The organism is Legionella sp. D16C41, from assembly GCF_048541585.1.
In the GTDB taxonomy this organism is placed as follows: domain Bacteria; phylum Pseudomonadota; class Gammaproteobacteria; order Legionellales; family Legionellaceae; genus Legionella_C.
The window spans coordinates 115343-173013 of sequence record NZ_CP183304.1 but is presented as its reverse complement, the minus strand read 5'-3'; the positions used below and the strand labels follow the sequence as shown (position 1 = coordinate 173013).

Here is a 57671-nt window from a genome sequence, read left to right as displayed (position 1 = left end):
AAGATATTCCTCTGCATTACCATAATTCATATCATATTCAATATCGAAAGGGTAGGCGCCAATACAGCGAAAATTCTTACTCATTTTTAAACTCTTATGAGCAACACCAGCTGGTATAATAATAACATCTCCTGGAATGACAGTATAAATTTGGCCTTGATCGCCGCCAAATTGAACTTGGCAATCGCCAGAAAGAATGATCAAAACTTCGTGTGTATTGCTATGATAATGATGAAAATCATAAATACTATCTACCCAAGCGTGTGTCCATTTATTCTGCTTTAACCAATCTTGTAAGGTTGGTGCTGATTCTTCATCAGGTAGCAAAACAGCTTGTTTATAAATTAACAGGGGATAGCGTGAATTTCCTGGCAGGTAATCTCGCGAGGGAATTCTTTCTTGTATAACTTCTATAGGTTTTTGTATAGTCATATTACTGCCTTATTATTTAAATAAAATTAAGTTGGCGATAAAGGTAAGTTATAACTTAAGCTAAATATTATATAAATAGTATTAACAATACTTATAGTAATAAGCATTATATATGACAGCATTAATTAATTTCAGCTAAACTTATAAACACATACCGCTATAGTTATGATAATGAGGGAGTAAATAAGATGAGTATTCAGCTAAATCATACTATTGTTCAAGCTAAAGACGCTAAACAGTCTGCTGAATTTTTAGCTGAATTATTAGGGCTTGCAGCCCCTGTCTCTTTTGGTCCTTTTATGGTTGTTAAAACAGATAATGAAATTAGTTTAGACTTTAGAACAACAACCAATCAAATTGAATCTCGACATTTTGCTTTTTTAGTTAGTGAGTCGGAATTTGATAAAATTTTTGCACGTATTAAACAAAGGCAATTAAGCTACTGGGCCGATCCAGGTCGAACTAAACCCCAGCAAATTAATCACAATGATGGAGGGCGCGGTTGTTATTTTTTAGATCCAAGTGGCCATTTTCTTGAAATTCTAACTCAGCCTTATGGCGGTGCGAGTTAACAATTAGTATTTAAATAATTAAATACGCTTTTTTTCAGGCAGGCGTAAGTAGCTTATATTGTTTCTCTAAAGAGGGGGTTTGTTTACCTTTTGCAAATAATCCAATTTGATTTACCGTATCCATTATAGGCGTATGCGAATGGGTGAATCTTTCTAAGCGGGTTACTTGTATCTCTTGACGGTCTAATAAAGCAGCATGATCTATATTAAGATATTTAAACTCTTCTTCAAGGATGCGTAATTTACCTTCAGTTTCTAATAAGCTATGCGCAAAATGGTCCAGGGTTAGGTCTTTATTTGTTAAGAAATCTTCTAAACGTTGCTTGAAATTAGCTTGTTGCTCTTTATCTGTAATTGTAATTCCAGATAAGGTTTGTACGGAGCCTTTTAAGATATCAGCAATTTGATTGGCTTTTTTTAATTTAATTTTAAGTGAATCATTGGTTTCGTTTAGTGCATTAATTTGGCTTGATAACTCTTTTTGTTTAAGTTCTGCATCATTGGCTATTTGTCTTAATTCTAAGGTAAATTCTTCTATTAAATTAGCCTGACAGCGAGTTTTTAATAAAAGTTGCTCTACAGTATCTTCTAGTTGTTGATGCACTATTTGTAAGGCAGCTTTACTATTTGCAAGAGTATTTGTTTGTTCTGTTAATCCATTAATTTGCTGATCTAGTCTGTCCACCTGGTTTGATAATAGTTCTCGCTCCTGCTGTAATTTTTCAATTTCAATCCTCAGCTGTTTATGCAGTTTACCAAGAGCATTTATGATTTCTACAAGAATCGTTGCAAAACTTAATAGGCCTTTTTTTAAATGTTCTTTATCTTGTTGACTGTATTTATGATGATTGTCTAAAAGAAGGCTGCTTATAGTATAGGTAATAAGGAGAAATAAACTTATTGTAAGGAGAATCGGAAGATGAGCAATTAGTGCTGTAGTTATTAATGGAACAATAAGAATCATTCCAAAGAGGATTTTTTGCCACCAGTATAATTTCCCCCATGCTAAAGACAATTTTGCAAATAAGCTTGAATTTTCTCTTAAACTATCTGTAAGTGTATCAAGTTGTTTTCTTAGCTCTTCTAGTTGTTTTTTATTAAAATTAAGTTGTCCAAGCGAGGCGCTGACCGTGGCAGAATTATTATCTAAAAATAAATTAATATTAGTGGGATTGGCTGCTTTTTTGTTAGATGTACTTTCCTTACTCTCCGCTAATTTTGTCATTCCTTTTCCTTTTATTTAGAATTGCTTAAATTGCCTATGCTAATTGATGGGCTAATTAATGACGGATTCTAGCGAATAATTTCCAAGCAGTCATTATTTTTTAATGGCAGTATGTCTTTTGTATTATCATTTGAGGTAGCTATTTTTGCAGAAATTGCGCGAAGCTTATTTAAGCTAATCTTTTTTCTTAGTAAATAGAAGGAATAGGGTAGAAAGTTAATACGTTAGTTATTTCGTTCTTAAAAACAAAAGCATAGCACCTAAAATAGCAACTACTGCTAATAAAATTAGAGAAAGTTTAACCATAATAGCAGCTAATAAACCACCTAAAATCCCTGATAATGATTCTGCTAACACTTGTAAGGATTGATTATTTCCCATAATTCTTCCCTGCTCTTGACCGGGACTTGAAACGGATAACAAAGTCGCACACGCAGGAAGACAAATTGCTAGAGCCATAGAGGTTAAAAATAAGGTAAGCCATAATGAATTTACTTGATTGGGTATAACAATTAATACCATAAAAATCCCCGTAAGAAATGCTGAAATAATAGTCATATTTCGTGGGGAGTAGCGTCTAGATAGAAATCCTGTAAGCCATAAATTAGCCAAGATAATAGGCACAGAAACCCAGGCAATAAATAAAGAAAGCTGACCTATTTGCATATGAAATTCATCCACTAAATACATTGGATAACAGCGAAAGAAACCAAAAATTGCCAAATAAAATAAGAAGTTAGCAAGAAATAATAATCGCAAATTTTTTGCCGTAAAAACTATAATAAAATTAGTTAGTAACTTAGAATAATTAATTTTTTCTTTATTTTCCGGAGAGACTAAAGTTTCTTTAAAAGAAAAGATTATAAAAAATAATAAGATGATTAACCCTACGCAAACTAACGAAAAGGGGGTGCTGTAGTTAAACCAAGAAACTAATTTTGGATTTGCAAGGCTACCGCCAACTAAGGGACCAATAATGTATGCTAGACTAGCACTAAGATAAATATAGCCAAAGAGTGGACCACGTTCAGTATCACTGGCAATATCGGCAATAGCACCTTGTGATACTACAATATTTCCCTCACTAAGACCTGCCAGAAATAAACTAATTATTAATAATGTTAAATTTTGAAAGTATAGGGCACCTGTAATTAAAAAATAAAATAAAGTAGTAAAGGCAATAGATATTATCAATATTTTTCGGCGCCCATAAAAATCAGAAAGCATACCAAGCACAGGAGAGCCTAAAAATTGTCCAAATGGATATAAAGCTAACAAAATACCTAGCAAAATAGTACGTGATTGCATTGGACTAGCAGCAGAAATAAATCCATGTGCGTGAAGAATCATAGGGGTAAATACCGTTATCATTAAACTGTAGCCTACAAAGCCAAAAAAAATTACAAAATATAACGGTAAGACAGTTGGCAGTAAGTTTGATTTTGTCGGTAAATTATCTAGAGGCTCCATAATCTCTCTATAAATTATCTATTATAGTTTCTATTACCATACTTTAATCATAGCAAACTACTGTAAAAATTGGATTGAGATTGAACTGATTCGCTGGCGACTTATTTTGCGCTGAATAAACCTTTAATGTACAGTAAGCTAAAAATATTCAGGTTTACAGTATAGCTAAGGAAGTGATTAGTGACTAAAGTTAGATTTTATAAGCAATTATATGTTCAAGTTATTATTAGTATTTTTTTAGGGATTTTAATAGGACATTATTTTCCAAAGCTAGCTATACAAATGCGTCCTTTAGGCGATGGTTTTGTTAAATTAGTAAAAATGATGATCACACCTATTATTTTTACTACCGTGGTAAGTGGTATTGCTAGTATGCACAATATTCGTGAAGTTGGGCGTATCGGAATCAAAGCGCTTATTTATTTTGAACTTCTCACTACATTATCATTATTAATTGGTTTAGTGGTAGCTAATTTATATCATCCGGGTACCGGAATGAATATAGATGTTTCTAGTCTTAATAATAAAGCAACAATAGATTATAAATCGCAAAATACTAATTTTAATGTAATTAATTTTTTGCTTAATATTATACCTGATACTTTATTAAGTGCTTTTACACAAGGCAACTTATTGTCTGTTTTATTAATAGCTATATTAGTAGGTTTTGGTCTGTTACATGTTGGTTATAAAGCAAAACCGGTAATTCATATTATTGATTTACTTTCTGAAATTTTATTTTCTATCATTGGTTTCATCATGAAACTTGCTCCAATTGGTGCTTTTGGTGCTATGGCCTATACAATCGGCGCTTATGGCGTTAATACACTTTTTGTTTTAAGTAAATTATTAATTGCCATATATATTACGAGTTTTTTATTTATTTTTATAATATTAAATCTAACAGCAAAATTATTTAAAATTAATCTTTGGCGTTTTTTTAGCTATATTAGGGAAGAATTGTTAATTGTGATGAGTACTTCCTCTTCAGAAGTTGTACTGCCTCGGATGATTAACAAATTAGAGCGTATTGGTTGTAGTAAAACAGTAGTTGGCTTAGTTTTACCTGCAGGTTATACCTTTAACTTAGCTGGTACCTCGATTTACTTGACCATTGCCACTTTGTTTATCGCACAAGCTCTCAATATTGATTTAACCTTTAGTCAACAATTCACTTTAATCTTAGTATTGTTATTAACATCTAAAGGAGCGGCAGCGGTGACGGGAGGGGGCTTTCTTGTTCTAGCTGCTACTTTATCATCTATGCATATTATTCCTGTAGAAGGATTGTTTTTATTATTAGGGGTGGATAGATTTATGGATATAGCACGCTCTATTACTAATTTAGTAGGTAATGGAGTAGCAACTATTGTAATTGCTAAATGGGAAGGAAAGTTTAATGAGCATGATTATAACCAGTTGCAAACCCAAGACAAGGTTGTTTTTACCACCTAGCAAAGAATAAACTATTGAGCCCTCTTAAGTTAGTTAAGAGGGCTCAATAGTTTCTAAAGTGTCATTTTCTTAGAATTCTCATTGATTATTTCATCGCTAATGACATTCGTTTCAGCCTCTTCTAGGTTTATCCACTGTTGAGAATTTTGGCTCTTTAGAACTGATTCAATCCAAATCATTCCTCTTAAACCATCCATTAAATTTGGATACCAAGCGTTATTAGATGACTGATAGATACTCTGCGCAAAATTTGTATAATGGGCTGCAGTAGCTTGATAATCTAATTCCATATCGTCTGAATCTTTAAGCATAATACTTTCAACAGGCTTAAAGAGTTGCGAGGAGGGTTTAGGTGTATAAATTTTAAGAAGATTACGTTGATCAAACTCCCATTTTATAGTACGGCGTTCGCCGTAAATAGTTATATTTAAATTATTTTCACCAATAGCCATTTGCATGACAGAAATTATTCCAGTTGCACCATTACTAAATTTTATTAACGTGCTAGTATCGTCATCTACCTTGCGTCCTTCTACGTGATTAGCTGATAATGCACATAATTGCTGTACTTTTAATCCTGTAATATATTCTGCTAAATGAAAAGCATGAGTTCCTATATCTGCTGCACTACCAGCTAATCCACTCTGAGTTGGATCAGTTCGCCATGCGGCCTGTGAACTTTCTTTTTCTATATTTTTATATAACCAGTCTTGATGAAAGCTAATTTCAACCTTGCGAATTTTTCCTAGTAAGCCTTGCTCTATTAAGCTGCGTGCTTCTTGTATTTTGGCATAACCACTATAAGTGTAATTGACACAGACTTGTTTTTGATATTTATGAGCAAGTAACTGTAGTTCTTTGGCTTCAGCTAAAGTAAGTGTAATTGGTTTTTCAAGTATGACATGGAAACCTAAGCTTAAAGCTTGGCTTGCTGCTGCGAAGTGTAGGTAATTAGGTGTTAAAATAGACACAATTTGCATGCGCTTATCTTCAGGTAATTTTGCCTCCTTAATTAGCATCTCTTCGCAAGTTGAATACAAACGAAGATCATTAAGATTTAATTCTTTTTTTAGTGCTGTGGCTTTTTCCATAGAGCGGCTAAAAGCTCCACATACTAAACGATAATTAGCTTGCTGCGCAGCAAGTCGATGTACATTGCCCATCATAGAACCCGGGCCTCCACCTATTATTCCATAACGTATTTCCTTCATAATAATGTCCTTCTTATTTTTTTCTTCTAGCGTTTTACTATCCTCTGATTGGTAAGAACATAAACCATCCGCTATAGTTAATATGTTTGCAATTTTAAATGACCAACTATGGTTAAATTTAACACTTCACATTTAAATTATCATTCTTCTTGTCTTTCTATTTATGCAAAAAATTGTATCGCAACTTCACAACCGCTAGCAGCTCAAGCGGGCTTAAGAATTCTACAGCAAGGTGGCAATGCAGTAGATGCAGCAATCGCAACAGCAATAACTTTAACAGTTGTTGAACCTACGATGAATAGTGTAGGAAGTGATTTATTTGCTATGGTGTGGGATGGTACACAATTACAGGGTATAAATGCGTCAGGCAAATCTCCTAAAGCTTGGACTGCTCCGTGTTTCGCAAAGTATAAATCAATGCCTCAAGCTGGATGGGATACGGTTACTATACCAGGTGCAGTTTCCGGCTGGGTGGCGCTATCTGATAAATTTGGCCGGTTACCATTTAAGCAATTATTTGAGCAAGCAATATATTATGCTGAAAATGGATTTTTAGTATCTCCAGTGGTTGCTAGACACTGGCAGCAATTTGCGGCACCTTTTAAAAATAATTATGAGTTTGCGCGCGTATTTCTACCTCACCAACGTGCACCTCAAGCTGGCGAGTTATTTAAAGCGCCCGATTTAGCAACTACTTTAAAAGAGATTGCACAAACTAAGGGTAAGTCTTTTTACCAAGGTGACATAGCTGAGAAAATTATTAATGCCGCAAGCCAAGCAAATGCATTTATAAGCAAAGAAGACTTACAACAGCATCAACCATCTTGGGTTCAACCTATAACTTTAAGCTATCGTGGCTATGATTTATATGAATTACCGGCTAACACGCAAGGGTTAACTGTCCTTATTGCATTGGGTATTTTGCAATATTTTGATTTAAGACATTACCCAGTCGATTCAGCTGATAGTCTACATTTGCAAATTGAGGCGATGAAGATGGCCTTTAGTGATGCAAAACACTATATTGCTGACCCTAATTTTATGCAAGTTCATCATCAAGATTTTTTAACTTCGTCTTACCTTAAAAAACGAGCCCAGGCCATTAATAGAAAACGGGCCCAAAAACCTAACTATGGTATCCCCAAAGAACAAGGCACAGTTTATTTATCTGTAAGTGATGAACAGGGAATGATGGTTTCTTTAATACAATCTCATTATCTAATATTTGGCTCAGGTATAGTTATTCCAAAAACAGGGATACTTATGCAAAATCGTGGTGCTTGTTTTACCTTAGAAGAAGGCCACCCTAATCAAGTTGCAGGAAATAAATACCCGTTTCATACCATTATTCCAGGCTTTCTTTTTAAAGATACAAGGCCTGTGATGAGTTTCGGAATGATGGGAGGACATATGCAAGCGCAGGGACATGTACAGATGATAGTTAGGCTATGTGATTATTTACAAGATCCGCAAACTATTTTAAATGCGCCGCGTTGGTATATTTCGCCTGAGAATGAAATTAGTATTGAACATGGCATTAACTCTGCAGTTATTAATGAGCTCCAAAGTAGAGGGCATTCAATTATACCAAGTCCTACTATCATCTATGGTGGAGGACAAGCTATTTATTGTTTAAAAAACGGTTATCTTGCAGCTTCGGATCCTAGAAAAGATGGGTGTGCAATTGGTTTTTGAAAATATTTTATAAACTAAGATTAAATCATAAGTTTAGTTAAATCTTTATTATCATTTTTGAAAGTTTACTAATTGAGGTTAACAGCTTGTTTACCATCCTCTACTTTATAATTTAAACGTTGACAACTTAGAAAATTATCTAGATATATGAGATAAAGGGGAGTTTAAATTTCCTTTCTCTACTTCATTACTGGTGTGTATTGAAATGTGTCCTTTTTAAGTTAGCCATTATACTTAATGTGACAAACAATAATAGTTTCGCTAGTATGATGATTGCACTTCTAGTAGAAGGCTGGGTAAAGCAAAAAAGGTTATTGGGTAATTTAACCAATGATAAATTACCCAATTGTAAGTAAACTTATATTATAAAATTAAGCTATTTAAATTATTATCTTCGCCAATTCCAATTGTAATGGGTCCTATATACGCGGCAAGCGCCCCCTACACAATGCTTAGAATAATTATTAATATACCTATGGCAAACTCCATTATGACAATTTGTCCAAGTTCGATGAGTATGCCAATTCCAATTGGCATAACTGGCTGTGGTGAGTCCTGCACTTAGAAAAATACTAGCTGATAATAAGGATAGTGTTTTTAGTGACATATTGATCTCCTAATTAGCTCCTATTTTACTCAAGTATAGTTCAAAATATATTCAAATTGTCAGAAAAATAAAATAAATTGATATTTTGGTATGATTTACAAAAATTTATAAAAAATTTTATTGATAAGCGATGGAAAGTTTATTATTACTTTTAAGGCAATTACGCAATTAAATATTTTTTGGGTTTAGCTTAAATTACCGAGCTTTTAGCTATTCATAATTCTACTGAGCTATGGACTAAGTATTAATCAAAAACTTACTTTAATAAATCTTTTTAAAACTACCTCAATAAAAGGACTGATTGCATCCTATAAACGGAGTGGCGCGGTATTAGAGCGTAATTCTAGTTGGCAATCAAATATAAATCGTCTATTGAACGAAAAGACATTTTTCACGATAATAAACCGTTTATTACAGCTGATAAAACTACTGCATAATAAATTTTTTAACTTTACTGAATGTTTTAAGGAATAAACTACTATGAAAAAAGTTAAATTAGCAATTTTAGGGGCTGCATTTGTGCCTTTTATTGCCTTTGCTCATCCTTGTGATGGGTTTGAAATTAAATTAAAAAATAATTTAATGGAAGATCTTTTAATAACTACAATTAAATTAAATGGTGGCAAGTTAACGCCTAACGGCATCCAAAAATTAGATAGTCGAACTGAGCAAGTACTAACAGTTAATAAAAGTTCAACTGCTGGTATAATGAAAGGAGAAATAGTATTTCATACTATTAGCTTACCGACCAGAACCATCGCAATTAAATTTAATTTAATGAATGATCACTTATTATGTAAGCATACTAATACTACTCCTAAAGGTGATTATACCGTTACTGAGAGTACCCAGTCAGATAAAGTAAATTACACTATTACTTACAAATAAGTTTATTTTGAAAGGCCGTTTTATCTTATAGGTTATCAATAACAATAGGACTTGTATAACTACTTAAGAATAAAAACGGCTTAAAGCTTTAATGTAGTTTACTTAAGAGCGTCAATTTATTAGCTTAAAAATAGTTCTGTTAGCTTTATCTTTTTAACTTTAATTTTCTATTTTTTTAAGTTTTTCTTACAAGGCATAGAAGATACTTAGAAATTAAGACTTGTTAGAAAATTAAAAGATAAACTCTTGTAAAGTATTATGGAAGAAAAAGCCAATAACTAGAAAGCTAGTAGTCCAAATTAGCGCACCCGTATAAGCTAAAAGAGCAAACTCCCAAAAGCGTAAAAAAACTATACCCGCAACAATTCCAATTAAATGCCGTACGCCAGGAATAAAATAACCAATTAATAATAACCATTTACCAAAACGGTCAAACTGTTGATGTACGCGGTTAAGTCTTTCCTCTGTAATACCAAATAAGCGTCCAAAACGTAAAATCAATGGCCGGCCGCCAAAGTAACCAATTAAATAACTAACAGTAATGCCAAACATGCTACCAAGTAATGCGCAAATTGGTGTTAACCATATAGATAGTTTACCATGTGCCATCATGTAGCCAGAAAAAAGCAATAAAGTTTCATCCGGTATGGGTAAGCCAATAATACCTAAGGCAAGTAGGCCAAATAAGGTAAAGCTACCATAATGTATTAACCAATAACTTAAGTGTGTTTGAAGCTCACTAACCAATTTATTCACCCAAATTTTTTTAATTGAAACTACCACAGTTTCTAAATTGACGCGAGCTATTAGCTTTTAAAATTAAATGCCTAACTATATTTAATACCTTGAAATTACTGCAACTTTAAAAATAACCAGTAATAATTTTATGTGACTTTCCCTGACTTATAGCAGTCCAATTTTATGGTTTTTATTTATATCTAACTTATTTAGCCGTTAAAGGTTGTAAAATAAATTGTCAAAAAGAATTATAAGTGTTAAAATTGATTAGTTATTTATCAATACTAGGTTAGTGATTTTAGGTAACACCACCTAAAATATAATAGGAATTATAATGTTAGACGCAATGAAAAAATTACTTATATGGAATCTTGCCCTCTATAGTGGCGTTCCTAATTCTAAAGCACATGCTATGAGCTCTGAAAGTTCTAATAGTGATAATAGTGATAATAGTGATAATAGTAATTCTTATAGTTCAATTTGCAATATACATGGGCATTTTGCAAATAAAGTAATGGAACCAACACCACAACTAGAACATGTTTTAAAAGATATGCTCCCTATCAGGATGCAGAAAAGAACAAACGTGTCTAATAAGAAAGCTCAATTACAACGTGAGCTGGATAAGGCAGAAAAGAATTTATTTAAAGGCCATAAAGATTTTAAAGAATTAAAAATTTATTTAACTTATATAGCTGAATTAGTAGAAGAGGCTAAAATACGTAGAATTCATGAAACTGGTTTTTGTGGTGAAGCAACTGCAGCCACTATGGTAAATAGCTTATTACGGCAACTGCAAACCGGTGAAAGACAAACTGTACAAGAAATTGTTATTCGGACAAGAGATGGTAAAAGTAATCATGCTTTCGTGTTATATAATAGCGAAATTTTACAAAGCCAGGAAATAGACAATAATAAGTTGAAAACTCTCTTTAGTTCTATTTCTTCGCCAGAAGCAGGCAATCCAGAGATTTGTGATGAATTTGATGGTTTCCATGGCGATGCCTCTAAATGGGCAGATAAATTTTTTGGCTCAAATACGCATACTTTTGGTAAAGACAACTATGCTTTTATGCAGGTGACAGATTTTTCTCTACCTTCTTTAGGTAAATATAATTCAGGGCAAAGAAAATATATAAAGAATTTACTGAAAAAAATGTTATCTGAAGTTCCGTTATGTAATTCAGAAAATAATATGGAAATGTGTCCAATGGGAGGCTCTTAGTTTTCTGAATAAAAAATAATTTTATTAAAATTTAAAGCATATAGATAAATGATTTTATCAAAATATAAATCCCTACGTGATTGGAAATATAAAATGATTTATCTAACTTAAAAGTTACTCTTCTATTTAGATATAAAATATTGATTTGTTAGCGAAGCGTTTTAGTTTTTCTTACAGTGTGATAATTTAAAAATTGAATAGTAAACTTAAATTAAGCTAGCAGAGAATCTTAAGCTTTATCCAGCAAAATTATTTTTGGAGAGTTTGTGCTTACAGAAAAGAATGATTTAATTTGCTATAAACAAATCGAGATTAATCAAGAAAAGCTAGCTTTCTTTTCCGAAAAACACAGCACTAAAGAAGGGACCTGGGGTGAATTGTCTTTAGAAAATGGTGAAATTGACTTCGTTTTCTTAAATAGTTTAGGGCAGGAACTTTCTCGTACTAGACTTAATCATGATAATTGTAAATTAATCATTCCACCTGCTTCGTGGCATAAAATTGTACCAATGAGTACTACATTTAGTGCTGAGCTTAAATTTTATTGTAAAATTCATCGCTATTTTAAAAAAAAATATAACATCAATTCTGTTCATCAGGATTTACTTTATGTTTATCAAACTTACTTAAAAAAATTAGGGCCTTTAACAACATTAGACGTGGGCTGCGGCTCTGGCAGAAACTTATTATATTTAGCGAAGTTAGGTTATCCTATTACGGGTATTGATATTAGTCAGCCTGCGCTTGAAAATATTTTATTGCTTGCTGAGAAAGAAAAAATGAGCCATATTAATGTGGTGGCAGGCAATCTAAATGAACTCTTAAGGTTAGAGCAAAATTATTATGATTTTGTATTTTCTACAGTTACGTTGCAATTCTTAAATGCTTCTCGTATTTTATCCCTATTAAATGAACTGCAGGAAGCCACAAAAAAGCAGGGCTATCACTTTTTTGTTTTCCCAGTGCAATCAGAGCGCTATTTACTACCCAAATCTTTTACCTACTTGCCTAAAAAAGAGGAGCTTTACCACTTTTATCAAGATAAAGGTTGGTCCATTTTAGAATATAGAGAAACTGTAGGCCATCTTCATAAGCAGGATAAATTAGGCAGGCCTATACCTGGCTTATTTTGTTTGTTATTAGCGCAAAAAATTAATTAAAGAATTAAAAACTATAATTTAATTAGCCCTTAGTCTTAATTTAAAGTCATTGATAGTTAATTATTCTATTAAGTTTCTTTGTTTCTGACCTTTCTTTAAAGGTTATTTTACTGCTATAAGTTTATTTAATTTCAATTTGAAAACTATGCAATAAATTTAATACTTCAGGCACTGAAAATTTTGCTTTGCGAATATCATTGTCGGTAGGATTTATAGTGTAATTTATTGCTTCAAGAAACGAAACTGAATTTAAGTTAGTATGCATAAAGTGGCTATTTGCAAAATCAGTTAGCATAAAGTTTCCATTAGAAAAGTTTCCTTCGCGAAAATCCACATCATGTGCAATACACTCTTCAATAACAAGTTCTTTTAAATCAAGAGCGTAAAAACTTGAATAACTAATATTTGAGCGATAAAATTGAATTGGGCTGGCTAATCTTATAAGAGGCCACTTAGCTTTCGTCCAATTAATTCCCATCAATTTACAATCTGCAAAAATTGTTTCACTAAAAGATGAATTATTTAATTGTGCAGCACTTAAATTAGATGATAGAAACTCACAGTCTACAAATTTACAAGCGGTTAATTTGACCTCGTTAAAATTAGACTTTTCAAATTTACAATTTTCAAAAATTTTATTTTTAAGCTCGGTATTTTCTAATCTTAACTCTGAAAATGTAAGACTATAAAATTCATTTTGACTAAAAATATTATTATTTGTGGTTTTTTCCATCGATTGCCTTTATACATTATTACTAAAATAGCTTTAAAGAATTCAATAACAACACCGATATTAGATGGCTACTTTTTTTAAACTCAAGAGATTAGCATTTATTTGTAACGCGCAACAAATAAGTAGTTTCAATTAGTTTATAATTCTATTTAAAGACGTTATAACTTATGTCTTACAAATATAAAACCTGCTTGCTTTAATTGGTACTTAACTTAAATCTATTGTAAGTTTGGTAAAGTATCTTATTAACACGAGTTATCAGCTTCAGTAGAGATAATTAGCTGACAAATTTAATCTATACCAGAACCACTTAATAAATAATCGCAAACTTGCTAATTTCTTCTATTTGAATATTTATAGACTAAGCTTACTAGCACTAAGGTTAATAATGCAAAAATAGCAATTAACCAAGCTGTAGCATCAAAACCAGCTACTGCTGCATAGCTGGTCGCTGTTACTAATTCACTATGCAAAGGTTCTGCTAGATGAGGAATACTCGCAAAGAAACTACTGCTAGAGGTCATCCACTGCTGATAAAACTGAGTTTGTAATTGATGATTGACTTGATAGTTCTCTAGTAAAGCTGAGAAATGATATTGTGTGCTTTGTTGATAAATTATTCCACCGATTGAAATAGCCAAAATAACACCTAAATAAATACTTTTTACAACCATTCCTGATGCCTCACCAGTTTTTTCTTTTGGTAAAGCCGCTATAGCAATTTTGGGAAATAGTGTTTGGGAAATACCAAAACTAATGCCAGCCAATATTAGAGGTAATATAAAATAGTAATAATGAGTATTAATGGTAGTATACGCAAAGGCAAAGAAACTTAATGTTGATAATAAAAATACTAAGCTCACCACAATCCCTTCGTATTTAACCCATTTTAATAATCGGCTAGCTAGTAAAGAACTTAGAAAATAAGCTAAGCATAATGGTAAGATAGCAAGTCCTGCTTGTTGGGTATTATAATTTGCTAGTAATGGGTTTTGTATTAATAAATTAAAAAACAGTAATAAAACATTCATGGCAAACGCATACATGCATAAGCCAACTAAGCTGGTGGTGAAAAACGGATTAGTAAAATTTTTTAAATCTAATAGAGGATAGGATATTTTTGTTTCGACATATAGAAAAATAGCTAAACATACTATACCAATAGTAAAGTTGCTTAATGTTTTAGTATCCGACCAACCCCAGCTATTGCCTTCTACTAGCGCTAATACAATAGTGCTAATGCTAATAATAAATAAAATCAAACCGATAAAGTCAATGCGGTTTACCATGGTATTTTTATTATTAGGTGCTCGTAATAAAATAATAATACCAGCTAGGATCATAACAACTATATTAACTATAAAGACAATTCGCCAATTAAGTAATTCTGCTATCGCTCCGCCAATAACTGGCCCTAATGCCATGCCTAAACCAGAAACCGCTGACCAAACGCCAAAAGCAAAAATTTGTCTATCCTCTGGAACGCCATCTCTAATCAGTGAAGAAGAGCCCGGAAAAACCAAGGCTACTCCTAAACCTTGTATCGTGCGGCCTAAAATAAACATCCAGCCAGTTATCCCAATAGCAATGACAAATGAACCAAGCGCAAATATTAAACATCCGATTAAAAAAATAGTACGCCTGCCAAAATTATCGCCTAACTTGCCGCCGATGACCACTAGGGCAAGAATTGCCAATAAATAACTATTGAACAACCACTGCGCAGTCGTAGTGGCTAAATTAAATTTTTTAATTAATAACGGCGTTAAGTTATAAAAAGTTGTGACATTGAATGCTAGGGTAAAGATACTAATCGCTATAGCAAAGATTAATAGGCCACTTTTTTGCGGATTATCCACAGGCTGAACATTCATATAATTATCTCCCGACTAAAGTCAAAAGAGCAAAGGAGTGCAGCTTTGGTCATTTAAACAAAATGATAATAAGAGTAAAAAAATACTTCATTATCCACCGCGATAATCAATATTCTTATTATTTATCAGTATTTGTTAAGAAAAGTTAATTTAAACTAGAATTATAATAACTCTTTTCTATAATAATTTTATTATAGTAGTGATAAGAGCGGCTATTAATTTGAAAAAAATAACTATGGGTCAAATTATTCATTTTGGAATAATCTATTTAATACTTGCTTTTTTTATTTTTGGTAGTATTAATGACCGCTCTCTATTGGCTAACCTTGGATTTGGCTTTATTTATAGCTTAAGCTGGCTTAGTTGTTTTCTTATACCTAGCTATATTTATAGCGATCCCGATTTTAATCAATTCAGCATTAAGAGCAATTTTTATCTCCAAAGTTTGAGTTTTTCACTGCTTTTTTGGTTGGCTCAGGTCGTATTGGTTCTATTTGGCTTAAGATTTTTTCAATATAATTTGATGTTTATCAACTTAATGGGTACCATAATATGCTTATTTTATGCCTTGACAATAGTAGTTAGCAAAACCCCGTTAACTATTAAAGACAATAAAGCTGATCCGTTTTTTATAATCATCAAAGCTATCATTTCAACTTTACTTATTAGCTATTTTCTCTATCTTGGCCTTATAATTATTGTTATTAATTTTACTCCAAAAACTGAGACTTTTTTATGTCAATTAAGCTTAATTTTTTTAGCAATTTTCATTCTCTTTATTACAAGTCAAATACCCGCCAAAAGGTTAACCAAAATTATTTTAAGTTGTGTTATAGGCTTTTTTATAACTGCAATTGAAATAGCTTATTTCAGCAGTCTTGCCCAAAATACTATTATTAATGTTCAACCTATTAAAGCTACAATGCCTTCTCCTTATACTGTTTATAGATAAAATTTTTAACTAATAAGTTATTATTAATATTGCATGGTTAGTATGCTTAGCTAATAAGGGAAAAAAGTTATGTTCAAAACCTCTAAATTAATTTAGAGTAAATTGAATAAATCCAAAACAATTACTTTAAACTACCTTCGTTAAAAGGCAGTTAATTTAAAAAGCTAATTTCTGTGAATTTGTACTTATCAATTAGGCTTAGCTATTACAATAAAGCCATTTTTTTGTAGACATCAACAAGTTAATGTAATGATAATATGCCCTATAAACTATATTTAGTTCAGGGACTATTATGCAGCACACTCTATTTAAATTAAGTTTTCTTCTTGTAACTATAACTTGGAGCTATTCTTTAGTTCAAGCAAGTATAGTTCCTATGGCAAGCCTTCCTCAATGTAAAGATATTCACGTGCCTGATGCTAAAAATATTCAAATTAGTAATCAAGGAAGTCTTTATACGTTCAAATTTACGCTACCTAATTGTGGGCACTCTTCCTCTCAAGTTCATTATCCAACTGCGTATATTGTTCAAGAACTTATTGATGATTTTTATAAGAGCGGGCTAGTAAATTTAACTATAACTCAAGATCCTCCTTCTTTGCCTTTAGCAAAGGACCGATTTTTACTTGAAGTACAACAATCACTTTTTAGCGATCGTTTTTCTTTTAAAGAAGAGGTCGAACTTACTTATGAACGAAATTATATTCATATGCTTAATCAATCGCATATTGTACCCGGTAGCATAACTAAAGCATTAGACCCGTTTAAACCATTACGTGATATTCAATGGAAAAATGATTGTACACAAGAATCAGCAGGTTGGTGCTATACCTGGGATGGATATTTTTCAGTGACTTGGGATTGGGATGGTAGCAGAAATGTTGATGAAATGAAGAAGTATGTAATAAATAAAATCTTGCCGCAGGTTTTTCAAGAAAGTTATATTCGATATGAACAATTTATTTATAAAATAGCTAATCCTTAAAAGGTTTTAAGCTTCAACTTTTTCTTGATTATCAGCATGGGCATGATAGGCATCTAGAATAAAATCTACAAATACTCGATGCTTTAAAGACAGATGTTTTGGTCGTGGATACACTAACCACACTGTCATTGGTGTGGCCCTAAATTCTGTTAAAACCTCTACAAGCTCTGTGGAGTCAATAAATTTTTGGAAAAAATAGCGCGGCAAAAATGCAATACCAACACCTTGTAAAACTGCTTCCAATACCAAAGCGGAGTTATTAAGACGTAAATTTCCATTTACAGAGATAAAATAGTTTTTATCTTGTTGACGAAAAAACCATACATCTCCTTCATACAAATTGATTTGATGAATAATACAATTATGTTTCTTCAACATATCGGGTTTTTTCGGTATTCCATGACGTTTTAAATAAGCTGGTGTAGCACAACATATCATTTGATGATCAATTAATTTTTTTGACTGTAGAGTACGCGTGTTTATTTCTTTATAGCGAAAATAAATGTCGTATGAATCATCAATCAAATCTGGAAAAATATTGCTCTTTATAAATTGAATAGTAATTTGGGGGTAAATCTCTAAAAATTTGGCAATAATTGGTAATAATTCTATATAACCTGAGTAGACAGAAACCGATAAATTAAGTAAGCCTGAAGGCGCTTGTTTTTTATTAGAAAGATCATTTTTTAATTCTGCAAGAATTCTAGAAATATTTTGACAATGTTTATAGCAATACTCACCGTATTTTGTTAAGGAAAAACGTCGTGTGTTTCTATTTAATAGGGTCACTCCAAGCTCTTCTTCAAGGCTCGCAACCTTTCTAGTAACTGAAGCAGGAGAAATTTTTAATAAGTTTGCTGCCTTATAAAAACTATTACTATCTACCACTTGCAGGAACACTTCTAAATTAGATAACACATTAATATATTATTTCATTTTTGAAATAGTATATTACAAAAATATAGTATTGATTGCTATAGGGAAATAATGGAAAAATGGTTTTTGAAAAATATAACCAAAGGACTGATTGTGAATACATTAAATGAAACTATTTTATCCCATACTGATTTGACATTTTCAGCAAAGAAAATTCGCAAGTTAAGTGAACAATTCTCTCGACATGGCATAGTTAAAATTCCTAATATAGTGAGCGAAAAACTTAAAAAAAATATTCATAATGAAATTTATGGTTTACTTGAAAAACATGCTGAACGTCGCGATCTTTTATTAAAAACTACAGACAATACTCCTCGGTATTTAAGTGTGGTACGAAGCGAGCTAATTGAAGAATACAGCTTGCTAATTAAAGAAGTTAGAGAGAATCAAGCTCTGCTGGAATTTTTAGCGAAGATTACTCAGGAAAAATTGCTAACCAATGTCAAAGAAGATGAAAAATTCGTTATCACCAAGCAGGAATTTAGTGGTGATACTCACGGGTGGCATTGGGGAGATTATAGTTTCGCTTTAATCTGGATTGTTGAAATACCACCGGTAGATTGTGGTGGCATGTTGCAGTGTGTTCCTCATACTAGTTGGGATAAAGAGTCTCCTGATTTGTATCAATATTTCTGTGATAACCCCATTTACACTCACTCATTTGTTCCAGGGGATGTCTATTTATTAAAAGCTGATACCACATTACATCGCACGCTACCCCTAAGATATGACGCAACCCGTATTATGCTTAATATGACTTGGGCAAGTATTCGTGATGAAGCTAATCCATTTCTAACTGTCGATGACCGTTGGTGGGATAATGTTAATGCACAGGCTGCACACCATGTTTAATGCTAAGCAAACAAGCCATGATGCAGCATTATTTCTAAAAGCCAAGCGTGACTTAATGCAATGTAAGTCTTATGAAAGTATCCAGGATCTCTTGTTAGGCTTAATCAAAAAAAATGATCAATGGCGGACAAAAAATTGTATTAACTTAGTGGCAGCTGAAAGCCCTATGAGTCAGGTCGCTCGGTCCATGCTTTCATGTGATTTAAGTATACGCACTGCAGGAGGACATATTGGTAAAAATAATCGCTATTTCATGGCCTGTGAATATATCGATCAGCTTGAATCTATTTGCCATGTTTTAATGACAAGCTTATTTGATTGTCGTTACTTTGAACACCGGCTATTAGGAGGGACGCAAGCATGTCAAGTTGTCTATTCTGCTCTTACTAAACCTAAAGACACTTTAATTACCGTTATGCCTAGGCATGGCGGTGATTCAAGCAATTGCAGTCAGAGTATGCCTGGATTATTAGCTTTAAACATTGTACCCATGCCTTTTCTAGCTGATCATCTAACAATTGACTTACAGCAATTAGAATATCTAGTTTGTTGTTACAGACCTCGATTAATAACGCTTGGTTTTTCAATTTGCCTATTTGAACAGCCATTAAAAGAAATTTCCATCATTGCTCAAAAATATCAGGCCCATGTTTTTTATGATGCAGCGCATGAACTTGGTTTAATTGCTGGGAAGTGCTTTGCTAATCCCTTTAAACGAGGTGTTACTTTAGTTAGTGGTTCCACCGGCAAAACCTATAGTGGCCCGCAAGGGGGAGTATTGCTTTGGGATGATGAGGGCTTAACTCAATTAATTGAGACAACTGTTTTTCCTAATTTTGTGGGTACTTACCAATTAAATCGAGTTGCGGCATTAACATTAACTGCATTGGAGCTACATCAGTATGGTGAAGCTTATATGAGGCAAGTAGTGCGTAATGCAAAAGCTTTAGCCACCTATTTAGATGACTTTGGACTTAGTGTTTTTGCTAAAGAGAAAAATTACACCCAGACCCATCAAGTTTTAATTAACGTTGAAAAATATGGTGGAGGTTTTAAAGCAGCCTGTCGATTAGAGGCATGCAATATTATTGGTAATCAGGTTTCAATTCCGGGCCATGAGAAGTCTTTCCAAGGATTAAGAATTGCGACCACTGAGATCACTAGAAAAGGAATGAAAGAGCAACAAATGCAACAGATTGCTGAGCTTATTTATCGAGCACTAGCAACGCAGGAGCAGGCAAAACGTATAGCAAGTGATGCCAGCTGTTTAAGCCAATCATTTCAAGAAATTTATTACTGCTAAATTCTAGCATAACTAATAATAGGGAAATTAAAGCAATGATTTATATTTTAATGGCCGCAATTTTATTAAATATTATGCCTGGCCCCGCTATGTTTTATGTGGCACAGCAAACGTTAAGTCGTAACACACGTGCAATTGTGCTTTCAATCCTTGGCATTGAATTTGGAACTATACTTCATATTCTAATATCTAGCGCCGGATTAACTGCAATCCTTGCTAAGTCTTCTTCATTTCATAGTATTACTAAGTATATTAGTGCTTGTTTTTTAATTTATCTTGGTGTTTCACAATTAATAAAGCCTAAAAGTATAGGTATTTCTTCAGCGCAACGATCAGTTTTTTTAAAAGGTACGATTATTAATGCACTGAATCCTAAAATTATACTTTTTTTTATGACCATACTACCTCAATTTATAAATTCTAATATTACCTATTCTTCTAAATATATAGCCTTAATAGGACTTTTATTTGCTTTCTGGGGAGGCTTAGCTAATATCGTATTTAGCTTAATTATAAATACATCACTTAACTCTATTAAGAACACTGCTAAAGTGTTTTTAATAGTAAAGTGGTTAACACAGGTAATTAGTTGTTTATTTATTTTGTTAGGTATTGCTTTTGTATGGAAGCAATAAAAGACCTTACTTTTGAATTAGGAAAAGTCAAATTAAGATATGATGGGAACATTATTTAGTTCACATACATTTATTGATTTTTTCTAATTCTATTTAATGTTTCGGAAGTAAGTCCTAAAAATGAAGCTATCATCCATTTAGGAATTAATGAAATATGCTTTGCATATTTTTTAATATTCATGAGTACATAAATCAAGCCTAATACTTAATTGAAAGCTTGTAGCCACCTAGGCGCATGTTTAATGCTAATTTTTAAACCCAAAATAAATAGATAAATACGATAATTATTAAAATTGGTACAATATACCTAATTAAAAACTGCCAGATAGCAAATAGTTTAGGATTAAAATCTAGTTCCGTTCTTGCAACATTTTGATTTAGTACCCAGCCAACAAAGATGGCAATTATAAATGCGGAAATTGGCGTTAAAATTTGTCCTGCAAGTTCTTGTACCACTTCACTCATCGACCACGCTTCTGGAAGAAGGTGAGTTGTAAAAATGATGAGTGCACCAATAATTATTGCCAAAAGAGCAATTATAATGGTCGAAATGATACGTTTGAGTGAAAAACGTTCAATTATGGTAACTGCTGCGCTTTCAGCAAAAGCAATAGCTGGCATCCAGGAGGCAAGAACGGTAGCTAATAAAAAACAGGTAGCAATCAAAATACCGCTAGGTAAATGTAACATTGATCGTAAAACTATTGCTAAATCTAAATGAGAAAGTAATGCCATATTACTTTGCGCCAATAATAAGGGAAAAATAATAAAATAAGAGAGGAATGAGGCGATGAGATCAAAACTAAAGATAATTAAAGTAGATTTACCCAACCGGGTAGTAGCAGGCAGATAGGATCCATAAACAATCATTGAGCCCATTGCGGTATTAAGTTTGAAAAAAGCATAGGTTAAAGCTGAAAGTAATAGCTCTGGTGTAATAGGATGATTAAATTGAGTTAAATAAAGAAGCGCATTTTTAAAACTACCAAAATAAGATGCACAAAGTGCAAGTATAAAAAATATTATAAAAAATAACGGTACCGTAATTCGAGAGATTTTTTCTAGCCCACGATTTATTCCTCGTGCAACTACCACCATAGTGAGTAGCAGAAAAATTAAGAAATAAAAAAATGAAAGAATTGTATTGACAGGGCTGATAGCTAAGAATTGACCAACTTGTAATTTTAATTGATTTAAGCCGAACAAAGAGGAAAGATAAACAGAAACATTTACACAATAATAACCTAAAGTTAATACAAGGATAACAAAACAAATCCAACCAAGCCATCGCCAACGATAATTAGCTCCAGATTCCATAGCTAAGAGACTTACAGCGCCGACTGGGTTTTGTTTACCGCGACGTCCGATAAAAAATTCCGCAAGGATAAGAGGGATACTTATAAACAGTTCACAAAAGAGGTAGACGACTATAAAACTAGCCCCAAATTTGGCAACAAAGAAAGGAAACTGAAAAATGTTTCCAAGGCCAATCACCGAACCAATAGTAACTAAGAGATAATCATAATTTGAATCCCATTGTGCTCTTTGTTTTAAAATTTTGCTATCCATAGTTTTCCAGCTAGTTAATTAAATTCTATTCGATCATTTGTCTTATTGCTAACCTAGTGCCTTAATAATTCGCTCTGCTCATTAATTTCTTTCACTGTAAATTTTACATCTTGCTTAGCAAAACTAGGTTTCGCTTTTTCACCAAAAAATCCAAATAATTTGCCTCGAGACTGCTGTTTTTTTAGCGTAATTAGTTGATCATTTACATAGATCTTAAGAGCTCGATTATTAGCGTCCAACTGTAACATGGTCTGGGCTATAGCCTTTCCAATTTTTTTATTAGAGGTATAGATGTAAATATTTTGTCCATTATTTAGCTCTTTTATCGTACGATTTGCTATGAAATTAATAACATCATCGGTTAATTTTTTAGGAAGCTCATAGCTTGTTATATGTTTAAATTTCGTAAATTTAAATTCAGTCTTTGTTTCATTATTATTAGCAATATAAACTGTTTTCTCAGTCTCTTTTTTCAAGTACGCTAAATCATCTAACGGGTTGGTACTAATTGACAAATAATCACTGTGCTGGGTTTTTTTTAGTAATTCTAATTTTTGGTCAATTTTATTGACTAGCTCATCGATTTTATCCCGTTTATTTGTTTTAGTAGCGATACTTTCTAAGAATTGTTTATCCTTTGTTAACATCTGTGAAACTGCTGTTATAGATTTTTCGTCAAGTTGCATAATTTTGCCAAGTGAAAGCTGAATGACAATTAGTTCAGTACGATCTACAACAGCTTGCAAGGCAGTCTCATCAATAGGCCCAGTTATAATTTTTTCAACCTGAGTGCTATTAACAGGTTTAGAGGAAAGAAGAGCTTTAATATGTTTTAACCCCTTTTTCATGGAATTGATGATAGTATTTATCTCGCTACGGGCTTTTGCATTTACGTTTGATTGACAATAATCCATTAAATCATTAGTTGCCTGTGTAAAAGCATTTTCTAAACGATTTAATTCTGTATTTTCAGGTAGGACCCTTGCTATTTCTGCTGCTTCGCCCGCTTGAACTTGTATAGGGCCATATTGAGTTTCATTGGATTTAAGGTATGCAGGTTTTAACGCTTTGGCAAGCCTATTTGCTTTTTCTAGATTATCATAATGATCTCTTTCGTGTGCAATGTCATTTTCTTCATTGTAGGATTTGCCGTAATGCCCCGTATTATCATTTTTATCTAAGGGGAGTTGCATAGGACTGTAAGGACTGTCAGCGGACTCAATATCTACAAGGCTTGACACTTCACTAACTTCATTAATTGCTCTAACGTCATAGAATTTGCCGTAATGTCCCGTATTATTGTTTTTTTCTAATGGGGGTTGCATAGGGCTATAATGATTGTCAGCAACATCCCTAGGGGGTTGCATAGGACCGTAATGACTGTCAGCAACATCCATAAATGATGAATGTAACGCTTCACTAGACTCTTGAAAATTAACTGTTTCTTCTTCTAAAATATTGCTTTCCATAACTTCAGGTAAGCTATTACTAGCGCCTATAGTGGATGCTGTTTCTTGCAGGCGATTTAATTTTTTATGCACGCGATTAAGCAGGGTTTCATAGTGGTCAAATGTCAAATTGGGACGATTTTTTTCATCGCGTATCCAATAATCAATAAAATTTTGTATATTTTGTGGGGTTGTGTAAGGTTGTTCCACTAAAATTTTGAAATCTTCTAAGGCTATGTTTAACCATTGATTACCGTTACTGCTTTCCTTTGCCGCGTTTTTAAGTGCTTTTTTTATCTTATTTTTTACGGCCACCGCTATTTGGTTATGCACAATTGTCTTAAACCCTTCTGCTACATCTTGTTTTTCCGCTTCGCTAGCAGATGACAAGAAGGTTAAGGCCTCCGCAGCAGTAAGCCGTTTTTCTGGATCTATTTCAAGTAATCCAAAAATAATAGATTGGAGTTCAGCGGGAACTTTGTGCAGCGAATGAGCTTTTATTTTCTCAAGTTCCATTCTGAAGCGCTCATTGATAAGAGTTGCGAATGGCTTATTACTTTTAATCTGTTTTAATTCTTCTATCCAGCCTTTTACCTCATTACCAAATTCATCGTGGGAAGTGTAAGGTAGACTTAAAAGGCCTTGTCCTTCTTTAAGCACGCCGCACAATTGCAAAAGCGTTAAACCCAAACGCCAATTATCATGTAAGGCATCAATTTCAATCGATGTAGTAGGTAGCGATTGATTAAGGGTAATAGCGGTATGAATTTCAGGTGTAAAATAACGTCTATCAGACATATGCGACACGTCATAATGGGTAATATTTTGCTTTAAAACAGTAGCAATTAAGTTTGAATTTGAAGTTCCTGCAGAACCAAAATCTGATAAATAGATTTCACCGGATGCACTAACTAATAGATTACTAGCTTTAATATCACGATGATAAAGCTGATGCTCTTGCATCTTAGCAGTAGCTTCTAGCAAAGAACGCGCGGCATGCTTTAATACGGCAGTACGTTTCTCATCAGATGGTAGGTAACTAATTAATTTTTTAAAGTTATTGCCATCACCTAAGGCTGCAACACTGTCCATGAAAAGATAAAGCCTTTCTTGGCCGCGGGCATCGGTTGAAATGACACTATCTGTTCCATATGCTACGTGAGGTATATTTGCAGCTTTAAGCATGCGACCGAAATCATATTCTTTCAACAGGGCGGTTTTTTCTGTTTCAGATTTTACGGCTAATTTTTTAACTGCAAGAAATTTACCGTCTTTTTGAGCTAATCGTACTTTACCAAAAGCCCCCTGACCAAATAGTAAGCGCTGCCTTTGTGCGTCTTTTTGAGAGAGTGGCAACCCGCCTTTTTCTAATCCTAATTGTTCAATAACTAAATTTTCTTGTTCCGCTGTTAAAGAATTCCACAATTCATACGAGCCCTGATCAGTAGTAATCGTGGTAAATTCTTGTTCAGCATTTTTGGTTCTGCGAGTTTGCATCTAGTTTCTCGGAATTTAAAAATGTTACAGCATTATTTGATATAAAAATACAATATATGTTCAATTATATATCATATTTTTACTTAAATGTTGGGTTAAATATCTTGTAGCCGAAGTCAAAGTAATTGGTTGGGATTAAAGAAGTCGTAGTGGTAAGTATTAAGACAATACAATTTTCAACGAAAATCTTATTTTAAAAAGTAAGTATATGGGCGATATAGTATAAGTCTTAAAATTTTAGATTTTACTATGAAAATTAGTTCAAAACTTGCCGAAAAGGGCTTTTAAATCTAATAAGTTTTATCTTTAAAAGCGGTGAAGATTATTAGAAATTTATAGTCTTTAACGGGGTAGAGAAATTTTTATGATAATGAACTATAGAGGTTGATTATTGACAGCGTCTCAGAAAGTATTAAAAATTTTTAAAGAATAGATAAGGAATCGTTAAGTTGACAAAAGAAAAGGATTGGGAACGAGCTGAGCGCCGGGCCAAACGCGAAGCTCGTAGACAGAAACAGCGTGAAGCTAATATTAGTCGCGCACAAAAAATGCATTCCGCGCGTATTGCGGCAGCTGATATAGCTTGTCATACTACAGAGCTGCCAGCTATAAATATTGGCTGCTCAGGTTGGTTTTACTGGCATTGGCGAGGCCAGTTTTATTCAACAGATATGCCCACTACTAACTGGTTTAACTACTACAGCGATAATTTTAAAACAGTGGAATTAAATGCCCCTTTTTATTCCTGGCCAACACTTGCTAATGTAGCTGCATGGCAACGTCAAGCAGCTCATAAAGAATTTATTTATACTGTAAAAGTTTGTGAACTAATTACCCATATAAAACGTTTTATTGATACAGAAACATTAATCTATGATTTTGGCTATATTGCTGATTTACTACAAGCCCGCATGGGGTGCTTTCTTTATCAATTACCTCCAAGCTTTCACTATACTCCCGAGCGATTACACAAGATTGTCATTCAACTAGATCCACGACGGCGCAATGTTGTTGAATTCCGGCATATTAGCTGGTGGAATGAAGAAGTTTATACCGCTTTTCGCCAAGCGGGTATCATTTTTTGTTCGTGCAGTAGTCCCAGTTTGCCTGATGAGTTAGTTGCTACAACAGATGAGGTTTATATTCGTTTCCACGGTAAAGAAAAGTGGTATTGGTATGATTACAGCGAGAATGAACTCACGACTTGGGCCGCAAGGATTGTTCAAAGTGGTGCCAAACGAATTTGGGCTTATTTTAATAATGATCGCGAAGGTTATGCCATTAATAATGCAAAAACTTTCATAAAAATTCTCAAAAAGTTACATAGGTACCCATAGGTAGGGCATACTTCGATATGAACACAATATTGCTATGTATAATTACTTTTGAAATTGTAAATACGCAAGCTTCACTTTTAACTGTCTAATTATTTGTTATACTACTTAAAATTTTAGCTAAGAGTTATATTTTGACAGAATTATTTTATACTAACCAATCGGTAAGTCTTAATTATTTCGAAGGCCCTAAAAACGGTGCGCCGGTTTTACTTCTTCACGGCAACATGGGACGTTGGCAGACCTTTTCCTTGCTTATAAAAGAGCTTTCTAAAACCAAACACATTTTTGCTATGGATTTGCGAGGACATGGTAAATCTTCACATGTTCCTGACTCGTATTTATTAGAAACGCACTTTCAAGATGTTGTTTCGTTTCTTAGCGGAAGAATTAATGAAACTGTGACTTTATTGGGATATTCCCTAGGCGGTATGATTGCTTTAATGGTCGCAGCCTATTACCCTGAATTAGTCCGAGAACTTATTGTACTAGACTCGCCGTTAACGTTAAAAACATTAACACCTATTATTGAATCTCAAAAAGAATTCGGTCAAAAAATTTTGCATTACCGTCAAACTAATCAAATCGAGCAATTATATGCAGCAATAAATGATGATGCATCCAGCATAGGCATGAGCTTGTGTGATCCTAGTATTATTGAAATAACAATAAATCAGCACGAAAAAATGATTGAAGGCTTCAACATTGAGCAGTTAACTCCCTTAATTAAATGTCCGTTTTTACTGCTGCGAGGAGAAGCGCAGTTAAGTAGCATGATTTCAGATGAGGATGTGAGGCGAGTTAAACAACTTTTACCTCATCTGCGTGAGCGAAAGATTTTAGGGCTTGGGCATTCAATGCTAGCGGAGGAATCAGTTATCTCAGCACTTTTGACTGAGATTGCAAAATAAAGAATTTATAAAAGGGGTTTATCAATCAGTAAGTGTATACTTAGCTATTTGGAAATTGATCAAATTTTTGGACTTCGGCTAAACTATCTTCCCATTTAGCTCTACTTTGATAAAAGATATGTGCAGTAGGAGCGATTGGTGGTTCAAATTCGATACTTCCAGCAGGTAAAACAAGCATTTTGTCATTATACATATAGGGTAGAGCTGAGCCACAGTTTTGGCAAAAGCACTTTGTATGCCTAGTTCCTGCTAAATTATAAATTTTTGTATTATCTTTACCACTTAACCAGTGAATTTTTGCCGTATAGGATATTAAATTTGCGCCATGTATGGTGCCTGTGTCTTTTCGACAATATGTACAATGGCAAAATAAAAATAAGTCAAATTCTCCTTCAATTTCATAGGTAACTTTACCGCATAAACAGGTGCCGGTTTGTTTTTTTGCTTTATTCTCAGAGTTCATATAGGGAGTTCCTAAGAAAATGGCTATTAATTCGTGTTATAAGTGAGGAGTACTTTGTTCCAAAACTCCAAATTGTGATGGCAAATTTAAAATCATGCAAGTTATGTTGATTTTGAATGATGTATAGGCCTAAATAATAGTTAATTTCTAACGCTTCTTTTCAAAATTAATTAAAATTTACTGTAGCTTTTTCAGCACATAATTTTTTATCTGGCTATAATTTTTTTATAAAAAAGCTTATCTTTAGAGATGATTTCCTAAAAGGTATGAGTCGTTATGACTAAGAAAATAAAAATTCCAAATCTTGAGGATATCCGGAAAGCCAAAATATGTTTGGGTGATAAAATTTTACTCACTCCTGTTTGGGAGTGGAAAGGGCAAGAAAAAGATCAACTTTTTGGAATAAAAACACAGTTATTTTTAAAGCTTGAAACCTTGCAGTATGGTGGTTGTTTTAAGCCTCGTGGTGCTTTATTAAACATGATGTCTTTAAGTGCTGAGGAATTAAAGAAAGGTGTTACTGCTATAAGTGCAGGGAATCATGCCATTGCGGTTGCTTATGCTGCTAAAATATTAGGTAGCCATGCAAAGGTAGTTATTCCAAAAACCGCTAATCCTTTTCGAATTCAACGTTGCCAAGCTTATGGTGCAGAAATCATTTTTTCCAACGATGTCCATGAAGGCTTTCTTTTAGTTCATGAAATTGTAAAAAATGAATCTCGGACATTAGTTCATCCTTTTGAAGGATATCAAACAGCACTAGGAACAGCTACATTAGGGTTAGAATTTGCTGAGCAGATTCAGGGATTAGATGCAGTCATTATTGCTATTGGGGGCGGCGGCTTATGTGCCGGCGTTTCAAATGCCTTTAAGCAAATTCAGCCTTCTTGTAAAATTTATGGGGTTGAGCCAGAAGGGGCAGATACTATGTATAGAAGCTTTATGGCTAATAAACCTATAGCTATCGATAAAGTCCAGACTATAGCAGATAGCTTAGGCGCACCTAAAGCAGAACCATATAGTTTTCAACTATGCAAGCAAAACGTTGATAAATTAATAAAAGTAAGCGATAAAGAACTGATTACAGCCATGAAAATAATTGCAGAAGAACTTAAGATGATGGTAGAACCAGCCTGTGCGGCTAGTATTGCCGCGTGCCTTCAACTTGCAAATGGTGAACTGCAAGGAAAAAGAATAGGAATTGTTTTTTGTGGCAGCAATATTGATTTAGCCACCTTTTGCAACTTTACAAATTAGGTTGCTAATTTGCATAATATTTTAATTTTTTTAATAGCCGTTTAAGAAGAGGCTATTTAGTAGTCAGTAAAATATATTAGTTGGTTTATGACGCTTTGTAAGAAGACAAATTACTCACTAAGTTTTGCGTCAGATAAAAGTGTCGATATTTATTTAAAATAGAGGAATATAAGAATATATGATAACACCTCTTTACAGTGCTTTGCTTACCTTAATGCTAATAGGACTTTCAATACATGTTATTAAAGGACGAAGAAAGATTTCTATCGGCCTAGGAGATTTTGATAATGTGGAAATGAAGAGAAGAGTCCGGGCTCAAGCAAACTTTATTGAGTATACCCCTTTGTTTCTTATATTATTGGGCTATGCAGAATATAATAAATTGCCTCATTGGAGTATCCACATAATAGCTATTTTTTTCGTAATTGGTCGAATTATGCATGCATATAGCTTGCTTTCTTCTGAGCAATATAAGGATGGTAAACTAGTCTCAAATCCATTTTGGCGGATTTGCGGTATGATATGCACTTTTACTACTATGAGTTTATTGTCAATAATATTATTAATTCAAAATTTATTATGAGCTTCAGTGTTATCACAATGAGAGCGTAAATTTCTTACGGGATTTTAATGTAAAGGGAAAATATATTATGGCTCGGTACTTAATTATTGCAGCAAGTAGTGCGATTGGTCAGGCGGTTAGCGAACTTCTCAAACAACAAGGAAATGAAGTTTTAACCACTGCGCGTAACCAAGATAAAATAAAACCAGATTTTATCCTGGATGCCACTGATTTTGATGCAGTTGATAAGGTATTTGAGCAAGTAGGTAACCTGGATGGAGTTGTAAATTGTGCAGGCTCTTTATTACTTAAAAGTGCTCATGTCACAAGTTTTGAAGAATTTCAAAACACCATAAATGCTTCATTAACTACATCGTTTGCTGTTATTCGTGCTGCAGGAAAACGAATGAGGCATGGTGGCTCGGTAGTACTGATTTCCTCAGCAGCTGCGTTGACTGGATTGGCTAATCATGAAGCTATTGCAGCAGCTAAAGCGGGAATTATCGGTTTAGCCCAATCGGCTGCTGCAACTTATGCCTCTTCTAATTTGCGCATTAACGTAGTGGCTCCTGGTATGGTTAAGACTCCTCTAACTGCTCCCTTATTCTCTAATGAATTAGTGGCTAAAGTATCAATTTCTATGCATGCATTGGGACGAGCTGGAGAACCTGTAGATGTTGCAAGAGCCATTTTATTTTTTCTTAATCCCAGTAATAATTGGATAACTGGTCAAGTTCTTGCCGTAGATGGCGGCCTAAGTGCTGTTCGACCTAAGCTTAAAATTTAATTAATCATTTTGAGTAGCATTTAAATAGACAGTTAAAGGCTTATTCAAATTAATAATGAATGCAAATTATAGTTATCATTTTATACTATTTATTTTTTTCTCTCAGGTAAAATGGTATCAATATCCTTGTTTGGAAGTTCATCGTATTGCGGTAAATTATCTGTAATTTCATACCAAGGTGATTTAGAAGCAACAAAAATGTTAGCTATTGGGCGACTGCCAGGATCTTGTTCAAGTCCTCCAATGGGTAAACCAATATACTCAGGTGTATCTTTATACAGACTTATTAAATTAGAGCCACATATTTTACAAAATGTTTTTATAACTTTTTCAGAAGAAGGGAATTTAGACAAGTATTCTTCACCCCTTATCCAGATGAAATTTTTACTTTCAACAGTACAACGTGTTCTAAAAGCCGCACCATGCCATTGTCTACATTTAGAGCAATGGCAATTAACTATAGGTCCTAATGGTCCTTTAATCTCATAAGCAATTTTTCCACACAAACATTTTCCAGTTAATTTATTCATTAAATTTAAATTTCCTCTAAAGTCTTTTGATATCTTGACCGCCCATACACTACCCAAGCCTTACAAAAGCATTTAAATCCTGAGTTTCTATTACAGTAAAATTATCGCCAATTAGCCCTTCAATCTCAATAGGCTGCAAATTAACCTGATTACTGCAGAAATTACCTACTTGAAAGGAAACAAGTAGGTTAATAAATTATTATTCTAAATCTATTTTCTTGTTACAGAGTGGTTGATAAGGGTAATAGATTAATCAACGTTCCGGCTTGTCCTTCATAAAACATAGCTCCAAAGTAATAGGGTTGGACCATAGTGCCTTGCGTCATAGCAGGAAGTATTGGCGAGCGTGCAATCTCTACTCCTGTGAGAGCATTTCGCCAAACAACGTAATCATATTGGTTATTACCCGGGATTTCTCCCTCAGGGATATCTGTACCAACTAATACACGATTAGTTGCAGGATTAATAAGTGTTGTGAATTCGGTTGTTCTTTGGTTGGCTACCCAGAGCACATTTAATCCACTTTGAGAAACACTGATGGCAGCAATTTTACCAGGTAAAGAATCACTGGCATAAATTATATTGGAAGCGGGATCGCCAGAAACAGACATAGGTGCCCAACTTATTGCTGCTGTTCCACCTGGAGCAGCATTAGAAAAAGCTAAGGCAATCAGAGGTGGAATAGGATATCCTGAAAATGGTTGGATAGAAAATTGATTCGCTGCATTGCCTTGATTAATACTAATCACACTTAAGGCTGTTGCCGAAGGTAGGGTATTAGTTTGAGCTACAACCCAATCATTTACTACTACGAATGAGGTGCAAAGGGTTTGGCCCGGCAAGGTAATAGTTCCTGGATTCCAAGATGAATCTAATCTGAAAACACCTCCCTGAACTATGTAACGAATAGCTGTTGTGCTTTCAAGTAAATAAACGTAATTTTTGTTTTGATATTGCGTTACTGTTGGCCTTGCTCCAACCGGTGCAGGCAAAGTAATATTATCAACTACTTGCATTGTTTTCGGATTAACCGAAACTAAAATAGAAGGTGGAACATCAGTTGGGTCTGGACAATCTAATAATGCATTAGGACCTTGAATAGTGCAGCCGGCCTGACGGTATACTGATTTCATCACGATGAATCCGTCAGCTGTAGCGTTAAAGCCATTAAATGAGGTATTTTGAGGTAGTCCACCACCAGTTGGAAGTACTAAAGTTGCAATGATAGCCCCTGTCGCTGGATTAAGCTTTGTTAAGCGGTAACCGTAACTTACATAAAGATATCCATCATCTAAAATACCTAATGATCCGGGATAATCCCATTCGCCATTTGCACTGGTATTAATTAACTGATTGTACCAAATGGGTTGAAGTGTCAGAGGGTTTATCTGAGCTACATAAGCGCCAATTGAACCTGGAACATCACCATAACCACCACCATAAATATAAGCAAGATTAGCATTAAGATAAGACATATTATAACCGGATGGATAAATTGCCGGAGAATAAGCGTATCTTACTGTATTATTACCAGCCATCGATCCGGAAAAAATTGCCTGGGAAAACACATGAGAACGGCCAGAGTTGTAATGCTCGAAAGCTTCTAAAGAAGGATACCAAGGAGCATTTGCATTATTACTATAAGTAATATTAATATTGGCTGCAACTTGATCACTTACTGTAAATAAACAATAACCATTATTTATTGGTACACAACCAGATAAGTGAAAACCTGGGGTATTAATTTTTATGCCTGCTGTAAGGTAAGGGCGATTAGGTATAGTTGTTTTTATATTTAAATTTAAATTATTAATAATATAATTTTGACAAGATACAGGTCCTTGTCCATTAAGACAAAGTGTAATTGGTAATGCTCCTGGTGCTCCTCCAGTTGCTGAAATATTAAAAAATAAACCGCTATATGCAACTTTAGCCTGAGTCACTAATAAAATGAATGAAGTAAAAAAATAGCGAAATCGTTTCATTAAAGATTCATCCTTTGAATACTAAAAGCTGCAAAATGATAACTTGAAAATTTGATAATGTCTGCGCTAAAAGGATTTTATTTCTAAGAGATTAAATTATGCACAGTAGAGGTTTTTATTGATTTCCAATTTATGCTCGCCCTACAGTGAAGTCATCTTTTCCATATAAATTTACTATTATCTCATAGTGGACAATAAAGCTTATTAGATTGGCTATAATTATTTATCAATTTATTAATGCTCTGGATTCAACACATTAATGCAACAACTTTAAGGGCAATTATAAACAGGCGCTTTATTGATGAAAGAACTAAAATCGTAACTAAAAAAACTTAAATTGGTTAAGCTTATAAACTAACATCCGTTTTTGCAGCAGCGCTTTAAAAACAATATAAATTTATCTAATAAATAGATGCCTGATAATAGCTGTTATGCCTTGCTGAACGTAGTTAAAGATCTATGTTGTTCTAAATCATCTTTAATTTCTTTAAATTTTTGAATTACTGCATCAGTATCAGCAGGTCTATTCTTAGGATCACTGGACAACATATTATTTATAATATTGATTACCTTTTCTGCCTCTTCCTCTTGTACATCTAATACATAGGTAAAAAAATCCTCTTTAGTTTTGGAGAGCATCGCTAGTAGCTGAATAGGGTGATAAGATTCGGACGCCTGAAGTGATAATGATAAATTAAAAGCTTCTTGAGTGTCTTTAGCCCCGAGATCATAGAATAGCTGATCTGGTTCTAGATTAGGATTAATACAGGCCATTAATACTACACCTAAGGCAAACATATCTCTTGTAATTGATAGTGCAGGCGGAGAATCATTAAACACTTCTAATGGCACGTAACCAGGTGTTCCAAATACACTATCTTCAGTTCCTAATTTTTGACTTTTATCAAGGTCTAGAAAATTTATAGTAGAATTTACAGTAGTGATGTAAGCCCTAATATTTCCTACTTTTATATCTCTATGGACATACCCTTTATCACTTATTTGCGATTTATATGCTTCTAATAGAGGGATAATGACACTTGTAATTATTTGATTTAAATTTGGCCTAACATAGTTAATAAAATCAACTAATTCGTTATCCAAATCTTGCCCAGGAAACTTATTTACAACAGAATAACTTTTTTTAAAGAATTTTGCACCACAAGTACGTTTAACTTTAATTGGTTTTTGCATCCCAAAGTGACTAAAATCCTTGTGAGTTTCATAATCTTTGACAGCCTCTGAATGCCTATATTTAGTATTTTCACTGTTATGTTTTTCCTGAGCCCACTTTGGATTTTTAATTTTAACTGCTTTATCTTTGCATTCAGTATAAAGTATAGTTCGTTTAGTAAGGTCTACCTCTATAGCACCTGAAATGGCCCTAACCTTACTAAATGTCCCTTCTCCTAGTAGATCATCTTCTTTTTTCGAAATTATAAAATATCGCCTAATTTCAGGTGAACTATTTTCCTCATCGATAATTAAATTATTTTTGAGATAAAAATTATCAGGGGTATCTGAGGCTAATTTATATACTGTTTTAGTCATTAAAAATTCAGGACTATTGTCTGAAATATAAGTACATAAAGCCCGTTGAGCTTCTTCGGATAAATTTTCTAAATTAATTTCAATAGCCATGATTAAAATATAATAATTTTAAATTAAACAGAGTGTTTTATTATATGTTAAAATTATTAAGAGATTATTAGGCGTTGATGGCGCTTGCAGAGCGCTTTTTAAGATAAAAAATGGACTATATATGTTATTAAATTTATGTATATCCAATAGAAATAGATTTTTTAAATCCAAAAGTTAGTTTTTTCTAAGCTATTTTTTTCTCCATATGATAATAGCAAGAAGCACTCCCCTTTAAAGGGAGGTCGCTTTTTATGTAATTAAGAGTGCTGTATATAGTCTAGTATTAGAAGCAATAGGACAAATCAATAAATCAGATAGGAAGCATGACATAAGCTACTACACCAACAATAGTAATGGTTGGATTAGAATCCAAAGAAATAGACTCATAACTGTCGTGTTGGGAAACTAATGTTAAATGAGTTTCCGTCTGCTTTAAAACTCGAAGGATTAATTCATCTTCTTCTAGCGCTAATACTATATCACCATTCTGCGCCTCTTTTTTATGTATTATCAGTAAATCATCTTTATAAATACCACGATAATCTAAAACGTCATCTGGGCATATTGCATAAAACATAAATTTTATTTTACTTATTACCTGAGATATATCCCTCTGTTTATTAAAAATTGTGTTAGCTTCTATATGGGGATGAATTGATATCATTGATTTTTCCTTAGAGAAAGGGAGTAGGGGAGAAGATATATAATTATGTGAATCTTAATTAATTAAGATAAATATTGAACAACATTGCTTAAACCAGAGAATAATAGGATTAATACACCAATTATTTTATAATAACCTTAAGTGCATATAATAACACAATTGATTGAATTTAACACGAGAAAATCATTGAATAAGATGATTATTAAGTAACAAGAAGATAATTCTACTCTCTGCTCAATTAGGTAAAAATGGATAAATTACTTATTTTCGACTGTTAACAAATCAATTTAAATTTTTTTAGAAGCTGCTATTTTTGTTGCAGCCCAAGTTCAAAGAGGTAAGCCAGAACCAGATTTATTTAATTAATGATAGGTCTAATCAGAATAACTATCAAATTAGCGGTCAATACAGCCCATAAAAAGTATGTAAAATTTTATAGTAGAAATTCCATTTGCTTTTATTAATAAAGGAGTTTCTGCTGTTTACGCTATAAAATATTTAGATAATTATTTATTGATAAAGATAAGGGTTTTTAGTCTATTCTTGGATTGCCGCTAAATCGCTCGATAAAGACGCGATACAGGAGCCGCAAGCACTGCTATAGAAAAAGTGTATAAGATAGTTTAACGCTTGAGAAAAAGAAACGAATTACAGCGCTTGCGCGGATTTTAAAAGTTGAATGCAAGCAAAATAGAAGGTAATAGTATGGTTAATCGAGACATTAGTAATAAAATATTTCAGGATATGAAATAGGCTAGCTATGTTTGATTAAAGAACTTTAAAATGCACTATTAATGATTAAATTATTATTTAATCAAAAGGATTGTTAATGGAAAAAACTCAAATTAATATTTTATGTAAAGATGGATTTGTATTAGCAGGCACTTTATATAAACCAGATCTAGTTAAAGGTGCAATAATGATTGCTCCTGCTACAGGTATTAAGCGAGTATTTTATAATTCATTTGCTTCTTATTTGGCTGAACATAATTATGGTGTCATTTGCTTTGATAATCGAGGAATTGGAGATTCAGTGAACCATTCAATTAAGGATGTCAATGCATCTTTAATAGATTGGGGAAGTTTAGATATGCCTGCAGTTTTAGAAAAGCTTCAAGAGCTATTTCCTTCTGTATCGTATCATTTAATAGGACACAGCGCAGGCGGGCAGTTAGCTGGTCTCATGAGTAATGCGAAAGATATTAGCTCTATGTTCAATTTTGCTTCCTCTTCCGGAAGTTTATCTAATATGCATTACCCTTTTAAGCTGCAAGCCTATTTATTTTTAAATATTTTTATTCCGTTAAATAACTTATTATTCGGATATACAAAAACTCATTGGCTAGGTATGGGTGAGCCATTACCTAAAAAGGTTGCTTATCAATGGCAGAAATGGTGCAACGGTAAAGGATATGTCGCAATGGATTTTGAGCAGGATATACAAAGACATTTGTATAATGAGTTAAAGATTCCATCGCAATGGCTATATGCAACGGATGATCCTATTGCCAACTATGAAAATGTTCAAGATATGTTAAAGGTTTATCCTATGATTATGTCAGAAGTTATAGCTTTAGATCCAAAGAAGCTAGGTTATAAAGATATAGGCCATATGAAATTTTTTAGCTCAAAATATAAAAAACTATGGAGCTATGCGCTAAATTGGCTAGATAAGAACTGTTTGATATCAAAAGCTACTCACATAAACTCTGAATGTAATATTTAATGTTAATTATAGTTTTCTATAACAGTACTTTAATAGGAAAACAAATTATTGATTATTTCTACTAATAAGTCTAATTAGCAATTTAATTAAACTTATAAATTAGAATAAAAAGCAGATCAGCTCGTTAACGCAACGAACTTAATTTTGTTTAATTAGACATACATGGTTATTTAAAGAAAGATTAAAAATTATAATAAAATTGTTTCAAAAAATTTTTATTTGTTTAAATGATTTGTATTTATTAAAGAAAAATACAACAAAGGTTTAATTTAAAAAATTGTGGATCCTGGAACTGCTGAAGATTTATAGTATATGTCCCGGCCTTACAAAACTTTTGAATTACTTATTCAGTTGGAGCTTATAATAAAGGCTATGGTTGATCAAAAATCTGAAGCATTTCTAGCTGGATGGGAAGTGCTCAAACAGTGGGGTGAAGATGTCGTTCGTATCAAACCGCTTTCTGGCGGGGTTGCTAACGATGTATGGAGCGTGCGTATTCATGGACACCTCGCAGTCGCTCGTCTTGGCACTAGGAGTGATGCAGATCTCATGTGGGAAACAGAGCTTCTTCAGCACCTAAATAATAATGGTATGACTGTACCAGTACCAATTCCAACAACCAATGGGAAATTCTTTGCAAATGGTATGGTCGTAATGACATATCTAGAGGGTAAAGCGCCAGAGACAGAATATGACTGGCAAAGTGTGGCTAACACAATTAACCAGCTACATCGGTTGACACAAGGATGGCCACAACGTCCAGGCTGGCGATCGTCGACTGATCTCTTGTATACCGAGACCGGGACAAGAATCAATCTCAACTTGATGCCTTCCGAAGGCGTTATGCGATGTCGAGCGGCGTGGGCGCGTCTCGTTGGACGGCAAACTTGTGTTGTTCATGGCGACCCCAATCCACGCAATATCCTTATAAATGCAAATCGAGTCGCCCTAATCGATTGGGACGAGGCACATGTCGATGTCCCTGATCTAGACCTAGCGCTACCCTATAATGCTGCTGGCCTTGATGACAACAGATACGACATTGCATCCCAAGCATCAGCTGCATGGGAAGCTGCAGTTTGTTGGGATGATGAATTCGCGGTCAAACGACTTGCCGAAGTTCGAGCGGTCTAAGTAGTATCAGTGTGAATTAATTTAATTTGTCTATTTATCATTAACTAAAAAATCAATTCATACTGTAAGTTCTAGATAAAGATTTTTGTTGAATAATCGATTCAATGCTTCGTAAATACACTGCTAATAAAATTACTTATTATTCAATGAACTAATTTAATTATTTAATAATTTAAACCCATCATTTTAGAATTCTTCATAACTCTGAAATTATTATTCTAAGTAAAAGACTATAACGCATTAGCTAGTGTCATTGTATGTATTGTCCAAATAGTGTAAAATATATACAAAATTTTTATAGAATTTGGAGTAAAAAATGAAAACAGCTTTATATGATGAACTAGTTCAACTATGTCGAGCAGCCAATGATCAAGCACAAACAGCAGAAGCTCGTAAATTAGCTAGCGACAAATTTGAACAACTAGCTCAAACTGATCCAGCAATGAAGAAAATTATTCTGGATGCCATTGCGAACGCCCCATCCACACAAGCCTCTATATTATATACTTATCGTGCTGCACTAACAGATTATTCTGAAACCAAATCCGTTGCTTCTGCAATACATACTTTTTTTAAAGTAGCTAATACCAGATTACATAACCCATCTGAAGCTGAGCAGTTACGTCCTCAAGGATAAGGGATTTAATAAAAATTAGGAGGATACTATCATGACTATAGCGCCAGCATGTAAGTTTTACTTAATTGGAATTACGATAATAGTGCAAAACATAGATTCTCCACTTAATGAATTTTTACACTAACTCAAAATTTATGAGTTTAAAGAGATTAACGCTTTCAGATGATAAAGGTAAGTTAATTAAATTTAGAAGCTGAAAGCATCCTCTATTAATTAAACTAGGATATTATTATCAACATAGTTAAAAACCAACTAAACATAAGTTCATCTTTACCCAGTCTTTTTTCATAGATTAAGTTAAATTTAAAACTACTTTAATAATAAGGAAAATCTTAGCTATATACGAATCCTATTAAAAATTACATCTTTTGTTATTATTACCTTCCTTATAATTAAGAGATTATTTATGAAGCATGATGTTATTTTTATAGGTGCTGGGCCTATCGGACTTTTAGCTGCCATTCAGTTGAAATTACAATTTCCTGAAAAAGAGATTCTTATGTTTGAAAAATATGAGAATCCTATTCGCAACCACGCGATGTATGTTGAACAGAGTTCCTTTGCAGGAATGGATACAAGTAAGGGTTTTGGTGAAATTTTAGCTCAAATTCCGACTAAAGTGTTGATTAGTGATTTAGAAAAGACACTTAGAGAATATGCTCAAACTATTGGGATTAAGATTCAATACCAAGAAATTAAAAATTTTAATGAATTAAAAGACCAGTATCCTGATACTAAGTATTTTATAGGAAGTGGTGGATTACGAGGAATTGTTCATCCGCAGGTTTTTAATAATGAACATCAAATTAATGAACCCTTGCGATACGCTGTTGAGGTTAAATATAAAGCTACAGGTAAAACGCGCTCTTTAAATAAAGTGACTGAGCTTCCAGGAGTACTTAGCTATACAAAGCATTTGGTTTCTGAATATGTAGGTCGTTTGAAAGATAATCTCACGCCTATCTCTCTTAGAATTTTTATTGATGAACCTACCTTTAATGCGATGAAGTCTGCTACCTTCAAGAATCCTTTCACGCTTAATGACCAAGATAAAATTCCAGCAGCGTTGTTTGAAACTATCAATACTTATCTAAAAGCACGACATCACCTAGCTTCCGAAACAGTTGAAAAAGACAGTTTAAAAATATCTACCATTACCTTATCTCTCTATGCTAGTAAACTATTTTGTAAAAACCTAGATGGGAAAATAGTTTTTCAACTTGGAGAGGAGGCTTTCGCTTGCCCCTTTTACCGAAGCTTTAACGATAATGCTTCTTGTATACCTTTATTTACCAAAGCAATGAAGGCGCTGTTTGAAAATACTAACGTTGAGGTAAATAAAATTAGTTCAAGCTCATTTTTTAACTTATCGACAATAGAAAAAGATCCGCTGGACTACTATCAATATGACATTCAACGTTTTGTTAACAGTGAAATCCGTACCATTTATTTCTTAAATAGCGGTATTGAAGTACTTGAGAGCTCTATTGCATCGTCACAAGCTGTACCACAATTTACCGGTTCAAAGTTAAAGTTAAAAACAGGAGGTAAAACATTCTTAGAGGAAATAAATCGAGCTAAATCAGAAGAAAAAAATGAAGATACTTCTAGCTTAAAATCAAACTGTATCATCCTTTAAATCTTCACTCGCTAAAGCCTAAAATAATTTAATATGTTAATAAGGCTGGTAAATTTTGACGTAGCTTACTTTACAAATTACGAAGTAAGCCACGTTAGATAGTAATAGATTTATTCTATTAAATCAGTTTTATCATTATTTGTTTTTTCATATATAGTAATTAAAAAGACTCCTAACGATAATTATTATAATCATCACTATTATCATAATTAGACATCTTTTTAATTTATCTAGTATTTAATTGAATTTATTAGCCAGCTTAAGATCTATATGATCAAATAATACATTGTTGGTATTGAAAAAATCATCTTGATTGTATAAGTTACTTTTTACCTTGGATAAAAACGAAAGGACTACTATTATGTCAACTTATTTTGATCCTATTATGCAAAAAGAGACTGAGCTAGATAACAATACTATTGCCTACTTAGTTAAAATTAGTGATGATAAATTTAGTATTAAAGCCATATCCAGCGGACTAGATCAATTGCCTAGTGATCCAACTACGCACGCAACTACCTACTGGCCTATTGCTATAAATTCGTTGCTTACTCCAGCTAGTCAAAATGTCTTTTTTCGAGACAACAAATTAATTACACAGGCAATAAGTAAAGAAGATGTAATAAAATTTTTTGAATTTGATCCTGATAACGTACCACCAGCTCAATTTAATGCATCTATTAAGGAAGATCTAATTAATAATTGGGCAAATGAAGTAATGCAAGATGAATTGTCTCATGCATCACAAAATATTAATTTATTTTTCAGACCTATTCTCATTCAGCGACATTCTGAAAATAATCCGACTCAGCAAGATAATGTAAGTCCTACATCCGATTCATCTCATATGCTTTTAATACCGCTTGCCGTTATTCTTTCTAATAGCAATATACAAGAACAGATAGCAGCAATAATACCAATAATGTTTAGCGCAATTTTTGAGATGAGCGAAGAAACTGAGTTAGAAAATGAAAGCGATATGATGTTTAATCAAGGAAGACCAGCTTAATAATTATAATGTATCTTGAGCGATGAAAGTTAAAGTTATTTATTAAGTTCTAAGTTTACTAGATTTTATATCCGTAGTTTTTGATTAAGCATTAAGATGAAATAAGTTATTGTAAGTGACTTGTCTAAAATGTTAGCTGGTATGAAACGTAAATCTATGTTTCGTTCAGCAACATTTTACTTCAATATCAATCGAAATTTTTTTCTATTTTTCTATAGCCATTTAGTAATTCATTTTATAATTTAATAAGTTTTTGATTATAAATTTATTTTAAATATAATGCCCATTAATTATAATTTGTAAGCGATGCGCTAATAATATGACACTTAGAAACTATTTTTCTTTTTTTAAAAAAAAGGAAAAAGATAACAACAATTATTTTAATCAACTCCCTCCTGAAATAATCATGTTGATTAACTGTAAACTTGATAATAAATCTTTAGCAAAGTTCAGCCTAACAAGCAAAGAGAATTATTATCTTACTCAAAACACTATTACTTATATAGATGTTGTAGTAAATCACCGTACACATCAAATACTTCGAGTCAAGCATTATTTTTCAACTATTAATCAATACTTAAAAAAACAAGCTAACTTAAATGATTTAATTAAATCTTATGAAAAACTCTCTATAGAGGAGACAATAAATTTAACTACTTGGGTAGCAGGTGGAATAACAGCAATTGCTATCTTTGGCTATCTTTATGGCTCCTTTGGAGGGTGGCTAGGTAGCTTAATAGGAAACTGTTTGGATAGTTCCTTAAATTATATGATTAACACAGTCTCTATTAACACAGAGCCAGTTACTTTAAATTATCAAATTGGTTCTTTAATTGGCCAAGGACTCGGCGTTGCATTGGGCGGTAGCAGTGGCGGTCTAGGCATGTTCTTTTATCATCAAATAACCACTCCTAAGGATAAATATAGTTATGTAAAACTTCTTCATGAAAATGAAGATAATCTTGCTAAGTCTTTGGAAGAGTCAAGCATTCGACCATAGCGAGAAACTTTTTTTAGATAGGTAAGGCTTAATAAAATTTATATAATTGCATTTGAACCAATGGAAAGATTAGTATATTAAACTGGCTCAAGTATGAATTAGATGGTCAAAGATGTTGAATTGGAAAGTTTTAACTTTTGAAGAATGTAGTAAAAACCAATTATATGATTTTCTCAGATTACGCAATTGTGTATTTATTGTAGAACAAAAAAGTTCATATATTGATTTGGATAATTGGGATCAAAAGGCAATACATTTTCTAGGCTATGAATATAATACATTAGTAGCTTATTCTCGCTTATTACCTCCAGGTTTGAAAAGTAATGAAGCAATATTAAGTCGTGTTTGTTCGGCACCCACTCATCGGCACTGTGGTGTAGGCTTACAAATGCTAAAATTAAGACTGGACTACTTAAAACAATTTTATCCTGATTGTATTGCACGTACAAGTTTACAGGCTCATCGGCAAGCTCTATATGAATCAGTTGGCTTCACTGCTATAAGCAAACGCTACTTAGATATTGAAAGAGATATTTGGCATATTGATATGGCAATTAATCTATCAACAACTACACCTAATTTTTCAAAGATAGAAAATCCTTTTGTTATTAAACTTTCAGAAAAGATAGTTTTATAAAACGAATGCTCACAATGAAACTCAATAAACCCCTTTAATAGATTCGTTTGTAAACAAATAGGGTTATTAAAGAATAGCTTCTAAGTTGCGATTTTCTAAGATCATTCTACGCAGCCTAAAATTTTCCCTTTGTGATTCCATAGAGGAGATCGTCATAAGAAAAAGAACCAGTATACCTTTGAGAATTAATAAAAAATGTAGGGGTTCCGTTCACGCCACTGCGCACTCCTCCAAAAAAATCTTTGCGAATTTTTTCAGCAAATACTTCATTTTCAATATTTTCGATAAACTCATCCAGCGCAAGCCCCTGACTTTTAACTAATTCAGAAAGAAACTCTTGTGATAGTGACTTTTGATTTTGATAAATTGAATCGTGCACATTCCAAAAGCGATCGTATTTCGCCGCAAATTCAGCCGTACTTGCTGCAAGTCCTGCAAGGGGATGGATTTCAGTGAGAGGAAAATGTCGAAATACAAAACATAGATTATCTCCCAAGGTCTTTTGAACAGCTTTTACCGAAGGATAGGCAAGACCGCAGGCTGGACATTCATAATCACCGTATTCAACTAAAGAAAACGGCGCATCAAGAGGGCCTAGAATATGATCTTGCTCACTCACCGGTATTTTTAAGGTTGACATTATTATGCTCCTTAGTAGAAAGAGATTCTAACGCTTCAAGGATGCCGTCTGCTCCAGGATTTTCAGCCAAAGGAGAACGATAACTCCAAGCAATCATTCCCTTTTTGTCAATGACAAATAAAGCTCGTTCACATACGCCTTCCTGTTCTCGATAAGCACCATATTGCTTGGCCATACCACCCTTAGGTTCAAAATCTGCTAATAAAGGAAAATGTAGGTGTCTATTTGCTGCAAAGGCTGTATGACACCAAACTCCATCTACGGAAATACCCAATAGTTTGGCATTATATTTATGAAATTCAGGAAGAATTTCATTATAAAGAGCCATTTGATCACTGCACACAGGACTCCAATCCGCCGGATAAAAAGCTAAAATAACTGGATTTCCCGTAAGCTCGTCTAAAGATAGGATTTGGTCTGCAGTAACATGTAGAGCAAAATTTGGTGCTGAGGATCCTGGAGATAATAACTGAGCCATTTTCCCTCCTTGGAATAAATTTACTCTATCTGTTAATTATAGCACCAAATAAAATGTTGCCGAAAAGAGTAATTGAGAACTATCGGTTTATCAAAATTGATGTTGCCCAAAACGAGGCAAGAAGGATGGGGCAACTATCGATTGAAATATAAAAATTATCTAGCAATTTTTATTGAAGATACTAAATATCGAGTCGCTAAAGCAACTAACTCCTCAGTTGTTTTTTCTATTAGAAATTAATATTTATGATAGTTCTTTTATAGGGCTTATGGTAAATTACGCCGGCTTTCAAATACCCATAATGGCAAAAAAAGAAACTTACGTTATACAATGATTGAACCGAGGAGTACTTAATGAGAGAAAAAGAAGAGGATAATTTAGAGAAAAATTCCTTGCAAAATATTGCAACTATAACGAAGATTGAGATAGATCCCTATAATGAATTAATACAATCACTTCCAGCAAAAGTGCGGCAAAATATTAGTAATGAATTAGATAGTAGACTTGTTACTAAACGTGCTGAAAAGCTGTGCCAAGAGTTATCAGAAAATACAATAGTAGGTGTAAATCTAGAGGAGTCAAGAACGTTATTTCTGGCAGCTTTAAGAAACTTAAGAGACAAAAAAATATCGGTAAATCAATTAGCGACATTACATATTCTTGATTCAGCAATTCGTACTTTATATGTATCGCCCATGGTCTATTTTATTCATAAGTATGTAAATGGAGAGGGTAATCTTACAAGAACATTTAACCTATTTGCCTTAACAAATTTAAAAGGTATGCCAACTTCTGTTAAAAGGTTTACCTATAATACTGTTGTAATGCCTACAGAGGACACGTCATTATCTGATATGCCCTGGCGAATGCAAAAGCCATTAATGCAACGCTTCTTTAATTTTAATAAAGCTGAGTGGGACCAATTCTGCAATGAAATGGCTCAAGCACCTGTAACGGAGCAATTTTTCTATATTTTAGTTGCTCCTGAAGAGGGATGTTGGTCTAGCATTATTGCCAATATACAAAAAGTACTAAAGTGTATGCGTGTATTAGATTGGCTGGTTAAATCCAAAGATGATGGACTCATAGAAGAAAAAATAATGCTTGTCCCAAGTTTCACCATGTTCCAAGCAGCAATTAACGCTAAAGCAAAAACATTAGGCCGAACGCCCGTGGAATTAATTCCTACCTATGGTTATATTGAAGCGGAACATTATGCTAATTTAAAATCTTTTGGAAAAATTGCTATGGCTATGTACTTTCCAGAAGAAAATATTTATCAAAGATATAACAATACTCAGGGAAGTTTCAGAACAAAAATTGATGGTCATCCTGTGGAGACGGCCTTTGCAGGTGCTATTCATGACGTATATCATGCACTGCGTGAAATGGCTATGTCAGAAAATGTTGCTCAAGCTAGAATGCGTCTAGCGTTTATAGCTAAGCATCACCCGAAAAACAAGCTAAATAATGAATCGCGCCCGGTTGATGAAATTTTAGTAGATGGAGAGTTAATTCATTCATATTCTGTAGATGTCGATACCGTTTTTGATCCGGAATATCGACCGGCTCATGCGGAATCATTTGGTGATTTATTTTATAAATTTACTTTGCATAAAGATTTAAAACGTGCCTTTATTGAAGATATGGTTGTAAATAAAGAAGAATGGCAAAGCCAATATCAATTGAGTAAATCAGACCTAAGAGAAAATGATCAGAAAATTTTTGATGAAATAGAATCACAGCAACTTAAAAAGTTTGAAAATGACAGGGGAGTTAGTTATAGCGCTACACAAGCAATGAAGAAATTCGGATTTTTAGGAATTAATTCTCAGAAAAGTTCAGATTTAGGTTCTGCACCCAATGCATTTAAATTTACTTAATAATACTAGCTCTCAAAAGTTAAAAGAATATTAGTTTTGAGAGCGTTATAAGTTAATTTTGGCTAGATTTTTTACCTAAATAAAGAGTGTATTTATACAATACACATATACTTCACATAGTTTCTATTTTAGATGCATTTTACTAAGGCTGATTAATTTTCTAACCAGACTTCTACTGGTCTAGAAGTGCGCGGATTCAACTGATTAATGCCCTTACAAGAGTATTGTTATTGAAAAAAATAGTCTTACTAATATTTTAGCGTTTGTTTATCTATTTCTAAAATACAGTCTAGCCGGAACATTAGCCTCACTAAAGAATTCATAATTTAAATTTCTTAAAATTTTACAAAAACTATTAGTGTATGATAAAATATTTCACTATTTGTTCAAGTTGTAATCTAAAAAAAGGATTGTGATATGAAAGAATTATTTTTAGATAGTCAATCAAATAACTCATCTGTAATTTCAGCAACGGATGGGAATAGATATTTTATGTATCAAACACTAGATAGTAAAATAAAAGAAACTTTTGGTGAATTACCTAAAAATTGTGAAATTAAAGAATTTACGGAAGATTATTGTATATTTGTGTCGGAACAAGATAAACAAGAAGACTTAGGATTAGAAACGATTAGGTTTAAAGTTGAAAAATGTTATTTAGAAGGTAAACCAGATGACACCAGAGATAAAAATGATGCTCCATCCGAAATGACAATGGCAATGCGCCATAATAACAATATTGTAATTTTAGAAGGTAGACATCGGGCTGTTTATGCATATCAAGGCGGTTGTGTTCCTCCCAGCATGGGTGGGGTTGTAGGCAAACCTAATATTTTGGAATATTCATTTGATCCAACTGAAATGCCAGATAATTTTTTTGACGGATTGGTTTCGATTGAGGATTTTAAAAATTATATTAATCCTTACAAATATACTAAATAAGGCCCTATATATAAATAAAATGCATAATCATGTTATGAGCTAATTTTATTAACATTCATTAATATCTGATTAGCACACTAAGCAGACTTATTAGTAGAATAGTTTAAAAAAATATATTTTAGTAAGTGCCCCAAAAACACATAATATAGTGTTATATCATATATTGATATATATCATAATTTGATATATAATTTTTTTTATGAATTGGACAATAAAAATAACAAATAAAGCTGCCAAACAAATTGAGAAGCTTCCTAAATCAGCTAAGGCTACTTTATTTCTTTTGCTTCGGGATATAGAAAAAAGTGGCCCAAGCACAAGTGGTAGCTGGAAAAATTATGGAAAGTTAAAGGGCATGATAGGTGATAAACGCCATTGCCATTTAATGAAAGGTAAGCCAACTTATGTTTGTTGCTGGGAAAGTTGTCGATAAACAAATAAAACTTATTGAGATGTATTATGTCGGAACGCATGAAAAAGCCCCCTACTGAAGCTATTGCTATGGTTACCTGGCATGGAGAATATTATGCATTACCAGTAGGAGTTATTGAGAAATATAAAGTTCAAGAAGGAAACAAAAATAATTTTTCTATCAATGATATTTTTGGCGAACTTATTGATGCGCACGGTGAGCCTGGACTTTTGCTAAAAGGGTTAAGGCATCGAGAAGGATTGAGTCAAATTGAATTTGCTAAATTACTAAATATTTCCCAGACTAATTTATCTGCTATGGAAAATGGTAGACGTGCCATTGGTAAAGAATTTGCGAAACGAATAGGTGAGCAATTTAATATCGATTACCGAAATTTTTTATAAGTTTAATAAGAAAGTGATGGTAAGAAATTGGTTTAATAATCTTTAGTATATGGCTCATAACCCAATAAGTCTAATTATTGTGCTAAGTAGATTTATTTGTAGAATAACTTCAAAACAAATATATTTTTAGTAACTCTAGTCAGTGTCCCAAAAACACATAGTAAGAAACAGAAATTCTAACGGAAGATTACATAGGCTTAATTGAAGGACGAATATGCTAAATAAGTTGAAATCATGTAAAGGTTAAATGTCAAGATTAAGGTTTTTCACATGTTAGAAGTAAGAAGCGTCAGTATGAATTTTGGAAAAAAATCCCTATTTCAAAATGTTGATTTGATCCTATTGCCAACTAAACGCTATGGTATAGTTGGTGCAAATGGAACAGGTAAGTCTACATTTTTAAAAATTTTAGCAGGTGAAGAATCCTCTACCAGCGGGAGTGTTGAAAAGGCGAAGAGTCTTAAAGTTGGTATATTAAAGCAAGATCACTTTCGATATGAAGCCGATTCGCTTTTGGATGTGGTAATTCAAGGAAATTCAAGTTTATGGGATGCGCTCACCGAAAAGAATAAAATATATGCTAATGAGCAATTTACAGAAGAAGATGGTTATCGCGTGGGTGAGCTTGAAGAAATTATCATGCAAGAAGGGGGGTATGAAGCAGAGTCCACTGCTAAGAACATTTTACTTGGTTTAGGCATTAATGAAAAATTCCATAATGGCCCCTTAGGTGCCTTATCTGGTGGCTATAAGCTTCGCGTTTTGCTGGCACAAGTTTTATATCAAAATCCAGATATTATGCTGCTCGACGAACCCACGAACCACTTGGATATCTTATCGATAGCTTGGCTTGAATCATTCTTAAAAACAACTTTTACAGGGCTGCTTATTTTCATTTCACATGACCGCAATTTTCTCAACAATGTATCAACCAATATACTCGATATTGATTACGATACTATTCAAAATTACCATGGTGATTATGATCAATTTGTTGTCGCTAAAGAAGCACAGCTTATCCTTAAACAAAGTGAATTAAAAAATCAACAGAAAAAAATTGAAGAAATGCAGGCCTTTGTAGATCGATTTGGCGCTAAAGCAAGTAAAGCCACTCAAGCAGCTTCTCGTCAAAAAATGATTGATCGCATCGAATTGGTTGAGATAAAGGATTCTAATATTTCTAAACCATATTTTAATTTTCAACAGAAAAAACCCTCGGGTAAATTGGTTATTAAAGTTGATAATATTCATAAACAATTTAATGAAAAAATTGTATTAAAAGAGGTTGGATTTAATATTAATCGCGGTGACAAATGTGCGATTATTGGCCCTAATGGAATCGGTAAGTCAACATTACTAAAAATTTTATTAAGTGAACTTCAACCAGATCAAGGTTATTTTGAATGGAGCGAAACCATTAAAGCTGGGTATTTTTCCCAGGATTATCACCTGCAGTTGGACCCAACTCAAACCGTGTTAGAGTGGATGGAAGAGAAAGTTGTAGCTACATCTCAGGAGATAAGAAAAGTATTAGGCCAGGTTTTATTTCGTGGCTCAGACGTAGATAAGAAGATTGGATTGTTAAGTGGTGGTGAATCGGCAAGATTAGTGATGGCCAAACTAATTTTAGAAAAAAATAACGTGTTAATCCTTGATGAGCCGACTAATCATCTTGATCTTGAATCAATTGATGCCTTAGTAGAATCTATTCAAGATTTTACCGGCACTGTATTATTCGTAAGCCATAATCGACATTTTATTGACAGCATCTCAAATCGGGTAATAGTCTTAACCGAACGATATGGCGCTCAAAATTACCTAGGAAATTATAAAGATTACCTTGATCAGTTTGGCACGGATTATCTCGCAACAGCGTAAAGCGATGCCATTGTAGCAATTGACCAGACTACTCGCTTGAATAAGCAGCAAAAATTTATAACTAGGGTGCGCTGGCTGAATTTGCCAGCAATCTTATTAAAGAATGAATATTTACGAGACTAAAAGCTGCAAGGACTATAGGGCGGCAGGCTACAAAAGTATAATAGAGCACAAAAGCACTGGTTAATTTAGCCGAGGTTGAATAGTATTTAATTAGTATAGATAAGCGGGAGCTAGACTAAAGCCCCAATATGAAACAAAAAAGGTATAGTTGATGGACAGAAATTCTAACGATCCACTGCATGGCATTACCCTAGAAGCCATCTTAAAAAGTTTGTTAAATTGTTATGGCTGGGAAGGCTTGGCCGAGAGAGTCAAGATTAATTGTTTTTATTCGAACCCTAGCATCAATTCAAGCCTTAAATTCCTACGCAAAACACCCTGGGCAAGAATTAAAATTGAAACCCTTTATCGTGATTACTTAAAAAATAAAGATTGCGACAACTCATTGTTACGGGAGTAATAAATAATATGAAAGATGTTTTCATTAATAAAGAACACGTTGAACTCTTTAAAATTCTTAAATTTGAAGGTATCGCCTCTAGTGGAGCAGAAGCTAAGGATATGATAGCTGCGGGCACTGTATTGGTAAATGGCAAAATAGAAAAACAAAAAAGAAAGAAAATGGTTGCAGGAGATACGATTGAATTGAATGGTGAAGTCTTTCTACTTAAGCAAGAAGGCTCACAATGTTCCAAAAACCCATGTTAGCAAAGTCAATTTAAGTTTGTTTTACGTTTAATTGATATCAATATTAGAAGGAAAATTTAATTAGGAGTTGCCTCCTTTGTAGCAGAGTCTATGAGCACCATGTCAGACGCACTTTCTTAAACAAGAAGCATTTTTAAGTTGACTTGACAGAAGTCTTCTATATCGTTATTGCTAAGGAAAATTATTTATCAAGCTTAACTAAAATAATAGGAATAAGATGAAAATTAAGAAGGGATTGAAAATTAGTGTCTTGGCATCTCTTATGGGATTGTGGTCTCTTTCCGCAATTGCTGAAGACTCTCTGCATACAAATGTCATGACGGCAGAAAGGCAAGAAGCTAAAACGCCGGATGAGGTTTTGCAGCGCTTATTGGAAGGGAATGATCGTTTTATTCATGGAAAATTAAAAAATCGTGATTTGTTAGCTCAAGCAAATGCAACCGCTACTGCGCAACATCCAATAGCTATAGTATTAAATTGTATGGATGCTCGGACACCCCCCGAGATTGTTTTTGATCAAGGTATTGGCGATATATTTGCTATCCGCATTGGCGGTAATATTCAGAATAATGATATTTTAGGGAGTATGGAGTTTGGCACTCAGTTAATGGGAGCTAAGCTAATAGCCGTTATTGGCCACACCAGCTGCGGAGCGATGCGTGGTGCTTGTCAAGATGCTAAATTAGGACATCTCACCAGTCTGTTAAATAAAATTCAACCTGCAGTAACCCAAGCTACTCGTGATAAAAAGACAAAAGATTGCTCTAATCCTGATTTTATTAACAAAATAGCTGAGTATAATGTTCGCTTAGTTATGAAACAAATCCAAACTCAAAGCCCCTTACTGTCTAAATTAGCTAAAGAAAATAAAATCAAAATAGTTGGTGGAATGCAGGATATTGCAACTGGAAAAATAACTTTCTTTGATTAGGTTAAAGAGGCCATATTGATTATCTAGCAAGCGTAGATAGAAGCCTGGGTGCAGGCTTGCAGGGCCGCAACCCGGGTTTCACTTTGTTTTACCCTGGCTACATTTCTAATACTACTTTATATATTGCAAATTAAACTTAGCTTTGGCATAAGACGGCTGTAAGGGTGAATAATATAAGAGTGTCCCAAAAACATATCTTATGAAATCAAGTATCGCAAGCCAACAAAATTGAAAATATTTGCCAAGCTTTAGAAATCTATTAATACTTAATAGATATGAACATAGAACTGATTATTTTTGATAATGATGGTGTCTTAATTGATAGCGAGATCATATGGCATCAGTTTTTTATAAAGCAAATGACACTTCTTGGATATACAATGAGTATTACTCAATCCTTGAAGTTATTCTCTACAAATTATGATAAACCAATAGAAGAAGTTCTTAAAAATGAGTTCGGGCTAACTAATATGGAAATGAATCTTTCTATTATTGGTAATCAAACTGAAGCTAATTATTCTACATTGTTAAAACCCGTTCACGATATTCAATTGGTTCTTGATTTTATAGATAGCAAGAAAATAAAAAAATGTATTGCGTCTAATGGGGACTTTGAATATATAAAAAATACGTTGAATATAACCGGTCTCAAGAAGTATTTTAATGATGAGTGTATTATTGGAGTTGAAGATAAAACGCAACGAAAACCAGAACCCTTTGTTTTTATCGAAGCTGCGAAAAAATTTTCTGTAAGTGCAGAGCAGTGCCTAGTAATTGAAGACCATGCTTTAGGGATATTGGCAGCAAAAAATGCACAAATGAAGGTTATTGGATTTCTGGGCGCCTCTCATGCGCAGAATGATGAACATCGTAATTGGCTCGTTAATTTCCAACCAAACAAAATAGTGAATAATTCACTAGAACTATTAAGGGAATTAATAAGTACTTCATTCTGAACATAGCTGAATAATCTCCAAAACCAGTTAATTAATATTACTCATTTATCTTCTAAAACAATGCTGATATTAAGCGGGTTATACTATTAATTATTTTCATAGGTGCTAAATGAACGTCTTAAAATTGAAATTTAGGAGAGCTAATGCTAATGACTTAAGAGATATTGTTGCTCTACTTATTAATGACAAGTTTGGGAAAAACAGGGAAATTTTATTCCAAGAATTAGATTCTAGATATCTTGAGGCATTTACTAAAATTAGTAAAGACTCAAATCAATACCTTATGGTAGCAGAACTAGGACAACTGATAGTTGGTACCTGTCATACAATTACTAATGCCATCACTTACATTTACTGGAGCTACGCGTTTGCAAATCGAAGCAGTACGTATTCATAATAAATATAGAGGTCAAGGAATTGGCAAAAAAATGATATCTGAAGCTATTAAACATGGGATAAATCATGGTGCATCTATTATTCAGTTAACAACCAATAAACAACGCAAAAATGCGATAAATTTTTACCAAGATCTAGGTTTTAAAGCTACCCACGAAGGTATGGAACTTTACTTAGGTTAAAAACAGTCAAAGAGGTGTGAAATGGTTTAATTGACTACGTCAATATCCTAAAAACTCATAATTATAAATTTTAAAGTATTTAAAAAATATTAAGCACGTCTAATCAAGCAAAAAAAGATTAAGTATTTATGAAAAATAATCTTAATGGACAATTTCAATTCTTAATATTTCTAGTATTATGATATAAATTAACTACTTGTTTTAGGTACTAATGATGCAGGGAAAAAGGATAGAAGAGTTATCAGAAATGGGTTCAGGAGAGTTATGTGATACCTTATTTTTTCAAGGTAATGGTTCTTCTCAAACTCAAGTACTTAAGTATGTAGGCAATCAAAAAGTTAATGCGACAACTGGCGAAACAATGTGGTGTACGGGACGAAATAATCTCTTGCCGCTGAATGTGATTTATAAAGTGCATTTGGGTATTGAAATTGCCGATGTTAATTTAAATCCCTTTGATTCTTATTTGTCGTATCTTAATCCTATTAAAGTAATAGGTTCCGCTATAACATGGGGAGCTAATTGGTATAATGGGTTTCACTTTACAACTAGTATCCCAAAAACAGAGTCAGTAGTATTTCACGCTCCAATTCTTTCCCAAGTGAGTATTGGCCAGGAAACAGATATACAATCACATAGAAAAAAATATGATGCCTGGCTTGCTAGTAAAGATAAAACAAATGGACTCATTTTATGGGGTGTTTCTCGCGGTACTGCTGCAACATTCTGTGCTTTTGCAAAAGAAAAATATCCTGAAGTGAAACTAGTTGTCTTAGAGGGCGCGATTGATTCAGTACAAAATGTTATACCTGGAAGGGTAGCAAATACAATTCCAGTAGATTTTATTTCAAAAAAAATTTCGAATGCTATCACTTTAGGTTTTTCTTTTTTTAAAAAATATAACCTGATGCAGTACGATCCAGAAGGACCATCACCTTTAAAAAGTATTGAAGAATTTCCTGAAGGAGTTCCAGTTGTCTTTATTACTTCAAAAAAAGACACAGTAGTTACCTGTATAAATACAAGAAATATTGCTCAAGCATTGGCGGATAAAGGTAAAAATGATGTTTATCTTTTAGAACTTGAACATTCTAGCCATCCTAATTATATGTTTGATGATGTTAATGATCGTAATAATTATGAAGCTTTTATCCATGCTATTTATAAAAAATATAATTTAAAATATAACCCTGATTTGGCTCAAAAAGGAGAAGACCTTGTTCAGGATTGCATATTGCACGAGTTAAATCCTACTAACATAATGAATTATTGTTAATTGACGATTTAATTTAAATCTAGCGAGGGTAAGAGGTAAAATATTAAGTCTGGTTATCGCAGTAATCAGACTTATCATGCGGAATGGAGAGCTTCCCTTCCCTATCTCTACCTCGAACACAATACACCATTTTAATAAAATCTTTTTTTATTTTATTTGTCATAGCAAATTAATATCACAAATTATATATTAGTAATTAATATTGTCAGCCTCTTGAAATGCAGTTTCTTTGACGTAAAAATAGAATTCTTTTATAAGACAACTTTAAGCACAAAGTTGTTCACTATTTCGAAAATTAGTAGTCATATGAAGTTATTAATGCTGAAACATCTATAAATTGGCTTCTTAAAACTTAATGGACAACAATATCTATTTAATAGAATAAATAAATTAAAATATGTGTTTTTGGGACAAAGCGTTAAATTAGCTGTAATCCACTAATTTAGTTATCTTAAAGTCTTTAAATGTAAAATGGAAACTCCAGCTAGAATTAACTCTTGACCAGCTTTTAATTCAGAAGATGGATATTAATTAAATAATAATATTAATTAAATAATATAATTTACTTTCACGTTCGCAGAAGCCTTTACAAACAGATTTGAGTTTTCTCGTTCATTTCTAGGCATTATTTTGAGACTACTTATCTTGAATTAATTTTATTGAGTCAATCCCGTGTGTTTTTTGCTAATTTTCTCATTCAATTGTTCAGCTAGTTTTTCTATATCTAACTATAGCTCATACCTTTCTGGCTTAAGGGAGAAAAATCCCGGGTAGGTATTATTATGAGGGATAATTTCCATCCCTCTGACAGTTACTAATGTCTGACGACATAATTCTAATGTATTTGAATCAGAGCATTGGTCAAGAATATTATTCAAAAATGAACGAAAGTAAGGCAATCCATTTGGGTGTCCTTGTGCAATAGCCTGCGTAATAAAATTCATAGCAATTTTTAATGAATGTAATTCCATTGGATTTGGATTAACAGAAGTCATATTTAGAAAATTTATGACCAAACTTAATGAAAATTCTGTCATAAAGTCTGTATCTAAATTTTGGATAGTTGTAAGGCGTAGCCATGCAGCATTTAACTTTTCTGTTAGCCTTAGATCATAATTATCAATCGATAGTAAGATATTAATCCCAAGCGAAAGACAACCTTTTAAATATATTTCGTTATTATTGTTATCACAAAACATCACCATACTTTCTGTAAGAGTTAGTTTATCTTCTACATTCTCAAGTTGGCCCGCATAATTAGCAAAAGCTTTTATAGCGGGTACATTATTTGACTCGATTGCTTTTACTAGCGCTTTAGAAACCTGTTCTATAGAGAAATTCTGGCTCAGTAAATAATTAATCGAGCATTCTGTGTTAATAAACAGGTCCCCTGTTACGCTTGCTGCTAGTTCAAGAACAGTCTCTCCTTCACTATTAGTTTTTTTAGGATCTACTCCGTATTTGAGTAAAATTGGAATAAACTCTGGATGATCCCACATGATACTAAACTCTAGAAGCGATAGATTGCCATGGAATGCTCCTACATTGTCTTGATTAATCAAATTAACAAATTCTTCAATTTCACCAAATTTGATTGCGTTGAATAATCTTTCAATATCATCAGCAGGTTTTAGATAAGTTGAATGGAATTCAAAATAAAATTCATTTAAATTATCATTGAAGGCTTTGTTAAAAGACTTATAAAGATAAGAAACAGCTTCTTCAAGCGTATCATACACTTTCCCGCCCATATTCATTTCATATCCACTCAATAAATTTTCATTGGGATCAAATACAATGAATTGATTCATGGAATTTTTATGCATACCTATGGAATGAATTGGTATAGAAATGATCAAAGTATTTTCTTTTTTAAAGATTTCTTCTAATTGAATTAAACAGTCCTTTCGATTCAAGCCAGGTGCAGAAAAATCTGCTATTGGTTGCACAGGCTTTTCATATGAAAAAATCACTTTGGTATCGATAGGAGGTGAATGGAGTGTCTTTAAAATTTTTATAACTTCCATACTAAAAAGATTGGGTTCTGTAATTAGTTCAAATTGAGAAAAATAATTGTTAATACAGTTATTTTTCATAGAGTCAGACCAAATTTTACATAAAAAATGGCATATACCTCGAGGGTTTAAAGGAGGAATTTGAGTATTAAATTCGGCATTACAACGCGCAATCGTAACTGTGTTTGCTTTGAAAATTAATTTTTCCTGACCTTCCCATCGATTTTGCATAACTACTGGCCACTAAAAATATATAAATTAAATATAGACCATCTGCTTATATTAACGACACTATGGGATTATTTAAGTTATTAATCGTCAAATAACGTTTTTTAGAGCGCTAGATAGGGCGCGGAATAAATACGCGGTTAAAAGTTAGCTTGTAAAAAGGATGACACTACCTTCCAATATATCCATACTGATAAGTCTAATAAAAAAAATCCATCAGTCTAAAATTTTACGTGCAGTAAATAATATGAGTTTTTAGGACATCTCGGTGTTAACGTTTTAAATCTCTATAAAAATTCTCATGAACTCCTAGGGCTAGCAATATTCTTTCCTCTGGAATCCACTCATAGGCTAAAAGATACTCTTGGTTGCTAATCTTAAATTTGTAGACATGTACCCCAGATAAATCGCCTTTTTTAGCTGTTCCCAGCTGTGGGTCTCTGACAATTTCTTTTATTGCTCTTTTAACTTCTACCTTTTGATTGTTATGCAATTTTTTGAATGCCTTTTTAAATGCAGGCATTTGACTAACTCGTATATTCTCCATTTACTCGTCATCAAAATTGAAGGGCTCGGCAAGAGAGCGATCGGTGTTTTTTGTTATTAGCAAATCTTTAACAAATTCAATAGGCAAATCGGGATTATCTAAAGCACATCTACCTACTTTAGCCCAAAATTCAATTTGTCCAGGTATGGAACGGCACTCGGCCTTAGCTACTTTTTTAGCATCTTCATAAATTTCATCATCAATTCTAATTGGAATACCCATATTTTTTACCCATGTATTATATTGCTACATTTGTAGTATAACATAATTTTTGTAATTTCAATTAAGAGATTCTAAAATAATGAGGTTTTGGGACAAACATTTTCTTTATATTGAAGTGGATTTAATTTGAAC

Annotated in this window: 55 protein-coding genes (1 of these 55 cut by a window edge); 34 read left to right on the top strand and 21 right to left on the bottom strand. The window is 33.2% G+C overall.

What is annotated here, in order from left to right; genetic code table 11:
• Positions 1–432 carry the 5' portion of a cupin domain-containing protein gene (locus ACNVED_RS15490; protein WP_419421271.1) on the bottom strand. 90 nt of this gene lie to the left of the window's left edge, so only the first 432 of its 522 coding nucleotides appear in the window; its start codon is at positions 430–432; its stop codon lies off the left edge, out of view.
• A 188-nt stretch (positions 433–620) separates the two neighbouring features.
• Between ACNVED_RS15490 and ACNVED_RS15485 the strand changes: the two genes are divergently transcribed.
• The gene (locus ACNVED_RS15485) at positions 621–1004 is read left to right on the top strand and encodes a VOC family protein (protein WP_419421270.1); all 384 of its coding nucleotides are present in this window, start codon (positions 621–623) and stop codon (positions 1002–1004) included.
• 34 nt (positions 1005–1038) lie between these two features.
• Here the strand turns inward: ACNVED_RS15485 and ACNVED_RS15480 are convergent, their stop codons facing one another.
• Positions 1039–2229, bottom strand: a complete 1191-nt coding sequence (locus ACNVED_RS15480; protein ID WP_419421269.1) for a hypothetical protein — start codon at positions 2227–2229, stop codon at positions 1039–1041.
• Positions 2230–2457: 228 nt separating this feature from the next.
• A complete protein-coding gene (locus tag ACNVED_RS15475; protein ID WP_419421268.1) occupies positions 2458–3699 on the bottom strand; it encodes an MFS transporter in 1242 nt (413 codons plus the stop codon).
• Positions 3700–3879: 180 nt separating this feature from the next.
• Here ACNVED_RS15475 and dctA point away from each other — a divergent pair, with 180 nt between their 5' ends.
• Positions 3880–5154, top strand: coding sequence for a C4-dicarboxylate transporter DctA (dctA, locus tag ACNVED_RS15470; RefSeq protein WP_419421267.1), 1275 nt, complete (start codon positions 3880–3882; stop codon positions 5152–5154).
• Between the two features lie 53 nt (positions 5155–5207).
• Here dctA and ACNVED_RS15465 read toward each other — a convergent pair whose 3' ends face one another.
• The gene (locus tag ACNVED_RS15465; RefSeq protein ID WP_419421266.1) at positions 5208–6365 is read right to left on the bottom strand and encodes a Gfo/Idh/MocA family protein; all 1158 of its coding nucleotides are present in this window, start codon (positions 6363–6365) and stop codon (positions 5208–5210) included.
• A 108-nt stretch (positions 6366–6473) separates the two neighbouring features.
• Here ACNVED_RS15465 and ggt point away from each other — a divergent pair, with 108 nt between their 5' ends.
• Positions 6474–8060 carry a gamma-glutamyltransferase gene (ggt, locus tag ACNVED_RS15460; protein WP_419421265.1) on the top strand — a complete coding sequence of 529 codons (1587 nt, stop codon included), beginning with the start codon at positions 6474–6476 and terminating at the stop codon, positions 8058–8060.
• A 388-nt stretch (positions 8061–8448) separates the two neighbouring features.
• Here ggt and ACNVED_RS15455 read toward each other — a convergent pair whose 3' ends face one another.
• Positions 8449–8667 carry a hypothetical protein gene (locus ACNVED_RS15455; protein WP_419421264.1) on the bottom strand — a complete coding sequence of 73 codons (219 nt, stop codon included), beginning with the start codon at positions 8665–8667 and terminating at the stop codon, positions 8449–8451.
• A 480-nt stretch (positions 8668–9147) separates the two neighbouring features.
• On the opposite strand from ACNVED_RS15455, the gene ACNVED_RS15450 reads away from it, so the two are divergent.
• Positions 9148–9555 carry a hypothetical protein gene (locus ACNVED_RS15450; RefSeq protein WP_419421263.1) on the top strand — a complete coding sequence of 136 codons (408 nt, stop codon included), beginning with the start codon at positions 9148–9150 and terminating at the stop codon, positions 9553–9555.
• A 231-nt stretch (positions 9556–9786) separates the two neighbouring features.
• Here the strand turns inward: ACNVED_RS15450 and ACNVED_RS15445 are convergent, their stop codons facing one another.
• Positions 9787–10302, bottom strand: coding sequence for a DedA family protein (locus ACNVED_RS15445; RefSeq protein ID WP_419421262.1), 516 nt, complete (start codon positions 10300–10302; stop codon positions 9787–9789).
• A gap of 325 nt (positions 10303–10627) precedes the next feature.
• On the opposite strand from ACNVED_RS15445, the gene ACNVED_RS15440 reads away from it, so the two are divergent.
• Both ACNVED_RS15440 and tehB read left to right on the top strand, forming a co-directional pair.
• Complete coding sequence (locus tag ACNVED_RS15440) at positions 10628–11518, top strand: hypothetical protein (protein WP_419421261.1); 891 nt, start codon at positions 10628–10630, stop codon at positions 11516–11518.
• 266 nt (positions 11519–11784) lie between these two features.
• Entirely contained in the window at positions 11785–12678 is an 894-nt protein-coding gene (gene tehB, locus ACNVED_RS15435) for an SAM-dependent methyltransferase TehB (protein WP_419421260.1), read from the top strand.
• Between the two features lie 121 nt (positions 12679–12799).
• Here tehB and ACNVED_RS15430 read toward each other — a convergent pair whose 3' ends face one another.
• Complete coding sequence (locus ACNVED_RS15430) at positions 12800–13411, bottom strand: pentapeptide repeat-containing protein (RefSeq protein ID WP_419421259.1); 612 nt, start codon at positions 13409–13411, stop codon at positions 12800–12802.
• Between the two features lie 332 nt (positions 13412–13743).
• Entirely contained in the window at positions 13744–15285 is a 1542-nt protein-coding gene (locus ACNVED_RS15425; RefSeq protein WP_419421258.1) for an MFS transporter, read from the bottom strand.
• 220 nt (positions 15286–15505) lie between these two features.
• On the opposite strand from ACNVED_RS15425, the gene ACNVED_RS15420 reads away from it, so the two are divergent.
• Together ACNVED_RS15420 and ACNVED_RS15415 are read left to right on the top strand one after the other, a co-directional pair.
• Positions 15506–16237, top strand: coding sequence for a hypothetical protein (locus ACNVED_RS15420; RefSeq protein WP_419421257.1), 732 nt, complete (start codon positions 15506–15508; stop codon positions 16235–16237).
• 292 nt (positions 16238–16529) lie between these two features.
• Positions 16530–17222 (top strand): hypothetical protein, encoded by a 693-nt coding sequence (locus ACNVED_RS15415; RefSeq protein ID WP_419421256.1) that lies wholly within the window; start codon positions 16530–16532, stop codon positions 17220–17222.
• 6 nt (positions 17223–17228) lie between these two features.
• Here ACNVED_RS15415 and ACNVED_RS15410 read toward each other — a convergent pair whose 3' ends face one another.
• A complete protein-coding gene (locus ACNVED_RS15410; protein WP_419421255.1) occupies positions 17229–18140 on the bottom strand; it encodes a LysR family transcriptional regulator in 912 nt (303 codons plus the stop codon).
• A 111-nt stretch (positions 18141–18251) separates the two neighbouring features.
• Here ACNVED_RS15410 and ACNVED_RS15405 point away from each other — a divergent pair, with 111 nt between their 5' ends.
• From ACNVED_RS15405 to ACNVED_RS15395, 3 genes are read left to right on the top strand one after another with little or no spacing between them, the layout of a single operon-like run.
• The gene (locus tag ACNVED_RS15405) at positions 18252–19010 is read left to right on the top strand and encodes a HalD/BesD family halogenase (protein ID WP_419421254.1); all 759 of its coding nucleotides are present in this window, start codon (positions 18252–18254) and stop codon (positions 19008–19010) included.
• Positions 18985–20313 carry an aminotransferase class I/II-fold pyridoxal phosphate-dependent enzyme gene (locus ACNVED_RS15400; RefSeq protein WP_419421253.1) on the top strand — a complete coding sequence of 443 codons (1329 nt, stop codon included), beginning with the start codon at positions 18985–18987 and terminating at the stop codon, positions 20311–20313. The genes ACNVED_RS15405 and ACNVED_RS15400 overlap by 26 nt, the downstream gene beginning before the upstream one ends.
• Positions 20314–20348: 35 nt before the next feature.
• Entirely contained in the window at positions 20349–20948 is a 600-nt protein-coding gene (locus ACNVED_RS15395; protein WP_419421252.1) for a LysE family translocator, read from the top strand.
• Between the two features lie 252 nt (positions 20949–21200).
• On the opposite strand, the gene ACNVED_RS15390 is transcribed toward ACNVED_RS15395, so the two are convergent.
• Entirely contained in the window at positions 21201–22517 is a 1317-nt protein-coding gene (locus ACNVED_RS15390; RefSeq protein ID WP_419421251.1) for a hypothetical protein, read from the bottom strand.
• Between the two features lie 53 nt (positions 22518–22570).
• Positions 22571–25462, bottom strand: a complete 2892-nt coding sequence (locus tag ACNVED_RS15385) for a protein kinase domain-containing protein (protein ID WP_419421250.1) — start codon at positions 25460–25462, stop codon at positions 22571–22573.
• A 449-nt stretch (positions 25463–25911) separates the two neighbouring features.
• Between ACNVED_RS15385 and ACNVED_RS15380 the strand changes: the two genes are divergently transcribed.
• Together ACNVED_RS15380 and ACNVED_RS15375 are read left to right on the top strand one after the other, a co-directional pair.
• Positions 25912–26799, top strand: a complete 888-nt coding sequence (locus tag ACNVED_RS15380; protein ID WP_419421249.1) for a DUF72 domain-containing protein — start codon at positions 25912–25914, stop codon at positions 26797–26799.
• A 131-nt stretch (positions 26800–26930) separates the two neighbouring features.
• Positions 26931–27707 (top strand): alpha/beta fold hydrolase, encoded by a 777-nt coding sequence (locus ACNVED_RS15375; protein WP_419421248.1) that lies wholly within the window; start codon positions 26931–26933, stop codon positions 27705–27707.
• Positions 27708–27747: 40 nt separating this feature from the next.
• Here the strand turns inward: ACNVED_RS15375 and ACNVED_RS15370 are convergent, their stop codons facing one another.
• Positions 27748–28170 carry a GFA family protein gene (locus tag ACNVED_RS15370; RefSeq protein ID WP_419421247.1) on the bottom strand — a complete coding sequence of 141 codons (423 nt, stop codon included), beginning with the start codon at positions 28168–28170 and terminating at the stop codon, positions 27748–27750.
• Positions 28171–28446: 276 nt separating this feature from the next.
• On the opposite strand from ACNVED_RS15370, the gene ACNVED_RS15365 reads away from it, so the two are divergent.
• The 3 genes from ACNVED_RS15365 to ACNVED_RS15355 all read left to right on the top strand — a co-directional run bounded on the left by ACNVED_RS15365 (position 28447) and on the right by ACNVED_RS15355 (position 30776).
• The gene (locus ACNVED_RS15365; RefSeq protein ID WP_419421246.1) at positions 28447–29427 is read left to right on the top strand and encodes a threonine ammonia-lyase; all 981 of its coding nucleotides are present in this window, start codon (positions 28447–28449) and stop codon (positions 29425–29427) included.
• Between the two features lie 178 nt (positions 29428–29605).
• Positions 29606–30010: an MAPEG family protein gene (locus tag ACNVED_RS15360; RefSeq protein ID WP_419421245.1), complete on the top strand. Its 405-nt coding sequence runs from the start codon at positions 29606–29608 to the stop codon at positions 30008–30010.
• 67 nt (positions 30011–30077) lie between these two features.
• Entirely contained in the window at positions 30078–30776 is a 699-nt protein-coding gene (locus ACNVED_RS15355; protein WP_419421244.1) for an SDR family NAD(P)-dependent oxidoreductase, read from the top strand.
• An 89-nt stretch (positions 30777–30865) separates the two neighbouring features.
• Here ACNVED_RS15355 and ACNVED_RS15350 read toward each other — a convergent pair whose 3' ends face one another.
• The 4 genes from ACNVED_RS15350 to ACNVED_RS15335 all read right to left on the bottom strand — a co-directional run bounded on the left by ACNVED_RS15350 (position 30866) and on the right by ACNVED_RS15335 (position 35509).
• Positions 30866–31306 (bottom strand): GFA family protein, encoded by a 441-nt coding sequence (locus tag ACNVED_RS15350; protein WP_419421243.1) that lies wholly within the window; start codon positions 31304–31306, stop codon positions 30866–30868.
• Between the two features lie 221 nt (positions 31307–31527).
• A complete protein-coding gene (locus ACNVED_RS15345) occupies positions 31528–33291 on the bottom strand; it encodes a hypothetical protein (protein WP_419421242.1) in 1764 nt (587 codons plus the stop codon).
• A gap of 429 nt (positions 33292–33720) precedes the next feature.
• Complete coding sequence (locus ACNVED_RS15340) at positions 33721–34932, bottom strand: protein kinase domain-containing protein (RefSeq protein ID WP_419421241.1); 1212 nt, start codon at positions 34930–34932, stop codon at positions 33721–33723.
• Positions 34933–35242: 310 nt separating this feature from the next.
• Entirely contained in the window at positions 35243–35509 is a 267-nt protein-coding gene (locus tag ACNVED_RS15335) for a LexA family protein (protein WP_419421240.1), read from the bottom strand.
• Positions 35510–36425: 916 nt separating this feature from the next.
• On the opposite strand from ACNVED_RS15335, the gene ACNVED_RS15330 reads away from it, so the two are divergent.
• The 7 genes from ACNVED_RS15330 (at position 36426) to ACNVED_RS15300 (ending at position 43378) form a co-directional block, all read left to right on the top strand.
• On the top strand, positions 36426–37322 hold the full coding sequence (locus ACNVED_RS15330) for an alpha/beta fold hydrolase (protein ID WP_419421239.1): 897 nt from the start codon (positions 36426–36428) through the stop codon (positions 37320–37322).
• Positions 37323–37694: 372 nt separating this feature from the next.
• A complete protein-coding gene (locus ACNVED_RS15325) occupies positions 37695–38456 on the top strand; it encodes a phosphotransferase (protein WP_419421408.1) in 762 nt (253 codons plus the stop codon).
• A 316-nt stretch (positions 38457–38772) separates the two neighbouring features.
• Positions 38773–39093, top strand: coding sequence for a hypothetical protein (locus ACNVED_RS15320; protein WP_419421238.1), 321 nt, complete (start codon positions 38773–38775; stop codon positions 39091–39093).
• A 406-nt stretch (positions 39094–39499) separates the two neighbouring features.
• Complete coding sequence (locus ACNVED_RS15315) at positions 39500–40732, top strand: hypothetical protein (RefSeq protein WP_419421237.1); 1233 nt, start codon at positions 39500–39502, stop codon at positions 40730–40732.
• Positions 40733–41093: 361 nt separating this feature from the next.
• Positions 41094–41741: a hypothetical protein gene (locus tag ACNVED_RS15310; RefSeq protein ID WP_419421236.1), complete on the top strand. Its 648-nt coding sequence runs from the start codon at positions 41094–41096 to the stop codon at positions 41739–41741.
• A 319-nt stretch (positions 41742–42060) separates the two neighbouring features.
• Complete coding sequence (locus ACNVED_RS15305) at positions 42061–42741, top strand: hypothetical protein (protein ID WP_419421235.1); 681 nt, start codon at positions 42061–42063, stop codon at positions 42739–42741.
• A gap of 112 nt (positions 42742–42853) precedes the next feature.
• The gene (locus ACNVED_RS15300) at positions 42854–43378 is read left to right on the top strand and encodes a GNAT family N-acetyltransferase (RefSeq protein WP_419421234.1); all 525 of its coding nucleotides are present in this window, start codon (positions 42854–42856) and stop codon (positions 43376–43378) included.
• 115 nt (positions 43379–43493) lie between these two features.
• Here the strand turns inward: ACNVED_RS15300 and ACNVED_RS15295 are convergent, their stop codons facing one another.
• The gene (locus ACNVED_RS15295) at positions 43494–44018 is read right to left on the bottom strand and encodes a DsbA family protein (protein WP_419421233.1); all 525 of its coding nucleotides are present in this window, start codon (positions 44016–44018) and stop codon (positions 43494–43496) included.
• A complete protein-coding gene (locus ACNVED_RS15290; RefSeq protein WP_419421232.1) occupies positions 43990–44496 on the bottom strand; it encodes a redoxin domain-containing protein in 507 nt (168 codons plus the stop codon). Before ACNVED_RS15290 ends, ACNVED_RS15295 begins: the two co-directional genes overlap by 29 nt.
• Before the next feature lie 353 nt (positions 44497–44849).
• Here ACNVED_RS15290 and ACNVED_RS15285 point away from each other — a divergent pair, with 353 nt between their 5' ends.
• The 11 genes from ACNVED_RS15285 (at position 44850) to ACNVED_RS15235 (ending at position 54527) form a co-directional block, all read left to right on the top strand.
• Positions 44850–46379, top strand: coding sequence for a hypothetical protein (locus tag ACNVED_RS15285; RefSeq protein WP_419421231.1), 1530 nt, complete (start codon positions 44850–44852; stop codon positions 46377–46379).
• Positions 46380–46796: 417 nt separating this feature from the next.
• Complete coding sequence (locus ACNVED_RS15280; protein WP_419421230.1) at positions 46797–47321, top strand: hypothetical protein; 525 nt, start codon at positions 46797–46799, stop codon at positions 47319–47321.
• Positions 47322–47520: 199 nt separating this feature from the next.
• On the top strand, positions 47521–47754 hold the full coding sequence (locus ACNVED_RS15275; RefSeq protein ID WP_419421229.1) for a type II toxin-antitoxin system RelE family toxin: 234 nt from the start codon (positions 47521–47523) through the stop codon (positions 47752–47754).
• A 26-nt stretch (positions 47755–47780) separates the two neighbouring features.
• Positions 47781–48137 (top strand): helix-turn-helix domain-containing protein, encoded by a 357-nt coding sequence (locus tag ACNVED_RS15270; RefSeq protein ID WP_419421228.1) that lies wholly within the window; start codon positions 47781–47783, stop codon positions 48135–48137.
• Positions 48138–48407: 270 nt separating this feature from the next.
• On the top strand, positions 48408–50015 hold the full coding sequence (locus ACNVED_RS15265; RefSeq protein ID WP_419421227.1) for an ABC-F family ATP-binding cassette domain-containing protein: 1608 nt from the start codon (positions 48408–48410) through the stop codon (positions 50013–50015).
• 274 nt (positions 50016–50289) lie between these two features.
• Positions 50290–50538 (top strand): VF530 family DNA-binding protein, encoded by a 249-nt coding sequence (locus ACNVED_RS15260; RefSeq protein ID WP_419421226.1) that lies wholly within the window; start codon positions 50290–50292, stop codon positions 50536–50538.
• An 8-nt stretch (positions 50539–50546) separates the two neighbouring features.
• On the top strand, positions 50547–50786 hold the full coding sequence (locus ACNVED_RS15255; protein WP_419421225.1) for an RNA-binding S4 domain-containing protein: 240 nt from the start codon (positions 50547–50549) through the stop codon (positions 50784–50786).
• Between the two features lie 217 nt (positions 50787–51003).
• Positions 51004–51717: a carbonic anhydrase family protein gene (locus ACNVED_RS15250; protein ID WP_419421224.1), complete on the top strand. Its 714-nt coding sequence runs from the start codon at positions 51004–51006 to the stop codon at positions 51715–51717.
• A gap of 275 nt (positions 51718–51992) precedes the next feature.
• Complete coding sequence (locus tag ACNVED_RS15245; RefSeq protein ID WP_419421223.1) at positions 51993–52673, top strand: HAD family hydrolase; 681 nt, start codon at positions 51993–51995, stop codon at positions 52671–52673.
• Positions 52674–53008: 335 nt separating this feature from the next.
• Positions 53009–53251, top strand: a complete 243-nt coding sequence (locus ACNVED_RS15240) for a GNAT family N-acetyltransferase (protein ID WP_419421222.1) — start codon at positions 53009–53011, stop codon at positions 53249–53251.
• Between the two features lie 211 nt (positions 53252–53462).
• Complete coding sequence (locus ACNVED_RS15235; RefSeq protein WP_419421221.1) at positions 53463–54527, top strand: hypothetical protein; 1065 nt, start codon at positions 53463–53465, stop codon at positions 54525–54527.
• A 728-nt stretch (positions 54528–55255) separates the two neighbouring features.
• On the opposite strand, the gene ACNVED_RS15230 is transcribed toward ACNVED_RS15235, so the two are convergent.
• From ACNVED_RS15230 to ACNVED_RS15220, 3 genes are all read right to left on the bottom strand, one after another.
• The gene (locus ACNVED_RS15230) at positions 55256–56773 is read right to left on the bottom strand and encodes a hypothetical protein (RefSeq protein ID WP_419421220.1); all 1518 of its coding nucleotides are present in this window, start codon (positions 56771–56773) and stop codon (positions 55256–55258) included.
• 268 nt (positions 56774–57041) lie between these two features.
• On the bottom strand, positions 57042–57317 hold the full coding sequence (locus tag ACNVED_RS15225; RefSeq protein ID WP_419421219.1) for a type II toxin-antitoxin system RelE/ParE family toxin: 276 nt from the start codon (positions 57315–57317) through the stop codon (positions 57042–57044).
• Positions 57318–57539, bottom strand: coding sequence for a ParD-like family protein (locus ACNVED_RS15220; RefSeq protein WP_419421218.1), 222 nt, complete (start codon positions 57537–57539; stop codon positions 57318–57320). It abuts the gene before it with no gap.
• Between the last annotated feature and the right edge of the window lie 132 nt (positions 57540–57671).

What these genes read in the sequence shown, in the direction of transcription:
- ACNVED_RS15485 (WP_419421270.1), top strand. Translation starts at nt 621, where the DNA reads ATGAGTATTCAGCTAAATCATACTATTGTTCAAGCTAAAGACGCTAAA.
- ACNVED_RS15480 (WP_419421269.1), bottom strand. Translation starts at nt 2,229, where the DNA reads ATGACAAAATTAGCGGAGAGTAAGGAAAGTACATCTAACAAAAAAGCA.
- ACNVED_RS15475 (WP_419421268.1), bottom strand. Translation starts at nt 3,699, where the DNA reads ATGGAGCCTCTAGATAATTTACCGACAAAATCAAACTTACTGCCAACT.
- ACNVED_RS15465 (WP_419421266.1), bottom strand. Translation starts at nt 6,365, where the DNA reads ATGAAGGAAATACGTTATGGAATAATAGGTGGAGGCCCGGGTTCTATG.
- ggt (WP_419421265.1), top strand. Translation starts at nt 6,474, where the DNA reads ATGGTTAAATTTAACACTTCACATTTAAATTATCATTCTTCTTGTCTT.
- ACNVED_RS15455 (WP_419421264.1), bottom strand. Translation starts at nt 8,667, where the DNA reads ATGTCACTAAAAACACTATCCTTATTATCAGCTAGTATTTTTCTAAGT.
- ACNVED_RS15450 (WP_419421263.1), top strand. Translation starts at nt 9,148, where the DNA reads ATGAAAAAAGTTAAATTAGCAATTTTAGGGGCTGCATTTGTGCCTTTT.
- ACNVED_RS15440 (WP_419421261.1), top strand. Translation starts at nt 10,628, where the DNA reads ATGTTAGACGCAATGAAAAAATTACTTATATGGAATCTTGCCCTCTAT.
- ACNVED_RS15430 (WP_419421259.1), bottom strand. Translation starts at nt 13,411, where the DNA reads ATGGAAAAAACCACAAATAATAATATTTTTAGTCAAAATGAATTTTAT.
- ACNVED_RS15425 (WP_419421258.1), bottom strand. Translation starts at nt 15,285, where the DNA reads ATGAATGTTCAGCCTGTGGATAATCCGCAAAAAAGTGGCCTATTAATC.
- ACNVED_RS15415 (WP_419421256.1), top strand. Translation starts at nt 16,530, where the DNA reads ATGCAGCACACTCTATTTAAATTAAGTTTTCTTCTTGTAACTATAACT.
- ACNVED_RS15400 (WP_419421253.1), top strand. Translation starts at nt 18,985, where the DNA reads ATGCACAGGCTGCACACCATGTTTAATGCTAAGCAAACAAGCCATGAT.
- ACNVED_RS15395 (WP_419421252.1), top strand. Translation starts at nt 20,349, where the DNA reads ATGATTTATATTTTAATGGCCGCAATTTTATTAAATATTATGCCTGGC.
- ACNVED_RS15390 (WP_419421251.1), bottom strand. Translation starts at nt 22,517, where the DNA reads ATGGATAGCAAAATTTTAAAACAAAGAGCACAATGGGATTCAAATTAT.
- ACNVED_RS15385 (WP_419421250.1), bottom strand. Translation starts at nt 25,462, where the DNA reads ATGCAAACTCGCAGAACCAAAAATGCTGAACAAGAATTTACCACGATT.
- ACNVED_RS15370 (WP_419421247.1), bottom strand. Translation starts at nt 28,170, where the DNA reads ATGAACTCTGAGAATAAAGCAAAAAAACAAACCGGCACCTGTTTATGC.
- ACNVED_RS15365 (WP_419421246.1), top strand. Translation starts at nt 28,447, where the DNA reads ATGACTAAGAAAATAAAAATTCCAAATCTTGAGGATATCCGGAAAGCC.
- ACNVED_RS15360 (WP_419421245.1), top strand. Translation starts at nt 29,606, where the DNA reads ATGATAACACCTCTTTACAGTGCTTTGCTTACCTTAATGCTAATAGGA.
- ACNVED_RS15355 (WP_419421244.1), top strand. Translation starts at nt 30,078, where the DNA reads ATGGCTCGGTACTTAATTATTGCAGCAAGTAGTGCGATTGGTCAGGCG.
- ACNVED_RS15350 (WP_419421243.1), bottom strand. Translation starts at nt 31,306, where the DNA reads ATGAATAAATTAACTGGAAAATGTTTGTGTGGAAAAATTGCTTATGAG.
- ACNVED_RS15345 (WP_419421242.1), bottom strand. Translation starts at nt 33,291, where the DNA reads ATGAAACGATTTCGCTATTTTTTTACTTCATTCATTTTATTAGTGACT.
- ACNVED_RS15340 (WP_419421241.1), bottom strand. Translation starts at nt 34,932, where the DNA reads ATGGCTATTGAAATTAATTTAGAAAATTTATCCGAAGAAGCTCAACGG.
- ACNVED_RS15335 (WP_419421240.1), bottom strand. Translation starts at nt 35,509, where the DNA reads ATGTTTTATGCAATATGCCCAGATGACGTTTTAGATTATCGTGGTATT.
- ACNVED_RS15330 (WP_419421239.1), top strand. Translation starts at nt 36,426, where the DNA reads ATGGAAAAAACTCAAATTAATATTTTATGTAAAGATGGATTTGTATTA.
- ACNVED_RS15325 (WP_419421408.1), top strand. Translation starts at nt 37,695, where the DNA reads ATGGTTGATCAAAAATCTGAAGCATTTCTAGCTGGATGGGAAGTGCTC.
- ACNVED_RS15320 (WP_419421238.1), top strand. Translation starts at nt 38,773, where the DNA reads ATGAAAACAGCTTTATATGATGAACTAGTTCAACTATGTCGAGCAGCC.
- ACNVED_RS15315 (WP_419421237.1), top strand. Translation starts at nt 39,500, where the DNA reads ATGAAGCATGATGTTATTTTTATAGGTGCTGGGCCTATCGGACTTTTA.
- ACNVED_RS15310 (WP_419421236.1), top strand. Translation starts at nt 41,094, where the DNA reads ATGTCAACTTATTTTGATCCTATTATGCAAAAAGAGACTGAGCTAGAT.
- ACNVED_RS15305 (WP_419421235.1), top strand. Translation starts at nt 42,061, where the DNA reads ATGACACTTAGAAACTATTTTTCTTTTTTTAAAAAAAAGGAAAAAGAT.
- ACNVED_RS15300 (WP_419421234.1), top strand. Translation starts at nt 42,854, where the DNA reads ATGTTGAATTGGAAAGTTTTAACTTTTGAAGAATGTAGTAAAAACCAA.
- ACNVED_RS15295 (WP_419421233.1), bottom strand. Translation starts at nt 44,018, where the DNA reads ATGTCAACCTTAAAAATACCGGTGAGTGAGCAAGATCATATTCTAGGC.
- ACNVED_RS15290 (WP_419421232.1), bottom strand. Translation starts at nt 44,496, where the DNA reads ATGGCTCAGTTATTATCTCCAGGATCCTCAGCACCAAATTTTGCTCTA.
- ACNVED_RS15285 (WP_419421231.1), top strand. Translation starts at nt 44,850, where the DNA reads ATGAGAGAAAAAGAAGAGGATAATTTAGAGAAAAATTCCTTGCAAAAT.
- ACNVED_RS15280 (WP_419421230.1), top strand. Translation starts at nt 46,797, where the DNA reads ATGAAAGAATTATTTTTAGATAGTCAATCAAATAACTCATCTGTAATT.
- ACNVED_RS15275 (WP_419421229.1), top strand. Translation starts at nt 47,521, where the DNA reads ATGAATTGGACAATAAAAATAACAAATAAAGCTGCCAAACAAATTGAG.
- ACNVED_RS15270 (WP_419421228.1), top strand. Translation starts at nt 47,781, where the DNA reads ATGTCGGAACGCATGAAAAAGCCCCCTACTGAAGCTATTGCTATGGTT.
- ACNVED_RS15265 (WP_419421227.1), top strand. Translation starts at nt 48,408, where the DNA reads ATGTTAGAAGTAAGAAGCGTCAGTATGAATTTTGGAAAAAAATCCCTA.
- ACNVED_RS15260 (WP_419421226.1), top strand. Translation starts at nt 50,290, where the DNA reads ATGGACAGAAATTCTAACGATCCACTGCATGGCATTACCCTAGAAGCC.
- ACNVED_RS15255 (WP_419421225.1), top strand. Translation starts at nt 50,547, where the DNA reads ATGAAAGATGTTTTCATTAATAAAGAACACGTTGAACTCTTTAAAATT.
- ACNVED_RS15250 (WP_419421224.1), top strand. Translation starts at nt 51,004, where the DNA reads ATGAAAATTAAGAAGGGATTGAAAATTAGTGTCTTGGCATCTCTTATG.
- ACNVED_RS15245 (WP_419421223.1), top strand. Translation starts at nt 51,993, where the DNA reads ATGAACATAGAACTGATTATTTTTGATAATGATGGTGTCTTAATTGAT.
- ACNVED_RS15240 (WP_419421222.1), top strand. Translation starts at nt 53,009, where the DNA reads ATGCCATCACTTACATTTACTGGAGCTACGCGTTTGCAAATCGAAGCA.
- ACNVED_RS15235 (WP_419421221.1), top strand. Translation starts at nt 53,463, where the DNA reads ATGATGCAGGGAAAAAGGATAGAAGAGTTATCAGAAATGGGTTCAGGA.
- ACNVED_RS15230 (WP_419421220.1), bottom strand. Translation starts at nt 56,773, where the DNA reads ATGCAAAATCGATGGGAAGGTCAGGAAAAATTAATTTTCAAAGCAAAC.
- ACNVED_RS15225 (WP_419421219.1), bottom strand. Translation starts at nt 57,317, where the DNA reads ATGGAGAATATACGAGTTAGTCAAATGCCTGCATTTAAAAAGGCATTC.
- ACNVED_RS15220 (WP_419421218.1), bottom strand. Translation starts at nt 57,539, where the DNA reads ATGGGTATTCCAATTAGAATTGATGATGAAATTTATGAAGATGCTAAA.